55 protein-coding genes, 1 tRNA gene and 1 rRNA gene are annotated in these 57029 nt (G+C 70.4%); 18 read left to right on the top strand and 39 right to left on the bottom strand.

Annotated features, from left to right (window positions below; genetic code table 11):
* The 3 genes from ACLQ2S_RS24350 to ACLQ2S_RS24340 form a co-directional block, all read right to left on the bottom strand.
* A partial coding sequence (locus ACLQ2S_RS24350) for a transposase (RefSeq protein WP_425703079.1) occupies nt 1-326 on the bottom strand: 326 nt, incomplete at its 3' end.
* Nucleotides 327-397: 71 nt separating this feature from the next.
* Nucleotides 398-1636, bottom strand: a complete 1239-nt coding sequence (locus ACLQ2S_RS24345) for an SAVED domain-containing protein (protein WP_425703077.1) — start codon at nt 1634-1636, stop codon at nt 398-400.
* A 306-nt stretch (nt 1637-1942) separates the two neighbouring features.
* Nucleotides 1943-2206, bottom strand: coding sequence for a DUF1883 domain-containing protein (locus ACLQ2S_RS24340; protein WP_425703075.1), 264 nt, complete (start codon nt 2204-2206; stop codon nt 1943-1945).
* A gap of 168 nt (nt 2207-2374) precedes the next feature.
* On the opposite strand from ACLQ2S_RS24340, the gene ACLQ2S_RS24335 reads away from it, so the two are divergent.
* The gene (locus ACLQ2S_RS24335) at nt 2375-2785 is read left to right on the top strand and encodes a hypothetical protein (protein ID WP_425703073.1); all 411 of its coding nucleotides are present in this window, start codon (nt 2375-2377) and stop codon (nt 2783-2785) included.
* Between the two features lie 64 nt (nt 2786-2849).
* On the opposite strand, the gene ACLQ2S_RS24330 is transcribed toward ACLQ2S_RS24335, so the two are convergent.
* The 6 genes from ACLQ2S_RS24330 to ACLQ2S_RS24305 all read right to left on the bottom strand — a co-directional run bounded on the left by ACLQ2S_RS24330 (nt 2850) and on the right by ACLQ2S_RS24305 (nt 9576).
* Complete coding sequence (locus ACLQ2S_RS24330) at nt 2850-3800, bottom strand: hypothetical protein (protein ID WP_425703071.1); 951 nt, start codon at nt 3798-3800, stop codon at nt 2850-2852.
* Nucleotides 3801-3907: 107 nt separating this feature from the next.
* Nucleotides 3908-4411, bottom strand: a complete 504-nt coding sequence (locus tag ACLQ2S_RS24325) for a DUF4913 domain-containing protein (protein WP_425703069.1) — start codon at nt 4409-4411, stop codon at nt 3908-3910.
* Nucleotides 4408-5547: a hypothetical protein gene (locus tag ACLQ2S_RS24320; RefSeq protein ID WP_425703067.1), complete on the bottom strand. Its 1140-nt coding sequence runs from the start codon at nt 5545-5547 to the stop codon at nt 4408-4410. Before ACLQ2S_RS24320 ends, ACLQ2S_RS24325 begins: the two co-directional genes overlap by 4 nt.
* Nucleotides 5548-5566: 19 nt before the next feature.
* The gene (locus ACLQ2S_RS24315; RefSeq protein WP_425703065.1) at nt 5567-7006 is read right to left on the bottom strand and encodes a relaxase; all 1440 of its coding nucleotides are present in this window, start codon (nt 7004-7006) and stop codon (nt 5567-5569) included.
* A complete protein-coding gene (locus ACLQ2S_RS24310; RefSeq protein WP_425703063.1) occupies nt 7003-7428 on the bottom strand; it encodes a hypothetical protein in 426 nt (141 codons plus the stop codon). The genes ACLQ2S_RS24315 and ACLQ2S_RS24310 overlap by 4 nt, the downstream gene beginning before the upstream one ends.
* A gap of 609 nt (nt 7429-8037) precedes the next feature.
* On the bottom strand, nt 8038-9576 hold the full coding sequence (locus ACLQ2S_RS24305) for an ISL3 family transposase (protein ID WP_425703061.1): 1539 nt from the start codon (nt 9574-9576) through the stop codon (nt 8038-8040).
* A 770-nt stretch (nt 9577-10346) separates the two neighbouring features.
* Between ACLQ2S_RS24305 and ACLQ2S_RS24300 the strand changes: the two genes are divergently transcribed.
* The gene (locus ACLQ2S_RS24300; protein ID WP_425703059.1) at nt 10347-11417 is read left to right on the top strand and encodes a restriction endonuclease; all 1071 of its coding nucleotides are present in this window, start codon (nt 10347-10349) and stop codon (nt 11415-11417) included.
* A 671-nt stretch (nt 11418-12088) separates the two neighbouring features.
* On the opposite strand, the gene ACLQ2S_RS24295 is transcribed toward ACLQ2S_RS24300, so the two are convergent.
* The 5 genes from ACLQ2S_RS24295 to ACLQ2S_RS24275 form a co-directional block, all read right to left on the bottom strand.
* Entirely contained in the window at nt 12089-12322 is a 234-nt protein-coding gene (locus ACLQ2S_RS24295; protein WP_425703057.1) for a helix-turn-helix domain-containing protein, read from the bottom strand.
* A gap of 128 nt (nt 12323-12450) precedes the next feature.
* Nucleotides 12451-13596, bottom strand: a complete 1146-nt coding sequence (locus ACLQ2S_RS24290; protein WP_425703055.1) for a tyrosine-type recombinase/integrase — start codon at nt 13594-13596, stop codon at nt 12451-12453.
* 393 nt (nt 13597-13989) lie between these two features.
* The gene (locus ACLQ2S_RS24285) at nt 13990-14316 is read right to left on the bottom strand and encodes a hypothetical protein (protein WP_425703053.1); all 327 of its coding nucleotides are present in this window, start codon (nt 14314-14316) and stop codon (nt 13990-13992) included.
* Nucleotides 14317-14967: 651 nt separating this feature from the next.
* Complete coding sequence (locus ACLQ2S_RS24280) at nt 14968-15519, bottom strand: cysteine hydrolase (RefSeq protein ID WP_425703051.1); 552 nt, start codon at nt 15517-15519, stop codon at nt 14968-14970.
* Nucleotides 15520-15523: 4 nt separating this feature from the next.
* Nucleotides 15524-16690, bottom strand: a complete 1167-nt coding sequence (locus tag ACLQ2S_RS24275) for a hypothetical protein (protein WP_425703049.1) — start codon at nt 16688-16690, stop codon at nt 15524-15526.
* A 733-nt stretch (nt 16691-17423) separates the two neighbouring features.
* On the opposite strand from ACLQ2S_RS24275, the gene ACLQ2S_RS24270 reads away from it, so the two are divergent.
* The 13 genes from ACLQ2S_RS24270 to ACLQ2S_RS24210 all read left to right on the top strand — a co-directional run bounded on the left by ACLQ2S_RS24270 (nt 17424) and on the right by ACLQ2S_RS24210 (nt 27969).
* Complete coding sequence (locus ACLQ2S_RS24270) at nt 17424-17672, top strand: DUF6284 family protein (RefSeq protein WP_425703047.1); 249 nt, start codon at nt 17424-17426, stop codon at nt 17670-17672.
* Nucleotides 17672-18046: an RRQRL motif-containing zinc-binding protein gene (locus ACLQ2S_RS24265; protein WP_425703045.1), complete on the top strand. Its 375-nt coding sequence runs from the start codon at nt 17672-17674 to the stop codon at nt 18044-18046. The genes ACLQ2S_RS24270 and ACLQ2S_RS24265 overlap by 1 nt, the downstream gene beginning before the upstream one ends.
* A complete protein-coding gene (locus ACLQ2S_RS24260; RefSeq protein WP_425703043.1) occupies nt 18043-18702 on the top strand; it encodes an NUDIX domain-containing protein in 660 nt (219 codons plus the stop codon). The genes ACLQ2S_RS24265 and ACLQ2S_RS24260 overlap by 4 nt, the downstream gene beginning before the upstream one ends.
* 17 nt (nt 18703-18719) lie before the next feature.
* Complete coding sequence (locus ACLQ2S_RS24255; protein WP_425703041.1) at nt 18720-19586, top strand: ABC transporter permease; 867 nt, start codon at nt 18720-18722, stop codon at nt 19584-19586.
* Nucleotides 19587-19676: 90 nt separating this feature from the next.
* Nucleotides 19677-20144: a DUF3307 domain-containing protein gene (locus ACLQ2S_RS24250; RefSeq protein ID WP_425703039.1), complete on the top strand. Its 468-nt coding sequence runs from the start codon at nt 19677-19679 to the stop codon at nt 20142-20144.
* An 89-nt stretch (nt 20145-20233) separates the two neighbouring features.
* A complete protein-coding gene (locus ACLQ2S_RS24245) occupies nt 20234-22363 on the top strand; it encodes an FtsK/SpoIIIE domain-containing protein (protein ID WP_425703037.1) in 2130 nt (709 codons plus the stop codon).
* A gap of 189 nt (nt 22364-22552) precedes the next feature.
* Nucleotides 22553-22825 carry a hypothetical protein gene (locus tag ACLQ2S_RS24240; RefSeq protein WP_425703035.1) on the top strand — a complete coding sequence of 91 codons (273 nt, stop codon included), beginning with the start codon at nt 22553-22555 and terminating at the stop codon, nt 22823-22825.
* Nucleotides 22822-23106: a hypothetical protein gene (locus ACLQ2S_RS24235; RefSeq protein ID WP_425703033.1), complete on the top strand. Its 285-nt coding sequence runs from the start codon at nt 22822-22824 to the stop codon at nt 23104-23106. Before ACLQ2S_RS24240 ends, ACLQ2S_RS24235 begins: the two co-directional genes overlap by 4 nt.
* Nucleotides 23107-23110: 4 nt before the next feature.
* On the top strand, nt 23111-23329 hold the full coding sequence (locus tag ACLQ2S_RS24230; protein ID WP_425703031.1) for a hypothetical protein: 219 nt from the start codon (nt 23111-23113) through the stop codon (nt 23327-23329).
* Between the two features lie 110 nt (nt 23330-23439).
* Complete coding sequence (locus ACLQ2S_RS24225; RefSeq protein WP_425703029.1) at nt 23440-24489, top strand: bifunctional DNA primase/polymerase; 1050 nt, start codon at nt 23440-23442, stop codon at nt 24487-24489.
* Nucleotides 24486-26051, top strand: coding sequence for a hypothetical protein (locus ACLQ2S_RS24220; RefSeq protein WP_425703027.1), 1566 nt, complete (start codon nt 24486-24488; stop codon nt 26049-26051). The genes ACLQ2S_RS24225 and ACLQ2S_RS24220 overlap by 4 nt, the downstream gene beginning before the upstream one ends.
* 530 nt (nt 26052-26581) lie before the next feature.
* Entirely contained in the window at nt 26582-26764 is a 183-nt protein-coding gene (locus ACLQ2S_RS24215) for a helix-turn-helix transcriptional regulator (RefSeq protein ID WP_425703084.1), read from the top strand.
* Complete coding sequence (locus ACLQ2S_RS24210) at nt 26764-27969, top strand: tyrosine-type recombinase/integrase (protein ID WP_425703025.1); 1206 nt, start codon at nt 26764-26766, stop codon at nt 27967-27969. The genes ACLQ2S_RS24215 and ACLQ2S_RS24210 overlap by 1 nt, the downstream gene beginning before the upstream one ends.
* Nucleotides 27970-28051: 82 nt before the next feature.
* Here ACLQ2S_RS24210 and ACLQ2S_RS24205 read toward each other — a convergent pair.
* From ACLQ2S_RS24205 to ald, 9 genes are all read right to left on the bottom strand, one after another.
* A tRNA-Pro gene (locus ACLQ2S_RS24205) sits at nt 28052-28125 on the bottom strand.
* A gap of 281 nt (nt 28126-28406) precedes the next feature.
* Entirely contained in the window at nt 28407-29807 is a 1401-nt protein-coding gene (gene der, locus ACLQ2S_RS24200) for a ribosome biogenesis GTPase Der (RefSeq protein WP_425703023.1), read from the bottom strand.
* A 49-nt stretch (nt 29808-29856) separates the two neighbouring features.
* A complete protein-coding gene (gene cmk, locus ACLQ2S_RS24195; RefSeq protein ID WP_309223906.1) occupies nt 29857-30537 on the bottom strand; it encodes a (d)CMP kinase in 681 nt (226 codons plus the stop codon).
* Between the two features lie 147 nt (nt 30538-30684).
* Nucleotides 30685-31455, bottom strand: coding sequence for a pseudouridine synthase (locus ACLQ2S_RS24190; protein ID WP_155222057.1), 771 nt, complete (start codon nt 31453-31455; stop codon nt 30685-30687).
* Nucleotides 31442-32353, bottom strand: a complete 912-nt coding sequence (gene scpB, locus ACLQ2S_RS24185) for an SMC-Scp complex subunit ScpB (RefSeq protein WP_155222056.1) — start codon at nt 32351-32353, stop codon at nt 31442-31444. The genes ACLQ2S_RS24190 and scpB overlap by 14 nt, the downstream gene beginning before the upstream one ends.
* Before the next feature lie 16 nt (nt 32354-32369).
* A complete protein-coding gene (locus tag ACLQ2S_RS24180; RefSeq protein ID WP_309223905.1) occupies nt 32370-33404 on the bottom strand; it encodes a segregation and condensation protein A in 1035 nt (344 codons plus the stop codon).
* Nucleotides 33405-33450: 46 nt separating this feature from the next.
* Nucleotides 33451-34374 (bottom strand): ParA family protein, encoded by a 924-nt coding sequence (locus ACLQ2S_RS24175; protein ID WP_155222055.1) that lies wholly within the window; start codon nt 34372-34374, stop codon nt 33451-33453.
* Between the two features lie 261 nt (nt 34375-34635).
* Nucleotides 34636-35637 (bottom strand): site-specific tyrosine recombinase XerD, encoded by a 1002-nt coding sequence (locus ACLQ2S_RS24170; protein WP_155222054.1) that lies wholly within the window; start codon nt 35635-35637, stop codon nt 34636-34638.
* Complete coding sequence (gene ald / locus ACLQ2S_RS24165; RefSeq protein ID WP_425703019.1) at nt 35634-36749, bottom strand: alanine dehydrogenase; 1116 nt, start codon at nt 36747-36749, stop codon at nt 35634-35636. Before ald ends, ACLQ2S_RS24170 begins: the two co-directional genes overlap by 4 nt.
* Nucleotides 36750-37036: 287 nt before the next feature.
* On the opposite strand from ald, the gene ACLQ2S_RS24160 reads away from it, so the two are divergent.
* Complete coding sequence (locus ACLQ2S_RS24160; protein ID WP_196222644.1) at nt 37037-37294, top strand: TM2 domain-containing protein; 258 nt, start codon at nt 37037-37039, stop codon at nt 37292-37294.
* A gap of 62 nt (nt 37295-37356) precedes the next feature.
* Here the strand turns inward: ACLQ2S_RS24160 and ACLQ2S_RS24155 are convergent, their stop codons facing one another.
* The 13 genes from ACLQ2S_RS24155 to ACLQ2S_RS24095 all read right to left on the bottom strand — a co-directional run bounded on the left by ACLQ2S_RS24155 (nt 37357) and on the right by ACLQ2S_RS24095 (nt 52798).
* Complete coding sequence (locus ACLQ2S_RS24155) at nt 37357-37962, bottom strand: NUDIX domain-containing protein (RefSeq protein ID WP_425703017.1); 606 nt, start codon at nt 37960-37962, stop codon at nt 37357-37359.
* Entirely contained in the window at nt 37959-39695 is a 1737-nt protein-coding gene (locus tag ACLQ2S_RS24150) for a CTP synthase (RefSeq protein WP_155222051.1), read from the bottom strand. The genes ACLQ2S_RS24155 and ACLQ2S_RS24150 overlap by 4 nt, the downstream gene beginning before the upstream one ends.
* Nucleotides 39696-39832: 137 nt before the next feature.
* On the bottom strand, nt 39833-42127 hold the full coding sequence (locus tag ACLQ2S_RS24145; RefSeq protein WP_425703014.1) for a hypothetical protein: 2295 nt from the start codon (nt 42125-42127) through the stop codon (nt 39833-39835).
* Nucleotides 42127-43302: a glycosyltransferase family 4 protein gene (locus ACLQ2S_RS24140; protein ID WP_309223902.1), complete on the bottom strand. Its 1176-nt coding sequence runs from the start codon at nt 43300-43302 to the stop codon at nt 42127-42129. The genes ACLQ2S_RS24145 and ACLQ2S_RS24140 overlap by 1 nt, the downstream gene beginning before the upstream one ends.
* A gap of 52 nt (nt 43303-43354) precedes the next feature.
* On the bottom strand, nt 43355-44989 hold the full coding sequence (gene murJ, locus ACLQ2S_RS24135) for a murein biosynthesis integral membrane protein MurJ (protein WP_309223901.1): 1635 nt from the start codon (nt 44987-44989) through the stop codon (nt 43355-43357).
* 1 nt (nt 44990) lies between these two features.
* The gene (locus ACLQ2S_RS24130; RefSeq protein WP_309223908.1) at nt 44991-45857 is read right to left on the bottom strand and encodes a hypothetical protein; all 867 of its coding nucleotides are present in this window, start codon (nt 45855-45857) and stop codon (nt 44991-44993) included.
* Between the two features lie 151 nt (nt 45858-46008).
* Entirely contained in the window at nt 46009-46950 is a 942-nt protein-coding gene (locus ACLQ2S_RS24125; RefSeq protein ID WP_309223900.1) for a copper transporter, read from the bottom strand.
* Between the two features lie 27 nt (nt 46951-46977).
* The gene (steA, locus tag ACLQ2S_RS24120) at nt 46978-48156 is read right to left on the bottom strand and encodes a putative cytokinetic ring protein SteA (RefSeq protein ID WP_155222050.1); all 1179 of its coding nucleotides are present in this window, start codon (nt 48154-48156) and stop codon (nt 46978-46980) included.
* A 118-nt stretch (nt 48157-48274) separates the two neighbouring features.
* Complete coding sequence (gene recN / locus ACLQ2S_RS24115) at nt 48275-50032, bottom strand: DNA repair protein RecN (RefSeq protein WP_309223899.1); 1758 nt, start codon at nt 50030-50032, stop codon at nt 48275-48277.
* A gap of 57 nt (nt 50033-50089) precedes the next feature.
* The gene (locus ACLQ2S_RS24110; protein ID WP_425703010.1) at nt 50090-50974 is read right to left on the bottom strand and encodes an NAD kinase; all 885 of its coding nucleotides are present in this window, start codon (nt 50972-50974) and stop codon (nt 50090-50092) included.
* Nucleotides 50975-51110: 136 nt separating this feature from the next.
* Nucleotides 51111-51971 (bottom strand): TlyA family RNA methyltransferase, encoded by an 861-nt coding sequence (locus tag ACLQ2S_RS24105; protein WP_425703008.1) that lies wholly within the window; start codon nt 51969-51971, stop codon nt 51111-51113.
* Between the two features lie 16 nt (nt 51972-51987).
* Nucleotides 51988-52209, bottom strand: a complete 222-nt coding sequence (locus ACLQ2S_RS24100; RefSeq protein ID WP_425703006.1) for a hypothetical protein — start codon at nt 52207-52209, stop codon at nt 51988-51990.
* A gap of 16 nt (nt 52210-52225) precedes the next feature.
* Nucleotides 52226-52798 carry a phasin family protein gene (locus tag ACLQ2S_RS24095; protein WP_425703004.1) on the bottom strand — a complete coding sequence of 191 codons (573 nt, stop codon included), beginning with the start codon at nt 52796-52798 and terminating at the stop codon, nt 52226-52228.
* A 111-nt stretch (nt 52799-52909) separates the two neighbouring features.
* On the opposite strand from ACLQ2S_RS24095, the gene ACLQ2S_RS24090 reads away from it, so the two are divergent.
* Nucleotides 52910-53248: an SCP2 sterol-binding domain-containing protein gene (locus tag ACLQ2S_RS24090; protein WP_425703002.1), complete on the top strand. Its 339-nt coding sequence runs from the start codon at nt 52910-52912 to the stop codon at nt 53246-53248.
* A 14-nt stretch (nt 53249-53262) separates the two neighbouring features.
* Here the strand turns inward: ACLQ2S_RS24090 and ACLQ2S_RS24085 are convergent, their stop codons facing one another.
* A complete protein-coding gene (locus tag ACLQ2S_RS24085; protein WP_425703000.1) occupies nt 53263-54276 on the bottom strand; it encodes an HAD-IIA family hydrolase in 1014 nt (337 codons plus the stop codon).
* A 2-nt stretch (nt 54277-54278) separates the two neighbouring features.
* Nucleotides 54279-55223 (bottom strand): tetratricopeptide repeat protein, encoded by a 945-nt coding sequence (locus ACLQ2S_RS24080; RefSeq protein ID WP_425703081.1) that lies wholly within the window; start codon nt 55221-55223, stop codon nt 54279-54281.
* Here ACLQ2S_RS24080 and ACLQ2S_RS24075 point away from each other — a divergent pair.
* Nucleotides 55128-56699 carry a hypothetical protein gene (locus ACLQ2S_RS24075; protein WP_425703086.1) on the top strand — a complete coding sequence of 524 codons (1572 nt, stop codon included), beginning with the start codon at nt 55128-55130 and terminating at the stop codon, nt 56697-56699. The genes ACLQ2S_RS24080 and ACLQ2S_RS24075 overlap by 96 nt on opposite strands.
* 95 nt (nt 56700-56794) lie before the next feature.
* Here ACLQ2S_RS24075 and rrf read toward each other — a convergent pair.
* Nucleotides 56795-56911: ribosomal RNA gene (rrf, locus tag ACLQ2S_RS24070) — 5S ribosomal RNA — on the bottom strand.
* Nucleotides 56912-57029 lie beyond the last annotated feature (118 nt).

Below are 57029 nucleotides of genomic sequence, written 5' to 3'. Positions count from 1 at the left end.
GTGGGTTGGATGGTGCGGCCGTGGTGGTCGCGGACGAGGCCGGTGAGCTGGTAGTTCAGTTCGGTGAAGATGCCTTCCTTGCTCCAAGCGGCGAAGTAGCCGTAGACCGTCGCGTGGGGCGGGAAGTCGTGGGGCAGGTAGCGCCAGGCGATGCCGGTGCGGTTGACGTACAGGATGGCGTTGAAGATCTCGCGCAGGTCGTGGGTGGGGGCGCGTCCGCTGACGCCGGCGTCGGTGCGGGCCTGTCGCCAGGCGGTCAGGCGGGGTGCGATCAGGGCCCATCGGGCGTCGGACAGGTCGGACGGATAGGGTCGCCGTGCGGTCATGACTCAGGCGTACGGCGCGAGGACGCGGGCGTGACGGACTTCATGTCCGTCGATGTCGGGGTAAAAGTGAATCAGACACGATCGCGGGGCGGAATGCTCTGATTCCGGTCAGGGCTCAATCGACCGGGATGCGTCCTTTCCCGGTCAGGTCGGGCACCTTCCGCCATCGAGGCCCGAGACGCAAATCGGCCGCTACTCGCGCGAAGATGAAGCAAACGTCCAGTAAGAGCGCGTCCCATCTCAATCGCCGGGGTCAGCGGCGCGGCGGCGACGAGGTGCCACCTGGTTGCTCGGGAGCAGGCCTTCTCGACCTCGGCGAGCAGGTTCCGCCAGCGGTCGGCGAAGTTACACAGCGTGTTGGGGTGCGAAAACAGGCTCGGTCCGAAGCGATCTGCCTCGGGCCGGATCTCGAAGTACGGCATTCCCCGGAGCGCGTCCGGGAGGTTGGCCTTCTGAACCTCGGCGGTAAGTGAGGCGGCGAGCACCACCTCCGTCGCAACGGTGGAGCCGATGGTGGCACTGGTGGAGAAGTCGTGGATAGAAGCGGTGGCGTCCCAACGCCAGCCCTGGTCACCGTCGCGGTGTTTCTGGTAGAGCCGGGTGTCGGTCTTGTCGTCCAGGCGAGAGCCCAGGTAGACCAGCAGCGGGATCGGGGCGATCGCGAAGATGGACAGGTGCTCGACCTCACCGCTGGCAACCGACTGCTCGACGAGCCCGAGCGTGGCGTCGATCTCTTCCTGGGCCGCACGCCAGTAGGTTGAGCGGTTCGGGTCACCGGCGATCTTGCACAGGAAGTCGCCCTGCCAGCGGCTGTCGACCAGGCCAAGGTACCCGTCGGCGAGAAGCGCATCGGCAGTCTGCCGCTGCGAGGCCAGGGCCGTGACTCCGCGGACCAGGCCGCCGACGCGCAGCGCGGCGGTGCGCCGCATCCCGCCGCTCGTTGCAGCTACCCGAATCCGGTCTTCGTGCTCCTTCTTCAGTGCCTGGAGCCGCTCCGTCGTGAAGTATGGCGCGTGTTCTTCATTGTCGATCAGCCGATGGCAGGCGTGGCAGAGAAGCAGGAGATTTTCTTCGGCTTCCCGGTCTGCGATGCCACCGACGAGGCCACGCGGCGAGCCAGCGGTGGCGGTGGCACCGACGTTGTGGGCAAGTTCGCCCACTAACACGCTGTGCAGGTAGGACCGGCTGCCGAGCAGAGTCGTGGAGCACATCACACAGCAACCGGCGGCCCTTGCCCACACGGCGAGCCGGACCGTGTCCTTGATGTCTCCCCGCTTGACCGAGGTGTTCCGGATTTGCTTCGACGCCACGAGTCGGATGGTACGGACAGGGCCCGACAGAACCGGGCGCTCTGTAGAGCCGCCACGATGAGGCAGTTGACGTGTCCAGGCGCGGATTGCCGCACGAGCAGCCGATCCGGGTGGCCGCGTCACACCTAGCCAGACAACCGATGTCGCGCGCCTCTGCAACGCTGCCAGTCAGCACTTCCGGACGGTGCTCGTGTCTACCGGCAAAGCTGCCAGCTGCCGCAGCCTTGCCGGGCTCAAGCGAACGCTCCTGAGACTGTAAGCGATCTCGCCAAGGCAGCGTCACATATAGACGCGGCGCCGCTCACATCAATCGAAGATCTCTTCGTACTTGACCCTGATTCGCCCGTGGTAGCTGTCGACCACCAGGTACCAGTCGTCGTCGTACGGCACCTCGAGGACTACCGGGCTGACGTCGAAGAAGCCGCCGTGATACTCGTACTCATCGCCGTCGAGGTAGGCCTGGTACTCGTCGGCGTCCATCACGCTCACCCGCGCGGACGAGCCGCGCAAATGCACTGCGAGTTGTGTGCCGCCAGCGCAGCCGCCGAGATCGAACCATAGGTGCTCCATAGGCGACTACTAACCGATGACGTGGCATACGTAAAGGTACCCGTCCATCTTCGAACAGGACGCCTGCTCCTGGCCTCGGATCGAAACAAGGAGGTGCAGTCGACGAGGCAGCGAGCAGCGCGGCCGCTCGGGCCAGCTGCTACTGGACGGACAAGGGAGGATGCGACGGTGCGCCACGAGCATCACGTCTTGCACAACCCGCCGTCGTCCACACCGGCCGAGGTACACGCCGCCGTCGACCGCGGCGACCTCTCCGCCGCGACGGACGCCATGGTCGGCACCGCCCTGTACGGCGACGGTGACTGGAGGGAGCTGCAGGAGCTGCATCTTCAGCTGCTCCGACACGAGGACCATCAGGTCAGCGCGCTCGCCGCGACTTGCCTGGGGCATCTCGCGAGGGTCTACCGGCAACTGGACGACCGCCGAGTAGTCGCCGCCCTCCGGGAAGCCCGGTCATTGCCCCACATCAGGGGCACCGCCGACAACGCGCTGGACGACATCCGTCTGTTCCTTCATCCGCGTGGCGCGCGGTGGCGCGGGCGGGTCTGGACGGCCGTCCGTCCCTGGACGTGGATCTGACTTGCACGCCGTAGCGCACCCACCGTATGGCGTGCGAGCGATGCGCGACGGAGCGCCCCGGCGGTCAGCTCTGCTGGTAGTTCACCGCGGCGAACCCGCACGGCTGGTGCAGGTGCAGGTAGTAGGCACCCTCGCCGTACTCGTCAAGGTCTGCGCCGCCGATCAGACCGATGTAGTCCATGGGTTGGCCGCAGCCGGGGCAGTCGGCGTGCTCGGCGTCCTGGATCCAGTCCGGTTGGCCGCCCAGCGTCGAGCCGCCCTGCTCCCACGCGCTGGCCTGATAGGGGCTCTGCCGGGCCTCACCGGGGGCTGGCGTCAGCGCCGGCGGATCCTCCGCCTCCGCTGGGCCCAGGTAGCTCGGGCGGGTGTTGCCGGGCCACCAGACAGTGTCACCGGTCGGCGTCACCTGGCTGTACAGCGTCGTGTAGCAGGCACAAAAGTGGCACGTCTCGATCACCAGCCGACCGGACCAGCCCGTGTGCTTCAGCGCCGCGCCGACCGAGGGGTCCGCGGTATCGAGGTCCGCAGCGGTCCACAGCGGCGACGCGCACCACGGACAGCTGGGACGGTCCGCGCGGCGCGGAGCCTCGCGCATGATCCACCGATACGCGCTGCTACCGCACAGGTTCCGTCGATGGCCGTCCGGGCCGACCGTCCAGCCACCCTCCCGCGCGTAGCTCAGCGCACCGACGTACAGCTTGTCCGCGCCGGCAGGCGGCTGCGTCGACCAGCGACGCAGGGCGCTCTCGGCCAGCGGGTGACCAGAGTGCGCCAGGATGAGCAGTAGATGATTCAGCCGGTCCGGCGTTCGGCCGCCGTCGATGCGCTCGACGACGCGGTTGACCAGGCTGGCGTCCGCCGCCCGGTACAACGTCGCCGGCCATAACACGTCCCCGTCGAGCAGGGAACCGAGGTACGGCGTCAGCCTTGCCGGGTCGGTGTCCGCGATGGTGGACAGCTCCTCGATCGCGTCGTCGTCCCCGACGGCAACCTTGCTGATCAACTCCTCGATCACGAGGAGATGCTAGCCACGTCGACCAGAAGGCTCGCGCGACGGACCAGGCAGGGGCGTCACCCCATACGGGGGGCTACACGCACCCATCTCCCCGACGGGTGTCAGTCCTACCAGCTCCACCACTCCGCTGGCGCAGGCTCGGCCGGCATTTCGGGGGACGAGTGGTGCCGCGCCTCCCCGAGGTCGCCGGTCACGGTGCAGTTGCGGAACGGACCGTCGTCGCCGTACAGGATGGGCAGTTGGTGGTCGAGCTCTCTCAGCCAGGGGAGCATTCCGGTCATCTGCAGCCGGGCCTGCTCCCAGCCGTACCAGAGGGCGGTCAGCCGGGTGACCGCCTCGTCGTGGCGCCACCATTGCTGGCACCAGTGCCACCGGGTCATGCCGACCTCGCCCATCGGGCGAGGAAAGGTCGGCAGCAGGTACGTGGTCACCCACTCCTCGACCGTCGAGTACAGCGGCGGCTGATCCTCTCCATCAGCAGCGTGGACGCGTTCGGCATGGGCCTGCTGGAGGTCGATGACCTGTGCCGTCAGTCTCGCCACCTCGGCAGCGAGCTCGTCGAGTCGGGTAGCCGCGTCGTTGGGGGCCTGCTGGGACGTGGTGGCGGTCATCGCGATCGTCCGCGCATCGGCACTGCGGTCGCTGCCGCAGGTTGCTTGGAGGCGAGCGCCGCGTCGACCTGGGCTACGCGAAGCTTCGGGAAGGCCTGGACCCACGCGGGCGTCGCGAGCTTGTCAGCGTGGTGGACGGCGGCTGCGGTGGCGTCGGTGTGATCAGCACCGTCGTCGTGCGCCACGCTCGCCGCCTGCCCGACTGCGTGCTCGTCGGCCACGGTACGAGGATCGTCCAACGCTCCGCCCTCCCGGGCTCCCTCACCGCGTTCAGCAGCAGCTTTGCCTTGCAGATCACGGGCTAAGGCCTCCTCCACGTGACTCTGCGCGAGTCGGATCCCTTCGACCGAGCGTCCGCCAGCGTCGCCGGCCCGGATCGCCTGGTTCATCTCGGCGGCGAGGTCACGTAGGAGCTGCACGGGTTCACCCGCGGGGAGTTTGCCGGTGGCACGCCACTGGCGCTGTAGCTCGTCGAGAGCTTCGGGCAGTACGTGCGCGGCTAGTTTTATAGCCTCCTGGCGGACAGCGGCGTCGAAGTCGTCGACCCGCCCTCGGCCACCCGGTGGCAGCGCGGACGGCCCGTCCTGGCTAATCCCCGCCCGGTCCGGTGTGCCGCCGTGAGCGCGAGCGCCGTGGTGGCGGTGGCCGGCCCGGGCATCGCGCTCCCACACCTCCCGGGCGGCGGCACGCATGGCCTCAGGGATCGGCGTGCCGGCCTGTCGATGGCGTTCGTAGGCGGCCATCAGGTCCGGGCGGAACTGGCGCAGTCGTTGCTCGGCGAACTCTGCTGCCCGGCGGGCGACCGGGTCGGTGCCAGCGTGGATCGTCGCGGTCCTCCAGACGGCGGCGGCCTCGGCGAAGGTGGCCTTGTTGACCAGCCAGTGGCCGTCCAGTGCCGCTGCCATTCGCTCGCGGTCCGCGCGCACCTCGGCTGCCAGTCGGTCGGCTTCCCGTCGAGCCGCCGCGGCCGCCTGGTCACCTTGGGCTCGGCGTTCCCGTTGGGCGGCCTTGTTCTGGATACCGACGGCGGCCCAGCGGGCACCTGCCTCGCCGACGGTCGCCATCGTTGCCAGCCCTTGCAGGAACTGCTGGCGGGTCTCGGCCATCGGGTCCTCGTGTTGCTGCGGGTGCGGCACGCGCACCTCCCTTGGCTGCTCAGCGGCCGCGCGCAGTGCGTCGGCCGCCTCCCACTATCGGTTCAGACGTGGGCGTGACGGTTAGCGGCAGCGTTACCGCTGGTTGCCGGCCTCCCGCTACCGCCCGCAGCGCATGGGCGGCGACTCGGGCTGCCTCGGCCTGGTGGAGCCGCTGCTGGGCCGTCCGCAACTGCTCGAGAGCGTCCGCCAGGCGGGCCAGGTCCATCACCAGCGCGAGCGAGGCGATCGCGTCGTCGTCGCCGGAGATGCGGCCCATCAGCGCTACCAGCCGCGACATGGCGCGCATCTCCTGGGAGCGGCTGGTGGAACGACGGACCCGCCCGTACAGATCCCGGGCCGCCCGATCGAAGACCTCAGCGGCCCGGTGCAGCGGCCCGCGCCGGTCACCCTCCATCGCGTACGCCAGGCTGGTGAGCAGGTCCGCCGCGGCAACCGCGGAGGCCTGCGCCCGTCCGGGTTCAGTACCGGCGGCACGGCGGATGTCGTCGGCGGCCGCAGTTGCCACCTTGGCGGCCTGGCGCATCGCCTCGACACGCTCGTGGCGGCCAGCCTTCGGTGCCGTTGGTGGCGGTCGAGGAATGCCCCAGCGCAGCCGCAGCTTGGGCAAGGTCATGTCAGGCGCCAACCGGCCCCCGCCGAAGTACACGGGCTGTCCGCTGGCAGTACGGGCGCCTGGAAGGGCAACCGCGTATCCGGTGATCATCTTGGCGTCGGTGCTGCTGCGCCTGAGCCGGACCAGCACTCCTGCCTCACGTAGCCCGGCGAAGAACTCCTCCTCCGAGCTGGCTGCCGCCACTGCCCTACGTACCCGGCGGCGTAGCTCATCCCGGGGGGTGTGAGCGCGGCCGGTGCGGCGGGCCTTGCTGACCTCGACGGGGTGGGGCCGGCGGTGAGCGGTGCGGTCAGCCGGCGGGACCCGACGGTGCAGGTTGTAGCGGCGCGCGACGTTGTAGGTGGCCTTGACGCAGCGCGGGTAGTCGTTGCGCATCCAATTGGTTCGCCCGTCCTCGCGCACCAGCGTGGCGACGATGTGCACGTGGTCGTCGGCATGGCGCATGGCGATCCAGCGCAGGCCCGGATCGGTAGCGGTAGTGGCGATCCCCACCTCGGTGAGCATCTGCACGGCCATGTTCGCCCAAGTCGAGTCACTGATGGTGCGGTGCCGGTCCTCGGGCGCGAGCCGCATGCTGGCGTGCCAGACGAACTTGGTCGGTGGTCGGTCGCCAGCACGGACCGGTTGCTCGAGCAATGCCGTCAGGGCCCGCAAGTCCCGCTTGCCGCTGGCGGTGACCTTCGGCTCCAGGTCCGTCAATGGACCCGCGCCGTCCCACGCCGCGACCAGGCGGGGGCTGGTGTGCTCCTCCGCCTTGCCGGGGCCCCAGAGATAGCGCAGTAGCCCGCCGACCCGTGAACCACGCCGGTGTACTCGGGTGATCACCGCAGCTTCCTGTCGATCGCAGAGATCACCTCGTCGAGCCGGACCAGGGCGGTCGTGCACAGCCGGACGGCTTCGGCGGCCCAGTCGGGCAGCCGGCCGTTGGCGTTGAAGGCCGCGGCGGCCTGATTTACGTTGTTGCCGAACATCGCTACCGCCCGACGGGCGGCGAACAGCTCGTGTTGCAGGTCGCGCAGGTCATCGTTCACACCGCCGGGCGCCTGGCCGGCAGACGCGGCGGCGACGGCGGCCTTCGCCGCGTAGCCCGTTGGAGTCAGCTGTGCGGCCGCGGCCGCCGCCTCGATCGCGGCCTTCTCCTCGTCGGAGAGCCGGAGCAGCACCGCATGCGGGCGGGCCGGTCGATTGTGCGCACGGTGCCGCGCCTTCCGGGGCCAGGCGGGCTGATCGCTGTCCATCGCCGCCACAATGCACTTCGGGCGTTGCCGGTTACGTGACCATGCGGGGCTACCAGCATCGGCCGGACTAATGCCGTACGGGGCACGCCCGGTCCGTACGACTGAACGGCGCCCGATCCGCCGTCTCCGCCCACACCCCTCCAGTCAGGTAAGACCTCGACGTGGATCAGTGGTGCGGGGCCTTCCGTCGTGGCCCTGGAGTCACAAGCCGGCGCTCACCCGACCCGCCGGCGTCGTTGCGGCTCCCGGCGAGCGCCGCGGGCGTGATTCGGGACCAAGCCGACCCGCACCGCAGCCGCGCAGCGGCGAGGAGCGGAAGCGGCGCGGTAGTAGGGATTGTCCGGCTGCCTTCACGGCGGCGACGTGCACCAGGCTGAGGCTCAGGTGGCCTCGTTCATCCGTACCCAACCTGATCACGTTCTCCCGTACGCCGACGCCGGCACGGCCTCGCCTCCATTGCCGATCTGCGACCGCGCCCGGTCGCAGATCGATAAGCAATGGCCATATCTTGCTCCGCGCCTCGTCTGTTCGCTCAGACGCGATTACGCGACGGTTGTCGGCTCCGCCTGAAAACTGGATCTGGATCTGGCCCATTTTCCGTGATCTGGATTGACCCTGTCAGGCCAGCAGGATCCGCTTGCGGAGCAGGTCGAGGTTTGCGCGGCCGTACATCTGTCGTTTGAGCATTTTGATTCGGTTGACGTGGCCTTCGACGACGCCGGAGCTGTGGGGCAGGGTCAGGCCGTTGAGGACGGCGTCGTGGTCGCGGCGTAGGCCGGCGATGAAGGAGTGCAGGTCGGGCTGGTCGTCGGCGGCCACGGAGGTGATCCAGGCGTTGAGGCGGTGCCCATGGCGGTTGGTGAGGATCTCCGCGAAGGCTTTGACGTGGTCGGCGAGGGTGTTCAGGTGGCGGCATGCGGCGCGGATCTCGGCGAGGCCGGTGCGGTCGGCGGGGTGCAGTGTGTCGGGGTGGCGTAGCAGCCAGGCGGTGATCCGGCGGACTTTCGGTAGCCGCGGTCGGGCTGGTGGTGGTGTGGCGGCGGTTCGTAGGGGTTGCAGGTAGGTGCGCAGGGTGGTGGCGCTGCCGCGGTAGCCGCGGCCGCGGATCTCGGTGAACAGTTCGGTGGCGTTGGTGACCCCGTCGGCGAGGCGTTGGTGTAGGTAGTCGAGGTGGTCGTCGAGGATGCTGGGCCGGCCGGCTCGGGGTTTGGCCAGGAGTTCGTCGACGGTGGTGGCGCGGGCGAAGCGGCGGACGGTGCCTCGGGCTAGGCCGAGTCGTCGGGTGATCTCCCGGATGGTGTGTCCCTTGGCGAGCAGGGCTTGGACCTGCTGGTAGCGGCGTCGGGTTCGCGGCACGAGCAGTCCCTGCTCCGCCCGGTCGGCGAGGGCGTCGACCGAGAGTTGGTGCAGGTCCGCCGCGGCCGTCGACGCCGGCTGCGCTCTCGGTGTGTTCAGGCAGCGGTAGTGGCGGGCGACGGTTTTCTCGACGTGTTCGGCGAGGTTGTGCCACAGGTGCCACCGGTCGGCGACCTGAACGGCCTGCGGGGCGCCGATGCGGGCGCCTTCGGCGTAGGCGTTGGCGCGGTCCCGGCAGATGACCTGCACGGTCGGGTGTCGTCCGAGCCAGCCGGCGAGGGTGGCTGCTTCGCGGTCGGGTAGGACGTCAACCGGCCGGCGGCTATCGACGTCGACCAGCACCGTCGCATACCGGTGGCCTCGGCGGAGAGCGAAGTCATCCACGCCCACGGCGGTGAGCGTCCCGACCGGTGGATCCGGCAGGGCTCGAACCAACCTCAGGACAGTGTTTCGGCTGGTCACCAGGCCGAGTCGGTCGGCCATCCGGGCGCCAGCTCGGCCAGCAAGGGCCAACCCGATCTTCTCCAGCGTCTGACGAAGCAGTGGGCTGCGCCGGGTGTATCGGCCGGTCAACCCGGTGACTTGCTCGGCGAACGTGCGGACCGGGCAGCGCGCCGCGTCGCAGAAGAACCGACGGACCCGCAGCCGGATCTCCACCGGCTGTCCCGCGACCGCCGCGTCGCTGAGCCGACGCTCGTAGCGGCTGTGAACCCGCCGGGCCCGGCGACCACAACCAGCACAAGCCGCCCGACGAGCACGCGCACGAGCCCAAATCCGCAGGCCAGAGGCCTGCCGTTCCACTCGCTCGACCACGACAGGCGCCAGATGAGGCAGAAGCGAAACAAGATCAGCCGATCGCACGAGTCACCCTACACAGTGGACCCCGCCCCGATCCGGGTCACTCTCGATCACGGAAAGTGGGCCAGATCCAAGGTTGAGCCGGTGTTGACAACGGTCAGTATCCCGTCCGGATGAACCTGGCAACGTCCGGCTTTGGAAGGCACCAGCGTGGCACCTGTCCAGACATCAATCCAGGGTCGCGCCATCTTTCATGACCCAGTGTCTTCCGCTCGCTGTCCACCCCCGGGGCACTCCTCGGGCGGGGCGTAGGCACGAATGGTGCCGTTGTGCCGCGCAGCTCTTCCGTCAGCGGTGAGGGCTACGAGGCGTTTACAGACGGGGCACCGGCCCAGCTGGTGCTGCGAGCGCTGAGTCACCTTGCCTCCCCAGGTAGGTCGTGGCACGTCTTCAGTTTCATCCGCCGAGCCATGCCGCCCAACGTTATCGATCGCGGGTCGGAAGCGGGCTGACCACGTGAGGTGCGAGATCCGCCCGGGCGACGGCGGGCGATACATCCAGGCGAACCTGGCGCCATCGTGGGTTGTGACCCAGGCCATTGCCAGGTTCGGCCGGACGAGACACAGCCGGTGCGACAGCTCGACTTGGAAGAACGACGGCGTCCGGTGGCGCACGGGCCCGTGCAGCCCGACGGCTGAAACGAGTGCCGCCAAGCCGTTCGGCGCAGAAGAGGTGTGTCGACGCGCGTCCCCTGAGGTAGGAGGATGCACGGCATGGCGAAGGCGTGGGTGATTCGGTCCGGCAGGCATGGTGAGCGCGACCAGTGGGCTCTGGCTAATGGTTTCTCGGGCGGTGGTTGGCGCGAGGTTCCTGACCTGACCGCCTGCGCTGGCCGTGAGGACGTTGCGAAGGTCGTTGAGGCGACGTGGCCGGGTGCCTCCGTAGGCAAGCGGCACAACTTCACCGGGCAGCTATGGGCGATGCGGTCCCGCATCCGTCCTGGCGACTTACTAGTCATGCCACTGAAGACAACGAAACAGATCGCTTTCGGACGGGTCACCGGGGGCTACCAGTACCGTGCCGAGGAAGCAGAGGCCGATCGCCGCCATGTTCTTACTGTCGACTGGCAGCGGACCGACTTGCCGCGCGCTGCGGTCAAGCAGGACTTGCTGTTCACGCTCGGCAGTGCGATGTCCATTTTTGCCCCAAGCAAGAACAACGCGATCGCACGGCTAGAGCACCTGCTCACGCAGGGCAGCGATCCAGGGAACGCCGCCCTGAACGGCACCACAGCCAAGATTGCCTCGATCAGCCCAGCCAGCGACACCGCCGCACAGACCGACGTCGACGACCCGGAATTGGCCGCCGACATCGAGCAGGTCGCCCTCGATCAAATCACCGCACGCGTTGCTGAGGAATTTGCTGGTCATGACCTGGCAACCCTCGTGACCGCGATCCTCACCGCAGAGGGCTTCCAGTGCACGATGGCACCCCCTGGCCCAGACGGCGGTATCGACATCACGGCCGGACGTGGCCCGCTTGGTCTCGACAGCCCTCGGCTTCTCGTCCAGGTCAAGTCAGGGTCGCAGATTGGGGCGCCGATAGTCACTCAACTGCACGGAGTTATGACGACCAACGGCGCCGAGCAGGGCCTGCTCGTTGCCTGGGGCGGCCTGACAAGACCAGCACGCGACGCACTGAAGAACCAGCGTTTGCGGGTACGAGTGTGGGAGGCAGGTGACGTTGTCGACGCCGTCTTGCGCACATATGACCGGTTGCCGGAGGAGATGCGCACCCAAGTACCACTACGTAGGGTATGGATGCTCTCCGACGCTGGCCTTTGAGCTAGGCCGCTCGATCGAAGCGGACGTACGACTGACGAGAGGGAGAGCGTTTCGGAGTCGTATGCGAAGATCAAGTGCAACGCTTCAGGCAGCGCAGGGCACGGGCCTCCGTCCCTGGTAGCACGCTGGCTATGGCGCGCAGGCAGTAGGTAAAATTTTCGGTCAGCCGCTCACCGAGAGCAGGTGGCATGAAGTCACGACGCGTGAACCTCACATCAGGCGGGCTGACGTCCGACCTGCGCCCTATCCGCGATCCTCTGGGCGATCGGTCCTCCCGCAGACCTCTGCCCACCCGAGAGAAGGCCATCCGGAACCGCTTGAACGCTGACCTGACGAACCTCGTCGCGGCGATGCGCGCCGGTAGAGAGCCAATCGCATGGGAGCTGTTACGGGAGGCGAGAGCTCTGGTTGCTCGGCTTCCACGGAACTCGTGTGAAAGTGAACGCCGCAAGATCAACGCGGCCGCCCTTGTTCTCCGCTCCCCCGTCTGGCGCCAGGAAGCTGCTGCTATAAGGCACGGCAAGAGGTAAATGGCCAACTACGTGGCGTCGTCATCGCTGACGTTTGCGGAGGTCCGGAGTGCACCGCCAGCGGTAGTCGGATGGCAGCGACCGACTGCGGCCGACGGAGACCAGTGTGCTCGAGCTCAGAGGCCCGGTCACGTAGACCGGCTACTCGACGGCAAGGAGATTAATGATCGCCTGCACGGGGACAAGGTACCGCCGGCCGACGCGCAGGAGACGCACCGGGAACTCGTTGGTCCTGGCGAGGGCGTATGCCTTGGTGCGGCCGATGCCGAGGATCGCTGCAGCGGTCTCCACATCGGTCGTGACCCCGAGGTCACGGACCGCCTCAATCGTCCAAATCTGGCCCGCCTTGCGCCCGCCAGTCGTGGTAGTCGACATCGTCCGCACACCTCCCGCAATCGTGAGTACGCCGGTACCGGCGTAATCTTCACGTTGCAGGCGACCCCTTGCCTGCTGCGTTGCCGAACGTGATCAAACGTCAGCAGAGCGGGTGTTACCAGCCGGGGCTACGCCGCAGGTGACCAGGTCGCTGCGTCTCCAAGCACCGCTTCCATCAGCTCCGCGGCCCGACGCTCGCTCTCCGGCAGCACGTGGGTGTAGACCTCCCGCGTCGTCCGGCTGTCAGCGTGACCAAGCCGCCGCTGCATCACGTGCTCGGGAACACCGGCGTCAGCGCCGGTGGTAGCGGAGGTATGCCGCGCGTCATGCAGCGCGATCACCGGGACGCCGGCGTCGGCGCACGCCTTCGCCCACTGATCGGTGAAGTACTTCGGGTAGTACGGCTCCCCATCCTCGCGGCAGAACAGGTAACCGCCGTCGTGGTACAGCACCCCGGCGTCGGCCTTCTCCACCGCCTGGCGCTCTCGGTGGGCGAGCAACTCCGCTACCAGGGCCGGCCCGAGCGCTACCGCCCGCTTGCTCTTGCCCTTTGGCGCCTTCTCCACCACCCCGTTGCTGGTTGTGGTGCGTTGCCAGTGCAGCAGCAGCACGCCGCGGTCGAGCTCGACGCGCGGCCACTTGAGACCGGCCAGCTCCCCTCTCCTGGTGCCGACGACGATCGCCAGCACCCACGCGGCACGGAGCCGGTGATCGGCGTGGTACTTGAGGAACTTCGCCGACTGCGCCGGCGTCCAGACGCCCTTGCGCCCCATCGTCTCCCGCTCAACCTGCCGCGGCTGCCGTACACCGTCGACGTTGACCCCCAGGTCGCCCAGTGCCTTCATCATGATCCGGTGCACGATGCGGACGGTGGTCGGCGACAGCGGCCCGCCGTTCTTGCCGCCACTCTTCAGCAGCTTCTTGTAGAGGTCGTGGATGAGCCGCTTGTCGAGGGCGTAGAGCTGCCGTCCGCCGATGTGCGGGACCACGTAGCAGCGGATGACATCCCGGTAGTTGCTGAGGGTCGTCTCCTGGACGTCCAACTCGCGCTCGTTGAGCCAGCTCTCCAGCTCCGCGGCGATGCTGCCGTCGGCGCCGAGGTCCGCCCCGCCGTAGGCAGCGCGCGCCTGCTCCTCCGCCTTCAGGGCAGCGGCCTGGTTGGGGAACCCCTGCCGCTTGTGCTGGCGACGACGCCCGTTGGCGTCGGGCGGGAGGTCGATGATGAAGAACCAGCGGGTCTGACCGTTGGCAAGGCGGTAGTTGTAGACAGCCATCGGGCTGCACCTCCGCAGTAACGGGATCGGGGGGCACAGCCCACGCTAAGCGATCTCCGTTACTGCCAGCGTTACCGCAAGATCACAGACGATCTTCTATATCCGCTGGTGAATACCAGTCGGGACGGCCGGATTCGAACCGACGACCCCTTGACCCCCAGGACGCTTCGCCACACGTCCACGCACGTCATACACGCTATTCCCAAGATCAGGCCGTGCGGTCAACGCCGTGCCGCGCACCATCGCGCACGACGTGTGGTCCCCACCTGGTCCCCAGGCGCTGACACGCTTGGCAACCGCAGTACGCGGATCAGGAAGTGTAGAGGTGTACGGATGACCGTATGACCGGCCGGCGTTGAACCATCTGGTCCGGTCCCTGAGCGCCGTCGTGTTCTACTTCATCGGAAATAGCCATGCCAGAATAGCCACCACTAGCGCAATAAAAGCTATCGCGACCGCGTTAAATTGATGATCTCCATACCTAAAGCGATGCCAATTGCGGCGAGCGGATTGCGCGGATGATTTGCGAGCGTCCCTGAGTCTCATCCTCGCATTCACGCGAACTAGCGGGCGAAGGCGAACAGCACTCGCGGAAATAGCTTCAAACGCGACGAGCGACACCACGAATGGAATGATGCCGATAGCGATAGCAACAGCGAAGGACAAGACAACTTCTCCATCGTCCTTCATCTCGGGAATAAGGTTATACACGAGAGGCATTGCCCAAGAGTAATAGGCCACCGTAGGCAGAAATGCGAAAATCGCTAGAATCATTCGGAGAGCGGATTGAGATGCACGGGGGGCCATAAGCTTCCCCACCAGAACTCGGAAGCTCTCGGGAAGTTCTTCGCCTGGACCTTCGAATGCAAGCGTAGCCCCTGTTGAAAATCGCCTAACGCCCCCCACAACAAAAAGTCACCTCGCCCTCCTTCGTCCTGATGCGCGCCCGCAAGTCGGTCACTCTTCCTCGCGGCCCAGCCAACACTAAACCCTTTAACGAGTCGGCCCGATAGAAAATGCGGACGTCGGCATTGATCCTCTGCCTTGATTTCATTCGGGGAAAGGTTCGGATGTCTTGGTCGCTGCACGTCCATTCTGCCCATTCTCCAGGGCCGACCAGATTCGCAAACCACAACAAATCCCGCAACTTGAACCGAGCGGCCGATAGGGAGACTTTCGCCGACACGGTTTTGACCGCAAAAGATTTATCCACAACACCCCCTAGAATCGCGGGCTCACTGTCATTACATTGGACTTGCTTGCTCGATAACTGAGGTAAGGGCACGAGACAGAATCAGGAAGAACAGCCAGCACCAAACCGAGGAGCAGCCTTGACGGCCATATCGCCCCGCTAGGCTGGCTGCGCGGTGACTACGGTGACAGGTTGGTGAGCACGGCAGGGATGTCAGCTAGCCGGATCACCTGACCAGGGCCGATGAAACGTCGCGCGACCAGCAGTCCTGCGTCGTGCGCTTCCGTGCCCGCGTGGCTCGCCGATGCATCCGCGATCAACCATGGGGTGAAGTCGTGTTCGAACGCGTCGACGGCCCCCTTCAAGACGCAGCTTTCGGTAGCGATCCCGCAGATGTAGAACTCTTCCCATCCGCGCTGTTTGAATAGCGCGATTCCCTCTGGGGTGAACGGGCTGTAGATTCTCTTGTCCAGCGTCACGCCCTGATCTACGTACGGGCGCAACTCAGGCACGAAGTCAATGTCTGGGGAAGACTGGAGCCGTTGCCAGCCAAAGAAGCGCTCGAAAGGGCTGCCAGGATAGTTCAGATATCGAGTAAAAAGCGTATCGCCGCCGGCTGCCTGCCAGCGGTGCACCAGGTCGACAACGACAGGAACGATGTGCGCCGACTGCTCGCGCACGAAGCCGTTTTGCATGTCGGTCACGACAAGTACCGGGCGACCCGATGTCATTGGCTTAACCTCGATCCGTATCACGGAGGGTTTCGATGGCTTGGTCTAGTGCCGGCATTAGATCACACGTCCGTAGAATTGCGCGACGCATCGCTTGGTGCTGTCCGGTCTCCCGCAGTCGGGAAACAGTGAGTCGGGAGCGTACTCCACGAAGGTAGCGCCATCCATATTCCGACGGCACCCGTGGGTCTTGCCCTTGCTCTACCTGACGGGCGATTGCGTCGCAGTATGCCCACATGGATTGAATCGCAAGCTCACAAGAAGTCATCTCGGCTTCCGTCAAGGAACGCTCAGCCGAGATCGGGTGGTACACGACGCCGGACCATGAGGCGTAGCCCGCCGAAATACCACGTACGCCGAATGACTCGATGCCTACGTGGTCATACGCCTCAGAGAGCAACGACTGTTCAATCAGCTCAGCATGTGCCAGATGTTCGTCATCCATGGCACGGTTTCGGTGCAGCAGCACCTTTGGCGTCGACATAATGCGTAGCGCAGTCTCCAACAACTCAGCCGGCCACGCTGGCTCAACAACCCAATGAGCACCTAGGACGTACACCGCAGATTCATCCTCGACCGGCGCGACGGGCGCGAGGTAGTCGATGGCCCACTTGATGTTGTCGCCATACGACACCGCCCGCCATGCGGCGAGCGCCGCAATCGTGGACAACTGCACCGGCTCGACAAGGTGGAAGACCACCGACCCGCACGGCCAGACGTACAGGGTGCAGTCGCCTTCCGGGTGCTCGACGGGTGCCGAGTAGCAGGTGTGCCACTCCCCCACGGCTGGCGCGCAGCCTGCAATCCCCCGTAGAGGGGCGGCCCCCTCAGCGCCGACGAACGCCGTCACGAACTTGTGGGATCGTGCCGTGAAATGTGGCCGGTCCTCAGTGCCGCCGGTCAGTTCGCCGAACAGGTCGTGGGGCGTTGCGTCGTACGCCAGGCAGTAGAGCTGCCGGTAGATGGGGTCGGTGACCGCTACGCGCCCGGTCTCGTGCCGGTACATCGCCTTTTCGATGGCCTCGACGGTGGGCGTCTCGCGGATGCCGCGCTGTTGGCCGACGCGGTGCAGCTCCCGCGCAGCGCGCTTGCGCGACTCCCAACCGACCGCCTTCCGGCGGTTGACCAGCACAAGGTTCGGCTTGTACTGCCGTGGGACCTCAGTGGACATAGGTCGTGTCCTTCGTGTCCGTGCGTAGGACCTGCCCGGATCGCTGCTCGGCGGGCAGTCTCATTGGCAGGCGAGCAAGGTGCCGCCGCAGACGGGAGCCGAGGACAGGAGGCACCAGATGATCCGACCTAGCCGGTGGAGCCTCTACGCGGCCTCTCGGCCTGCCACTTCCGGATGGTCTCGGGCTGCCACGCCGGAGACCGGCCGAACATTCGGTCAGGCGCGGGAGCCTGCCCGCGTGAGACGTAGGAAGCCCAGGTTGCGCGACTGATCGGGGCACCTACCGAAGCCAAGTAGGTGCGTACGTGGTCCGTCGTCCACCAGTCGGCGGGCAGGTCTGCATCAGTCATCAGTACAAGCCTACGCGGTACAGGTGCTTGCACGAATACAACGTGGCGTTGTAGCGTCACGAATACAACGCCAAGTTGTACCGGCCGGATGGCTCGGGGAACCACGGCACGCCGTTGCCGCACGCCCATGAGACGCCGGATCAGGCCGTTCATTGAGAACTCCACAGCGACAGGAATGAGCACGCGAGACGCCGCCGAGCGGCATCCCTGCCTTGAACCACCTGGTGGTCGACCCCGGTAGGTCCCGGGCGAGCAGGGCGAGCAGCGCGGATATCGCGTGCCGCACCACCTCGGATCCGAGCCGCCGACGACTGCCGACCGGTGGCCGTCATCGGCCCGGCTCCGAGGTTTCCCCGCTGTTGCGACCTGTACCGGAGGTTCCCGTGAGCAAGCACCTCGTTGCCGTCACCGCCGAGCCGACCGCCGCCGACCTGGCCGCGATCGATACCGAGTGGCCGCTGATCGCCGCCGAGCTGGACAAGCTGGACGCCGAGATCACCCTCATCTACGCCGAGGACCACGGCGGACCCTCGCCGCTGGACTGGCGCAGGCTGCGCCGGGCTGAGGCCCGCGTGACCCGCGCCGCCGCCGACCTCGCCGACCGCAGCACCGACCCGCAGCGCGCGGCCTGATGTCCCGCATCCGCGCCGCCTACTACGACCCCGAGGGGACGCGGTACGGCATTCCGACGTTCTGGTGGCGCGGCGCACCGCCGGGCTACGCCACCCGCCGCCAACTGCGCGCCGCCGGCCTGCGCCCCGGTGGCCAACCGATCGCCGCGCAGATCCTCTGGCGCGGTGTCGGTGGCACCCGCACCGCCTACCTGTACCGCCTCGATTTGGCCCGGCCGAAGCGCACCGCCACCCCCGCGCAACTGCGCGCGATCCACGCGGCGTTGACCGCCCGTCGCACCTGCCCGACCTGCGGCACGGTGCGCCCGTACTGCATCCCGCGCTCGCTCGGCGAGTGCGTCGACTGCGCCTATCCCCAGGAGGCCGCCGCATGACCCGCACCTACACCCACCCATCCGTTCTGGACGGCATCGCCGCCGGAGCGCCGTGGGCCGACCCGCTCATGGACCCGACCCGCATCGACTGGACCGCCCGCCGGGCCGCCGCCGCGATCCCGTTCCCGCTCGTGGACGGGCGACCGGTCAACCCGTACGCGCCGACCGGTATCCGCTACGGCCGCAACGAACTCGGCCATTGGGGCGAGCAGCAGTGCGCTGACGCGATCGTCACCGCCACCGTCCACGGTCGCCGCTGGCTCCTGCTGATCGAACGCAGCGACGGACACGGATGGGCGCTGCCCGGCGGCTACGTCGACCCCGGCGAAGACCCCACCGCCGCCGCCTACCGCGAACTGGCCGAGGAAACCGGCCTGACCGTGCACCGCACCGACGCGCACGTCACCCTGCCGCCCCGGTACGTCCCCGACCCCCGCGCCAGCGATGAGGCATGGATGGTCACCACCCCCGTGCACATCGACGCCGGCCGCGCCTTCCGCACGCTGCCCGCCGTGACCGGCCGCGACGACGCCCGCCGTGCCGCCTGGATCCCCGCCGCCGACTACGCCTGCCTGATCCGCCACCTCGCCGACACCCACGACGGGCAGGTGTTCGCCGCGCACCGCGACCTACTCGCCGACTTCCTCAACCACTGACCGGGAGGACACCCGCGATGACTGCCCCCACGATCAACGGCACGAAGTACCCGCAACCCGTCGACGCGCTGATGCCGGTCGCTCGTGCCCTGGAACTGCCGGACGGGCAGGAGTTCCCGTCCCGCAACCGGCTGATGCGCGAGTTCCGCATCGGCGCACCGAAGGCAGACGAACTGCTCGCCCGACTGCGGGCCGAGCACGCCGACCGGACCCGCACCGACACCCTTCGGACCGCAATGGCCGTCCGGGGTGCCCTGCTGGCACCAAACACCGACACCGACACGCCGGCCGCGCCCCGGCTGGACTACGCCGAGCCGATCGGCCCGGACCCGGCACCGACGCCGGTCGTGCCCGAGCACGCGCCGCCGCCCGCCGAGCCGGTGAAGATCCCGCCCGTCACGCCGCCCGCCGAGCTGGGCACGGTCGGTCACCCGGACACGCCCACCCCGGCAGCGCCGGTCCGGTCGGCGGTGGTGTGGCCGGTGATCCTGCTGGCGCTGCCGGCGTTCGTGGCGATCTGGTCCGGGTGGGTCGGACTCGGCGGACTCACCGGGTTCGGGGTGGTGCACCCGCTACCCGGTATCGCCGACGGGTTTGCCATCAACACAGCGATCACCCTGCCCATCGGCGTCGAAACCTACGGCGCGTACGCCCTCTACGTCTGGCTGTCCGGCCGCGTACCCGAGCGGGCACGCCGGTTCGCAAAGTGGTCGGCTATCGCGTCGCTGCTCGTCGGCGCGCTCGGTCAGGTCGCCTATCACCTGCTGGTCGCGGCCGGTGTCGAGTCGGCCCCGTGGTGGATCACCACCGCCGTGGCGTGTCTGCCAGTGGCGGTGCTCGGCATGGGTGCCTCGCTGGCGCACCTCGTTCGCTCGCACGACTAGTTCCGCCCGGCAGCGCAGCACGGTTCCTAGGCCAAGAGCTGCGCTGCCGGCCTCAACCCTCAACCCTCACGGACCTTGGGAGAGACACCCATGCTCGCAGACCCCACCGGTTCCCGCGCGGCCGTGTTCGCGGCCGTGTTCGTCGCCCTCTACGCCGCCCACCAGGTCGCCGATCACTGGGTCCAGACCCAGCACCAGGCCGACTGCAAGGGCCAGCCCGGCTGGACCGGCCGCCTCGCCTGCGCCGCGCACGTAGCCACCTACACCGGCACGGCGGTGCTGGCGTTGGTGTTCCTAATCGCCGGCACCGGCCTCCGCCTAGACCCGGCCGGCGTCACGGTCGGGCTCGGCATCTCCGCCGTGACGCACTACATCGCTGACCGGCGCACCCCGCTGCGATGGATCGCTGAGCAGACCGGCAGCGCCGCGTTCTACCGGCTCGGCACACCCCGGCCCGGCCGTGACGACAACCCGAGTTTGGGCACCGGCGCGTACGCCCTCGATCAGTCGTGGCACGTCGGGTGGCTGTTCATCGCCGCCCTGTTCTGCGCCATCTAGCACCGCCCGGCGGCACGGCCCCTGGCTACCAACCTGCGCCGTGCCGCCGGCCCCTTACCGATCTCCCGACCGTTGGAGGAACCCCCATCATGACCAGCGATCCCATCACCAACCCTGCCGGGTCGCCGCCGGATGAGAAGGCGGCCCGGATTGTGGATCTGGCGCAGCGGCGGGCGGACCGTGCCGCCGCCGCGCAGGGCTTGTCCGCCGCCGACGCGGCCGACGCCGAAACCGTCGCCCCGGAACCGGTCCTGACCGGCGAGGTAGTCGACCCGCCCGACCGCCGTCCCGACCTGGCTGAGCTGCTGGACCGCCGTGGCGGGCCGATGCTGCCGCTGTGGCTGACCGACCCCGGTCAGCGGCGAGACATGATGCGGCGCGCGGTCAACGCCGCCGGCTACCACGTCGGCACGCATGTGGTGCTGTCGCCGGTCTACGTGGGCAAGGTCGCCTGGTACGCGCCCAAGGGCGCGGCTCGCCTGATCGGCCGCGTGTTGGGCTGGACCAGCGCTGAGGCGGGAAACTGGCATCTGCGGCAGGACGCCGCGAACCGTAACGACCCGAAGACGTGGCTTGACCTGGACCGGCACCGGATGCGGCAGGCGTCCTGGCGGTGGTGGGTCACCGGGGCAGGCACCCTGGCCACCGGGACCGGCGGCCTGGTGCTGGCGTCGGACATCACCCCGTGGTGGGTGAAGTTTCCGGTTCTGGCCGCCGGGCTGGTCGGGCTGGCCCGTTACGGACGGCCCATGGACAAGCCGATCCTGGCCCGCACGGTCGTGCGGCCGGTCTACCGGAAGCTGACGGCAGAGCTGACCCGCAAGGGCATCATGGCCACCGGCCTGGTCAAACGACCGGAAGACATCGTGTTCCCCGCCGGAGTGGGCGAGATCCGCCGCGACGGACCCGGCTACCTGGCCATCGTGGATCTGCCTGATGGGGTGATCGCGGTGGACGTGGTGGAGGAACGCGACAAGCTGGCCGGTGGGCTGCGCCTGCCGATGGATCAGGTGTGGCCGGAGGTCATGCCCCGTGAGCACCCGTCCCGGCTGGCGTTGTGGGTGGCCGACCGGCCCGTCTCGGCGATGAAGCAACCGCCCTGGCCGCTGCTGCGCGGTGGGCAGACGGACTACTTCAAGCCGTTCGTGTACGGGTTCGACCCGCGTATGCGGCCGGTCGATTACCGCATGGACGAGCGCAACAGCCTGTTCGCCGGCTTCCCCGGCTCCGGTAAGTCCCTGTCCGCCCGGGTGATCCTCGCGGGTATGGCGCTGGATCCGCTGGTGCAGTTCGCCGTGTTCGACCTGGCCGGACGCGGTGACTTCGACGCCTTCGAACCCCTGTGCCCGCCGGAACTGTTCGGGTCCGGGGCGGACGAGGGGACAAAGCAAAACGCTTACCGGATGCTGATGTGGCTGCTCAAGGAGTGCGACGTGCGCGGCCCACGCATCAAGCACTACGCCACCCAGGGACTCAACACGGAGAACAAGCTCAACCGGGCGATTGCCGCCAAGGACGCCCGGCTGCGGCCGATCGTCGCCGCGATCGATGAGGTCCAGGAACTCATCACCGATCCGGAGATCGGCAAGTCCGCCGCCGCCGCGATGACCAGCATCATCAAACGCGGCCGGGCACTGGGTATCCACATGGTGCTGATGACTCAGCGCATCGACAAGGAGTCCCTGCCCAAGGGCGTCACGTCCAACATCGCCAACCGCACCTGCCTCGCCGTGCCGTCGCACGTTGAGACGGATCTGGCGTTGGGCACCGGCGCGTACCGGCAGGGTGCCCGGCCCACGCAGTTCGAGATCGGCGTGGACGCCGGGTGGGGTGTGCGGGTCGGTTACGGGCCGATGACCGCCGTGCGCGCCGCCTACCTCGACCGGGCCGCCGTAGAGAAGGTCTGCGCGCGGGGCGTGGCGCTGCGCGGCGGCATAACCGGCCCGGCCGACGTACCGACAGTGCGGGACGTGCTGGACGACCTTCGGGCGGTGTGGGTGCCGTCCGAGCGTGGCCAGCATTGGGACACCCTCGCCGGCCGGCTGGCCGACCGGTTCCCTGAGGCGTACTCCGCGGTGACCCCGGAAGCACTGTCCGCGCTGGTGCGGGCCAAGGGCGTGGAGTCACGCAACGTGAAATCCGGTGGGGCGACCCGCAAAGGCGCGTACCTCGCCGACATCACCACCGCCGCCCAGCGACGCGACGGCGACGGCGGCTGAACGCCGGTAGCGGGGCGGGTAGCGAACCGATGAGGGGTAGCGGCACCGCTACCCCGGCCGCTACCCGCCCCACCAGCACCGATCTTCACCGGTAGCGGTAGCGGCGTACCCCGCCTACCGCCGGTAACCCCCCGTTTGGAGCCTCCAGTGACCCCCATCGTGGCCGCTACCAGCACAAACATGCCCGGAATGTCCGTAGTCTGGTTCGCCGGAATTGCCCTAACCGTGGCTGTCGGTTACGCCGCCGCCTGCTACGTCCGGCCGTTCACTGCCTGTCACCGCTGCAAGGGCACCGGCACCGCCCCGCTCCGCCTGTGGGAGCGGCTACGCCGCCGCATCACCCACCCCCGCGCGCTACGCGGACGGCCCGACTGCCGCCGCTGCTCGGGCACCGGACTGCGGCTGCGCATCGGTCGCCGCGCCGTCAACCACATCCGCCGCATCCGGCGGGCTGGCCGGTGACACGCCGGCCACCCGGTCACACCGACTGGTGCGGCCGGGACCACCGCTGCAACCTCGGCGAACACCGCTCTGAGGAAATCGTGGTCGACATCTCCGGCCACGCCCGCGCCGTCCTGGTACGGGTGCGGAGCGCCGCCGGCCGCGACCACGCCGAAATCCGTGTCCGGGTCGCCCTCGCCCCCGCCGAGCTGGCCGCCCGCCGTCAGTTGGTCGGCCTACTCGGCGACCTGCGGCACGCCGTCACCCGCGCCGCGATCGCCGCCCGGCCCCGGCCCAGGTGAGCCGATGGCCGCGCGGTGGCTTGCCGCGAGTGCGGCGCTCGGCCGACCGGTGACCGATGCCGAGCCCTACCCGCACATCTGCGGGCAACGAGTCGACGGCACGGACACCCGCAGCGGACGTCCGGCCTACCTGCAACGCCGCGACTGCGCCGCCTGCGCACAAGAGCATCACCAGCGCCGCACGGCCCGGTCCTCGCGCCCGGCGCGGCCGATGGCCGCCTGATAACCGATACCGGCGCGCTTCGCGCGCTCACTACCCGGTGGCCAGGGTTCGTCCTGCCCGGCCATCGATGCGCCGCCGCCGACATCACCTGAACGGAAGGAGAGTTCGTCGTGCCCTCTGTCGATCTGTTGACCGCTGCGCTTGCCTATGCGGCGCGTGGCTGGCGCATCTTCCCGCTACGCCCTGACCGCCCGGATGCCACCGACCCCGATGAGGCGAAGCGGCCGGCGTTTCCGAACCGGTGCACCGCCGAACGCTGCGACCAGACGGACCTGCGCTGCCAGGCTGCGGGACGGCATGTGGGGTGGGAGGAACGCGCCACCACTGACCCGGCCCGTATCCGCCGCGCGTGGTCGACCCGCCCCTATGGGGTGGGTATCGCGTGCGGCCCGTCCGGGCTGGTCGTGGTCGACCTCGACGTGCCGAAGCATCCGGGTGACGTGCCGCCGCCGGAGTGGGCCGGGGTGTGCGACGGACGCGACGTGTTCGCCGTCCTCGCCGGCCGGCACGGCACCCCAACCAACTGGGTTGCCGGGTTCGGTCCAGACGACACCGCGCCGCCTGGGGTTGACCACACCTACACGGTCCTCACGCCCAGCGGCGGCACGCACCTTTATTACCGGCACCCGGCCGGGGGGCCGCTGCTACGAAACACGACCAGCGATCGGGGACGCGGGTTGGGGTGGAAGGTCGACACCCGCGCGCACGGCGGTTACGTCGTGGCCGCCGGCAGCACCGTCACCGGCCGCCCGTACCTGGTGGCGTTGGACTGCGAACCCGCGCCGCTGCCGGCGTGGATCGCCACCGCGACCGCCCCGGCGGAGCGTCCGGCGTACCGGCCGACTGCGGTGGCGCTGCCACCGGACCGGCGCGGCCGGTACATCGCTGCGGCGATCCGCCGCCAGATCGACCACCTCGGCCGAGCCGCCGAGGGCACCCGCAACCACGCCCTGTTCCTCTCCGCCGTGGCGCTCGGTCAACTGGTCGCCGGAGGTGCCTTGACCGACGCCGACGTGTACGCGGTGCTGGAACCGGCCGCCCGGTCCCTGCCCGGCCGCCGGCCCCTGACCGACCGGGAGATTGCCCGCACCATCGCCTCTGGGCTGCGCGTCGGCGCACGACAGCCGCGCCGGCTGACCGACCTCGGGAGGGCCGCATGAGCGAGCGTCGCCGCCTCCAGGTCGGCTCCGGCCCGGAAACCATCCGCACGCTCAAGGCCGCGCTGGTCGACGGGCTCTTGCCCGACACGTACGTCTCGGCCGGCCGGCTGGTGCACATGGAAGCCGTGTCCGGTGGCCTGGCAACCGCCGCCGATGAAGACTCGCCACTGCCGGTGTCGGCCAGCATGGTCAACCCCGCCGGGCTGGCCGGGCTACTCGCCGAACACGCCTACGTATACCGGCTCAAGACCCGCAAGAGCGACAGCGGCGACCCGGAGATGTTCGAAGACGAGGTAACCCCACCTCGGGACATCCTGTCCTCGGTGCTAGCCGGAAAGACGTGGCCGGGCGTGCCGCCGCTGCGCGGGATCATCGGCGCTCCGGTGCTGCGCCGCGACGGCACCCTGTTGCAGCAACCCGGCTACGACCCGGCCACCGGCCTCTACCTCGCCTCCAAGGTCGCCCTGCCACCCGTGCCCGACAAGCCCACCCCGCAGCAGGTAGCCAACGCGCGCACGTTCCTACTCGACCGGTTCTTGCGGGACTTCCCATGGGCATCCGCTGCGGACCGGGCCAACTATGTGGCGCTGCTGGCCACGCCGATCCTGCGGCACTTCACCCGCTCCCTGACCCCGTTCGCGCTGATCGACGCCACCATGCCGTCATCGGGCAAGACGATCCTGACCGCCGGGCCGGGAATGCTCTACGGGCAGCGCGTCATGACCTGGGCGTACTCCGATGAGGAACTACGCAAGTCCATCACCGCCGTGCTCGCCGAACAGGTCGGCGTGGTCATCTGGGACAACCTCGCCGAGGGAACCGTCATCGACTCCGCCGTGCTCGCCCAACTCGTCACCTCCGGCGTCTGGTCGGACCGGCAGTTGGGCGCGTCCCGCAACGTCGCCACGGTCAACGACCGGCTGTGGATGGCCACCGGCAACAACCTGCAAGTCGGCGGAGACATGGCCTCCCGCACCGTCCGCGTCCGTCTCGACCCCGACATGCCCCGACCCGAGCTGCGCGACCAACGCGGGTTCGGCATCCCGCACCTCGACCAGTGGATCACCGATCCCGCGAACCAACTCACCGTGCTGTGGCATCTGCTCGTGCTGGTGCTCGACTGGACCCGACAGGGTGCGCCCCGGGTTACCGGGTTGTCGATGCGGCAGTTCACCCCGTGGGCGCAAGCCCTCGGCGGATTCCTGGCGCATCACGGCATCGACGGGTTCCTCACCAACGCCGCCGACATCCGCGAGATCGATGAAGACGAAACGCGCTGGCGCGCGTTCCTCACCTGCTGGCACGACCGCCACGGCAACCGCCCCATGACCGCCGCCGAACTCCGCCAAGACGGCGAACCGATGCATCTGGGCAGCGACGTGAACGACCCGTGGGACGGGCAGTTCATCACCACCCACAACGGCAGGCTTCCCAACCCGCTGCAACTCGGCCGGCTCCTCACCGGTCAAGCCGGGCGGTGGCGTGGTCACCACGTCATCCGCGCCGGCCGTAACGATCGGGGCGACCGGTCCGTGTTCTGGGTCGAGCAGCACCAGGGGTGAAACCCGCTGAACCATCTCCGCATCTCCGCAACGCCGCACCAACCCACCACCACCAGCCAAAACAGCCTGCGGAGAACGGAACATCAGAACCGGTCGATCTCCGCATCTCCGCAACCTGCTGCGGAGATGACCACCGTTTGCGGAGATGACCCCTCACCACCGGCACCAATCTCCGCAAGCATTCGCCCAGCTCACAGCCATGTTTGCGGAGATGCGGAGATGCGGAGATGGTTCAGCCCTTCCGCACCGAGCACCGACCAACCGCCACCGACCCACGCAGCCCGGCCCGCTGAGAGCCACACAGACGCAACCACCCAACGCCCAACACCAGGGAACCCGAGATCTTGCGTCTACGGCGCTCTCAGCGGGCCGTTCTACGCCGTTCTGCAGCGATACCTCCATGTCTATCCACAAAGTCCAACCACCCCGGAAAGGCGCTCACCGTGCGACTCGTGCCGCAGAATCAGCCCGCAGACGCGACCGACCGCCAGGAAGGAGACAACGTCATCCGCCTCTCTCCCAAGCCGTTCATGTCTACCGAGCAGCTAGCCGAGCTGCTCGACGTCGACCCTTCGACCATCCGGCGGTGGCGCACCCTCCAACCGTTGCAGGGTCCGCCGTTCATTCAGATCTCCGACCGGGTGGTGAAGTACGCGACCACCGACGTTGAGCGGTGGTTGTCGGCCCGTCGCGTCTACCCGCAGGCGGCCTGATGGCGTCGCCGCAGCAACCACCGATCGGCGTGCGCCTGGCCACCGATGTCGAGCACCGGCCCGGACGCGATCGGCCGTACCGGGCGCGGGTGCGGTGGACCGACCCGACCAGCAAGCGCCGACTGTCCAAGTCAACGACGGTCGCCACGCCGGAAGAGGCACAAGCCTGGCTGGACGGCATGGTCAGCGCCGCACAGGGTGGCGTCGACCCGGTCGCCGCTACCAAGCGACTCACGGAGTACGGCGAGAACGTGATGACGCTGGCCCTACGCGGCTTGGAGCGCAAGACGCTTGATCCGTACCTGGCGGGATGGCGGAAGCGCGTGGTGCCGACGCTTGGTCACATTCCCGTTCGGATGATTACAAATGGCGCGGTGGATCGAGCGGTTCACTCCTGGATCGCCGACGAATACAGCCGATCAACGGTGAAGAACAGCCTTGCCGTGCTGGTCCGCGTGATGGAACAGGCCGTACGTGACGGCATCATCCAACGGAATCCCGCACAGGTGACCGGGTGGCAGCGCGAATACCAGCGAGCAGAAGACGAGTTGGACGATCCTCGCTCACTCGCACTGCCCGATTGGGAAAGGCTGACCAGTCTCGCCGATGCACTGGTCAACCGGTCCGCGAATCACTTCACCGGATGGGCCGACGTCGTGATATTCGCCGCCTGTACCGCCGCGCGGATCGGCGAGGTGTCCGGCGTGCGGGCCGAGGACATCGACCGGGAAACGTGGATGTGGACGGTACGCCGCCAAACCACGCCCGGCCCCGGTGGCCTCATCGACAAGGGCACGAAGGGAAAGCGCGCCCGCACGGTGCCGCTGATCGAAGAGGTACGGCCGATCGTGGCTCACCGCCTGGATGCCGCAAGCAAGCCCGATTCCCGGCTGTTCACCGGTCCACGCGGGGGCCGGATCAGTACCGCCGTGCTGCGCGACGCGACGCATTGGGATGAGGTGGTCACCACGCTCGGATACGAGCACCTACGCCGGCACGACCTGCGGCACACTGGCCTTACCTGGATGGCTGACGCTGGCGTGCCGGTGCACGTCCTACGGAAGATCGCCGGACACGGGTCGCTGACCACCACCCAGCGCTACCTACACCCCGACCGGCAGTCGATTACGGACGCCGGAACGGCCCTCAGCGCCCACTTGAAGGCCCGCCGGTCCCCAGGTGGTCCCCAGCTACGCGCCGTCTAGATCAGCAACCTCTACTGCCCCGATACGAATTAGAGGCCGTTGACCAGGGTTTTCACCCCGGTTGACGGCCTCTTTCGTGCTGTCGGGACGGCCGGATTCGAACCGACGACCCCTTGACCCCCAGTCAAGTGCGCTACCAAGCTGCGCCACGTCCCGATGCCACCACAGAATCTTCCCGCGACGGCCGGTACAGCTTAGCGCAGGAGCCTCTCCCGCTCGCACCGGCCCCTCCCGGCATGTGTGGTCTGGCTCGATGGATCGGCCCAGCAAGGTGAGCAGCAGAGCATTCCTCAAGCTCCCCCCACCACCCGGGCACGACCGTCGAGGTAGGCCCCCGTGACAAGCGGCGATCATGGACCGAAGTGGGTGACACCACCACCCACCACCCCTAAAGCATCCTAGGAGGGTGGGTGGTGCGTTGGGTGCGGGTTGGGGGGTCAGCCGTGGGCTTTGCCGCGTCCGCCGGGGCCGAGCTTCTTCCGTGGGCGTACCGAAATCTCGATCGGGCTGCCCTCGAAGCCGAACTCCTCGCGCAGCTTGCGCTCGACGAAGCGCTGGTAGCCGGCGTCTAGCGGACCGGTGGTGAAGAGCACGAAGCGCGGTGGGGCCACCCCCGCCTGGGTGGCGAACAGGATCCGAGGCGCCCGTCCGCCCCGCACCGGGTGCGGGGTGGCCTGGACCAGCGCGGTCAGCCACGCGTTGAGCTGTGCGGTGGGGATCCGCGTCTCCCAGCTGTCCAGCGCCCGATGCAGGGCGGCGGCGAGCTTGTCGACGGCCCGGCCGGTCTTCGCCGACAGGTTCAAACGGATCGCCCACGGGATGCGGCGCAGCTCCCGCTCGATCTCCTTGTCCAGGTAGTACCGACGGTCGGCGTCGACCAGGTCCCACTTGTTGAAGGCGATGACCAGTGCCCGGCCGGACTCGGTGACCATGGACAGGATCCGCTGGTCCTGCTCGCTGATGGGTTCGCTGGCGTCGAGCAGCACCACCGCCACCTCGGCCGCCTCGATCGCCGAGGCGGTACGCAGGCTGGCGTAGTACTCGGTGCCGCTGGCCCGGCCGACCCGCTTACGCAGCCCGGCGGTGTCCACCAGGTGCCAGGTGTCGCCACCGATGGTGACCAGACTGTCCACCGGGTCGACGGTGGTACCGGCGACCGAGTCGACCACCGCCCGTTCCTCGCCGGAGAAGCGGTTCAGCAGGCTGGACTTGCCGACGTTGGGCCGTCCGACCAGGGCCACCCGTCGCGGGCCCCGGGGGCGGTACTCCGCCACCTTCGGCGCCTCCGGCAGCGCGGCCAGGATGGCGTCGAGCAGGTCACCGGAGCCCCGCCCGTGCAGTGCCGAGACCGGGTGTGGTTCACCGAGTCCGAGTGACCACAGCGAGGTGGCCTCCAGCTCGACGCTGGTGTTGTCGGCCTTGTTGGCCACCAGGATCACCGGCTTGGCGCTGCGGCGCAGCATCTTCACCGCGGCCTCGTCGACGTCGGTGGAGCCCACCGTCGCGTCGACCACGAAGACCACCACGTCCGCGGTCGCCACCGCGGTCTCGGCCTGGGCCGCGATCGCCGCGGCGCGGTCCTTCGCGTCCGGTTCCCAGCCACCGGTGTCCACCACGGTGAACGCCCGCCCGGACCACTGCGCGTCGTAGGGCACCCGGTCGCGGGTCACGCCCGGCACGTCCTCCACGACCGCCTGCCGACGACCGATGATGCGGTTCACCAGCGTGGACTTGCCCACGTTGGGGCGTCCGACCACCGCCACCACCGGCTGCGGACCGGTCGGCTCCTCGGTGTCGGCGTCCGGCTCCCGCAGTTCTACCCAGCCGTTGTCGCTCATGCCATGCCTCGCTTCACTGGTCGGCGGGCGGCACCGCGCGCACGAACGTTCACGCCACTGACCGTTCGGCCAGTAGTGCCCGCAGCCGCGCCACGACCTCGTCGATGCCGAGTTCGGTGGTGTCGAGCACCACCGCGTCCGGTGCCTGGGCCAGCGGGTCGGTCTTGCGGGTGGAGTCCAGTTGGTCACGCCGGGCCAGGTCGGCGGCGGTGGCGGCCACGTCGGAGGCGTTCTCGGCGCTGCGTCGCGCGGCACGCGCCGCCGCAGACGCGGTCAGGTACACCTTCAGGTCCGCGTCGGGGGCCACCACGGAGCCGATGTCACGTCCCTCGACCACGATCCGCTCCGCCTTGGCGATCATGTCGCGCTGGCGGGAGACCAGCAGTGCGCGCACCGCCGGCACGGCAGCCACGGCCGAAACGGCTGCGGTCACCTCGGGGCCACGGATGTCGGTCTCGACGTTCACCCCGTCGACCGTCACGGCGTATCCGGCGGGGTCGGTGCCGATGCGCAGGTCCACCTCACCGGCGACCTTCGCCACCGCCTGCGCGTCGGTCAGGTCGACGCCCGAGCGCAGCACCGCCCAGGTGATCGCCCGGTACATGGCGCCGGTGTCGAGGTAACGTCCGCCGAGGCTCGTGGCGAGCCGCCGGGAGACGGTGGACTTACCCGAACCGGACGGCCCGTCCACAGCGACCACGCAGCGCCCGGCCGGCACGTTTTCCTCCACCGTCGTCCTCCTCAGCCCGTACCTCACGATCCATCAGGAAAGACCGCGAGCGGTTGACCACACGTGTTCAATGATGCCCGGCGTCGTGGAGTGCTGCCGCTCGGGCCGTCAGGCAGCCTACCCTCAGCCGTACCCGCGGCTGCCGCCTCAGTCACCCACGGCCTTGAACAGGGCGGCGACCTCCGCGTTGGTCAGCCTCCGGGTCCGCCCGGCGCGCAGGTCGCCGAGCCGGATCGGCCCGATGGAGGTACGCACCAGCCGGCTCACCGGGTGCCCGACCTCCGCGAGCAGTCGCCGTACGATGTGTTTGCGGCCTTCGTGCAGGGTCAGCTCGACTTGGGCGGTACGCCCCAGACTGTCCACCACCCGGAAGGCGTCGACGGTCACCGGGCCGTCCTCCAACTCCACGCCGGCCGCCAACCGCTTGCCGAGGTTGCGTGGGATCGGGCCGGACACCTCGCACAGATAGGTCTTCGGCACCCCGAAGGAGGGATGCGTCAGCCGGTGCGCGAGGTTGCCGTCGTTGGTGAGCAGCAGCAGTCCCTCGCTGTCCGCGTCGAGCCGCCCGACGTGGTAGACCCGCTGCTCGACCCGGTTGCCGAGGAAGTCGGTCAGCGCGGTACGCCCCTTCTCGTCCGCCATGGTGGAAACCACCCCGCGCGGCTTGTTCATCGCCAGGTACACCAGCCGGGTGTCGGCCACCAGCCGCTCGCCGTCAACATGGATGACGGCCGTGGTCGGGTCGACCTTGTCACCGAGCTGGGCCACCCGTCCGTTGACCGTCACCCGGCGACGGAAGATCAGATCTTCACACGCCCGCCGGGAGCCGACACCGGCGGCGGCGAGCACCTTCTGGAGGCGTTCCGGGCCGGTGTAGACGGGGGCGTCGGGGCGGGGGGTGCGGTTATCGCGCGGCATCGGCAAGCTCTTCTACGTCGTCGGGGAGGAACGGGGCGAGAGGCGGCAGGTCGTCGAGGCTGTTCAGGCCCAGCTTCTCCAGGAACATGGTGCTCGTCCGGTAGAGGTAGGCGCCGCTGTCGGACTCGGTGCCGCACTCCTCGATCAGGCCGCGGGAGACCAGGGTACGGATCACCCCGTCACAGTTGACACCACGGATGGCGGAGATGCGCGACCGGGTCACCGGCTGCTTGTACGCCACCACCGCCAGGGTCTCCAGCGCGGCCTGGGTCAGCCGGACCGACTGCCCATCGAGAACGAACCGTTCGACATAGGTGGCGTATTCCGGGCGGGTGTACAGCCGCCATCCGCCCGCCGCCCGACGCAGCTCGAACCCGTGACCGGCCGAGGTGTATCCGGCGGCGATGTCGTCCAGCATCGGGCCGATCCGCTCGGCGGGCTGCTCCAGCACCTGGGCGAGGACCAGTTCGCTCACCGGTTCGTCGACCACCAGCAGGATCGCCTCCAGCGCGCCGCGCAGCTCCGCGTCGTCGAGTTCCGGCGGCGGCTCCGGCACCGCACGCTTGCGTGCCCCCGGCCGCCCCCGCCCCGCTCCCGGCTCCACCTTCTCGATGGAGGGAACCGGCTCCGTCTCAATGGGGGGAACCGGTTCCTTGTCCATGAGAGGAACCGGTTCCTTCTCGATGGAGGGGATCGGGCCCTGGAGGGGCACCTGCGCTCCAGGATCCGCGTTGTCGGTCGCGACGCCGGGAGAGGTGGGGGTGGGTGGCTCGGGAGGGGTGGGGTTCTCGGCTTGGGTGGGGTCCTCGGGCGGAGCGGTGGGGGCGGCGCGCTGCCAGGGTGGGATCCAGGCGGCGGCCTGCTCGGCCAGGGAGTCCGCTCGCTCGTCGTTGCTCATCCAGCTCGCTCCTCGATCACTCCGTCGCACCGGCCGCGCCGGTGTCGGGACCGCCGGTGGGTGCCGCGTCGGCGACGCTGTCCGTCCCCGGGGTACCGGCTGTCGGCTCAACCGGGGTGCCGGCTGTCGGCTCAGCCGGGGTGCCGGCGTACTCGTCGATGGCCAGGGCCGGGCCGCCGTCGGCGGGGCCGGTCCAGCGTACGGTCAACTCCTCCAACGCCTGTTCCTGGACGAAGGCCACCACGCCCTGCCGATACAGCTCCAGCAGGGCGAGGAACCGGGCGACCACCTCCAGGGTGGCCGCACAGTCGGCGCAGAGCAGCGAGAAGGTGGCGGTACCGGCCCGACGTAGCCGTTCGGCGATGATGCCGGCGTGTTCCCGGACACTGACCCGGACCATGTGCACGTGGGCGACGGACACCTCGGGTATCGGCTTCGGGGTCATCGCCCGCACCGCCAGCTTGAGCAGCCGCTGCGGACCTATGCCGAGCACCAGGTCGGGTAGCGCCTCCGCGTAGCGGGGTTCGAGGGTGACGGCACGCGGGTAGCGTCGACCGCCGACCTCCTCCAGCGCGGCGATGTGCGCCGCCGCCTCCTTGTACGCCTTGTACTGCAACAGCCGGGCGAAGAGCAGGTCCCGCGCCTCCAGCAGGGCCAGGTCCTCCGGATCCTCGACCTCGGCGGCCGGCAGCAGTCGCGCGGCCTTCAGGTCGAGCAGGGTCGCGGCGATCAGCAGGAACTCGCTCGCCTCGTCCAGGTCCCAGTCGTCGCCCATGGCCCGGATGTACGCGATGAACTCGTCGGTCACCTGGTGCAGGGCGACCTCGGTGACGTCGAGCTTGTGCTTGCCGATCAGTTGCAGCAGCAGGTCGAACGGGCCGGTGAAGTTGGCCAGCCGGACGGTGAAACCGTTGGCGTCCGTCTCCGGGTCCGTGCCGGTCGTCGGCTCGACGCCGGTCGACGCCGCGGTGTCCTGCGCACCCGGCACGGGTGCGTCAGCCGCCACAGGCGGGTCCGCCGTAGCGGTCGGGTCGAGGGACGGGGCGCTCACGCCGACGACGGTAGTCCACGGTCGGGACACCTCGGTTCAGCGCCTCCTACCGCTCGGCCTGCGCGGCGATCACCTCGCGGGCCAGCTGACGGTAGTTGCGGGCACCCGAGGAGGCCGGGTCGAGCGTGGTGATCGGCGAGCCGGCGACGGTGGACTCGGGGAACTTGACGGTCTTGGTGATCACCGTCTGGTAGACCTTGTCGCCGAACGCCTCCACCACGCGTTGGAGCACCTGACGGCAGTGTGTGGTGCGGCTGTCGTACATGGTGGCGAGGATGCCTTCGAGTTCCAGGTCGAAGTTCAGCCGCTCGCGCACCTTGTCGATGGTGTCCAGCAGCAGTGCCACGCCGCGCAGACTGAAGAACTCGCACTCCAGCGGGATCAGCACGCCGTGGGCGACGGTCAACGCGTTGATCGCCAGCAGGCCGAGCGACGGCTGGCAGTCGATCAGGATGAAGTCGTACTCCTTGCGGACGCTCTTGAGCACCCGGGCCAGCGCCATCTCGCGGGCGACCTCGTTGACCAGCTGGATCTCCGCGGCGGAGAGGTCGATGTTGGCGGGCAGCAGGTGCAGCCCGGCCACGTCGGTCTTGATGAGCACGTCCTCGGCGGTGACGTCGTCCTGCATCAGCAGGTTGTAGACCGACAGATCGAGGTTGTGCGGGTTGACTCCCAGCCCGACGGAGAGGGCACCCTGCGGGTCGAAGTCGACCAGCAGCACCTTGCGACCGTACTCGGCGAGGGCCGCACCGAGGTTGATGGTCGTGGTGGTCTTGCCGACCCCGCCCTTCTGGTTGGCCATCGCGATGATCCGGGCCGGTCCGTGCCGGTCGGTCGGCATCGGCTCCGGGATCGGCTTACGCATGGTGTAGGCGGCCGGATCGGCTGGGCCCAGATCCGAGCCGAGGGCGTTCTGCTGCTCGCGGAGCTCCGACGTCCAGGTCTCGGCACGGTCACCGTTGCCAGCCATGTCCTTCGTTGCCCCCTTCCGACGACCATTCCGGCGTCGGAGCCGCTCGACGTCCTTGCGGCGCCGCTGCGCACCCCGGCGATTCCTCCGCGAGGCCGCGCCGATGCCGACTGTACGCCACCGACCAGCAGGCCGTTCGGACCCGCTCGGCGTGTCGGCCGCCGGCAACGGTCACCGGCAGGTCAGGCACCGGCACCGGCCGTGCCCGGCCCACCAACCGGTCCCCCGACGGGCCCGGTCACGGCCGGTCACCGTCGAGGTTCAGTCGCGGGCGCGCGGATGCGCGGTGGCATAGACCTCGCGCAGCCGCTCGACGGTGACCAGGGTATAGACCTGGGTGGTGGTCACCGAGGCGTGGCCGAGCAGTTCCTGCACCACCCGGACGTCGGCGCCGCCGTCGAGCAGGTGGGTGGCGTACGAGTGACGCAGCGTGTGTGGCGACACGGCCTGTGGACCGTCGACGGTCAGCCCGGCCCGCTCGGCCGCCCGGCGCAGGATGGTCCAGGCGCCCTGCCGGGTCAGCGGGCCGCCCCGGGCGTTGAGGAAGACCGTCGGGCTGCCCCGCCCGGCGGCGACCAACCCCGGCCGGGCGCGCACCAGGTACGCGCCGAGTGCCCGCAGCGCGTACCCGCCGATCGGCACCAGCCGGGTCCGGCCGCCCTTGCCGCGCAGCACCGTCACCCCGTCGTCGAGGTCCACGTCGTCGACCACGGTGCCGACCGCCTCGGAGATCCGTGCCCCGGTGCCGTACAGGAACTCCAGCAGCGCCCGGTCACGCAGCGCCAGCGGGGCGGCGTCCCCCGCCGCGTCGACCGGTCCGGCGGCCTCCAGGAGGGCGACGACCTGGTCGACCGGCAACGCCCGGGGCAGCCGACGAGGTGTGGCGGGGGGTCGCACGTCGCGGCTCGGGTCGGCGGCGGCCAGGCCCTCGCGCAGGGCGAACCGGTGCAGTCCGCGTACCGCGCTGGCGGCGCGGGCGGCCGAGGAGGCGGCGAGGGGCGGGTGCCCGTCGGCACCGGCGCGCAGCCGGGCCAGGTGGCGTTCGATCTCGCCGGCGGAGACCGCCGACAGGTCGGTCACCCCGGCGGCGGTCAGCGATCCGAGGTAACGGTCGAGATCCCGACGGTACGAGGCGAGCGTGTTCGCGGCGAGTCCACGTTCGACGGTGAGGTGGTCGAGGTAACCGCGCACGGCACGGCGCAGGGCCGGCGAGGGCTGGTCGTCCCCGCCGGCCTCGTCCGGGCTCGACCACTGGTCCGTCAGGCCAGCACCTCGGCCAACGGCAGGGTGGACAGGCCGTGCGCCTCGGCGACCGGGCCGTAGACGACCTGACCATCGTGGGTGTTCAGGCCCAGCGCCAACGCCGGGTCGCGGCGGGATGCCTCACGCCACCCGTGGTTGGCCAGTTCGAGGGCGTACGGGAGGGTGACGTTGGTCAGCGCGTAGGTGCTGGTGTTGGGCACCGCGCCGGGCATGTTCGCCACGCAGTAGAAGATCGAGTCGTGCACCCGGTAGACCGGATCGTCGTGGGTGGTGGGCCGCGAGTCCTCGAAGCAGCCGCCCTGGTCGATGGCGATGTCGACCAGCACGCTGCCCGGCTTCATCCGGGAGACCAGCTCGTTGGTGATCAGCTTCGGCGCCTTCGCCCCGGGCACCAGCACCGCCCCGATGACCAGGTCCGCGTCCAGCACCGCCCGCTCGATCTCGTACGCGTTGGAGACGACGGTCTGTAGGTGGCCCCGGTAGATGGCGTCGGCCTGCCGCAACCGGCCGACGTTCTTGTCCAGCAGCAGCACCTCGGACTGGAGGCCCAGCGCGATCGCGGCGGCGTTCATGCCGGAGACACCGGCACCGATGACCACGGTCTTGGCCGCGTAGACACCGGAGACACCGCCGGGCAGCACCCCCCGGCCACCGCCGGTACGCATCAGGTGGAAGGCCCCGACCTGCGGAGCGAGCCGTCCGGCCACCTCGGACATCGGGGCGAGCAGCGGCAGCGACCGGTCCGGCAGCTCCACCGTCTCGTACGCGATGCCGGTGACCTTCCGGTCGAGCAACGCCTCGGTGCACTCCCGGGAGGCCGCCAGGTGCAGGTAGGTGAAGAGCACCTGCCCCTCGCGCATCCGGTGGTACTCCTCGGCGACCGGCTCCTTGACCTTGAGCACCAGGTCCCCGGCGTCCCAGACCTCGTCGGCGCTCTCCAGGATCTTGGCTCCGGCGGCGGCGAACTCCTCGTCGGTGATGCTCGACCCGAGCCCGGCGCCGGCCTCGACGAAGATCTGGTGCCCGGCTCGGGTGAACTCGTTGACGCCCGCGGGCGTGATCGCCACCCGGTACTCGTGGTTCTTGACCTCGCGTGGGATGCCGACCTTCACGTTGCAGACCCTCTCTCCGCCGGACCGCTGCCCCGACAAACGCGGAGTGTGGTGGCCCCTTTGCCGCCACAGACAACCGTCCCGTGGGCGGCAGTTTAAGCGGGCCGACCCGACGCCGGTGCCAGCACTGTGACACCTGGTGGTCGCGGACGTTGACGGTGTGTCAGGTGTGAACGCGCCCCTCGGTGGAGTGTCACCTCAGCCGTCAGGACAGGGTTCGATGTCATCGTCCCACTTTGGCAGGCCGGTGCCGCAGACCAGCGGGTGGATCACTATTGTGTCGCCTCATGACCTATCCCCCTCAGCCCGGGTATCACCCCCAGGGCGTTTCTGACAAGAGCAAGGTCGTCGCGGGTGTCCTGCAGATCCTGCTGGGCGGTTTCGGCGTCGGCCGGTTCTACATGGGTGACACCAAGACCGGTGTCATCCAGCTCATCGTCACCTTGGTGACCTGCGGAATCGGCAGCCTCTGGGGCCTCATCGACGGGATCCTGATCCTGGTCAACGGTGGTGTCGACGCACACGGGCGACCGTTGCGCGACTGATCCGCGACATCACGCAGGGGCCGGGCGATCTTCGCCCGGCCCCTGCGTGTCAGGTACTGCCGTCAGCCCGGCAGCGGGACGTCCGCCCGGCGTAGCGCCGACCAGCCGGTGTCGCGGGCCCGAGCGGCGGCGAGCAGCCCGGCCACACAGGACGCGTTGGTGATCTCACCGGCCAGCACCATCCCGACCGCCTCGTCCAGGTCGATCCGGACGATCTGCAGGTCGGCCTCCTCGTCGTGCCGGTCGTGGCGTTGCCCCGCCGGTACGTCGGCGAGGTCACGGGCCAGGAAGACCCGGACCAGTTCGTCGGTGAACCCGGGCGAGCTGTGCAGGTCGACCAAGACGTCGAAGCGACCGGCGACCAGGTCGACCTCCTCGGCCAACTCCCGCGCCGCCGTGACCGCCGGGTCCTCTCCGGCCACATCGGTCAGACCGGCCGGCAGTTCCCACAGCCGTCGCCCGACCGGTTGGCGGTACTGCCGGATCAACACCACCCGACCGGCGTCGTCGAGCGCCACCACCGCCACCGCGCCGACGTGCCGGACCAGGTCCCGGGTGGCGGTGCCACCGCCCGGCATGGTGACCTCCTCCGAGACCACCTCGAAGATCCGTCCGCGGTAGCGCGACTGCCGGGAGCGCACCTCGTAGTGGTGCTCGACCTCGCTCACGAGGCCGACGTCGCCGTCGCGGCGGCGCCGTTGCGGTTGGCCCGCTCGGCGGCGTCGTCCAGGTCCACCGGGAGCTGGTCCGACTGTGAGTACGTCACCGCGGCGTGGACGAAGGCGGCGAACAGCGGATGCGGCCGGGTCGGGCGGCTCTTGAGTTCCGGATGCGCCTGGGTGGCCACGAAGAACGGGTGCAGGTCGCGGTCCAGCTCGACGAACTCGACCAGCCGACCGTCCGGCGAGGTGCCCGAGATGTGCAGCCCCGCCTTGACGAGCTGGTCGCGATAGGCGTTGTTCACCTCGTACCGGTGCCGGTGCCGCTCACTGACCTCGGTGCTGCCGTACGCCTCGGCCACGATCGACCCCTCGGTGAGGACCGCCGGGTACGCCCCCAGCCGCATCGTGCCGCCCAGGTCGCCCTTGCCGGCGACGATGTCCTGCTGGTCGGCCATGGTGGCGATCACCGGGTGCACCGCCTCGGCGTCGAACTCCAGGGAGTTGGCGCCGTCCAGTCCGGCCAGGTGGCGGGCCACCTCGATGGTCATGCACTGCAGGCCCAGGCAGAGCCCGAGCAGCGGAATGCCGTTCTCCCGGGCGTACCGGGCGGTGCCGATCTTGCCTTCGATGCCCCGGACGCCGAACCCGCCGGGGATGACGATGCCGTCCACCCCGGCCAGCGCCGCCGCCGCGCCGGTCGGCGTGACGCAGTCGTCGCTGGGCACCCACCGCAGATTGACCCGGGCCCGGTGCCAGAAACCGGCCGCCCGGATCGCCTCGCTGACCGACAGGTACGCGTCGGGCAGGTCGACGTACTTGCCGACCAGGGCGACGGTGATGGTGTGCCGGGGCTGGTGCACCCGCTCCAGCAGGTCGTCCCAGCCGTCCCAGTCCACGTCCCGGAAGGAGAGGCCGAGTCGGCGCACCACGTACGCGTCGAGCCCTTCCCGGTGCAGCACCTTGGGGATGTCGTAGATGCTGGGCGCGTCCGGTGCGGCGATCACCGCCTCGGCGTCAACGTCGCAGTAGAGGGACAGCTTGTGCTTGAGCTTGTCCGGGATGTCACGGTCGGAACGGCAGACGATGGCGTCGGGCTGGATGCCGATGCTGCGCAGTTGGGCCACCGAGTGCTGGGTGGGCTTGGTCTTCAGCTCGCCGGAGGGGGCGAGGTAGGGCACCAGCGAGACGTGCAGGTAGAAGCAGTTGTCCCGGCCCAGGTCGTGCCGCACCTGGCGGATCGCCTCCAGGAACGGCAGTGACTCGATGTCGCCGACCGTGCCGCCGACCTCGGTGATCACGACGTCCGGGGTACGACCGTCGTCGTCCGGGTCGGCCATGGCCAGGATCCGGGACTTGATCTCGTTGGTGATGTGCGGGATCACCTGGACGGTGTCGCCCAGGTACTCGCCGCGCCGCTCCTTGGCGATCACGTCGGAGTAGATCTGGCCGGTGGTGACGTTGGCCTTGCCGGACAGCGCCCGGTCCAGGAAACGCTCGTAGTGGCCCACGTCGAGGTCCGTCTCGGCGCCGTCCTCGGTCACGAAGACCTCACCGTGCTGGAACGGGTTCATCGTGCCCGGGTCGACGTTGAGGTACGGGTCGAGCTTCTGCATCACCACACGAAGTCCCCGCGCGGTGAGCAGGTTGCCGAGGCTGGAGGCGGTCAGCCCCTTACCCAGCGAGGAGGCGACGCCCCCGGTGACGAATATGTGCCTGGTCGTCCGTGCTGAAGGGGCCAAGGCCTGCTCCCGTGTCGTCCGTCGCGGTCGTGCAGACCGCCGAGCCGATCAGCGAAGTGATCACGCGATCCACGGGATTCCACGGTAACACCTCCCCGGCGGCCCGCCGGTGCCGCACCCGGGGTACCGACGCCGGGTCACCCGGTCGCGACCTCGGGCGACGACCGCGCACCCGACCCACCGCCCCCGGTCGACCCACCACCGGCCGGTCCACCGCCGGTCGGTCCGCCCTCAGTCGACCCACCACCGGTCGGTCCACCGCCGGTCGGTCCACCGTCGCCCGATGCCCCGCCGTCGCCCGTCGGTCCGCCGTCGGCGGGGCGGTCCGTTCCCGGTCGGGTCCGGTCCGCGGCATGGTCGAGCACCCGCAGCGCGGACAGCGCCGCCATCGGCACCACCACGGCGGCGGCGGCCCCGGCCACGTCCAGTGCCGCGGCACCCAGCAGGCCACCGATCACCGCCGCCACCGCGGTGCCCGCCATCGCCGCCCGGATCGCCGGGTAGATGCCGAACAGCCGCATCAGCCCGCCCCAGGGTTGCAGCAACGCGAACCAGACCAGCAGCGCACCGGCCAACGCCAGCACCGTCAGCGGGCTGTTGACCAGCGTCTCGAAGCTGGCGGCGCTGGACCGCTGCACGGTCAGCCCGCCGGTACCGTCGCCGAGCGCGGCCAGGAACCGGCCGAGGCTGTCCCGCTCCGCCGGATCCCGGCCCAGGTCCACCACGGCGAACCCGACCGTCACGGCCAGTCCGGCCATCGTCGCCCAGGCGAGCCGGGTCAGGGTCAGCCAGCCACCCGCGCTGATCGCCGCCGCCACGCTGACACCGGCGGTCAGGGCGATCGCGCCGATCGAGTCGGCACCCAGGTACGGGCTGCCGACGATCACCACGGCGGCCCCGCCCACGATCACCATGACGGTCGGTCGCCAGCGGCGGTTCACCCGTTGGGCGAGCCAACCGGCGCTGAGCAGGGCGGCGGCGGCGAACACGCCGAGCCCGACGGTGCCGAGGCCGGTGTAGCGGCCACCTTCCAGGGCGGAGTAGCCCACCACCCCGTTGAGCTGCAACCGGGCGCCGGTGACGACGTCCAGGCCGACGGCCGACGTGGCCAACCCGGCCACCGCGCCGAGCGGGCCGAGGGTGGTGCGGTAGCCGGGGGCGAGGCGTACCAGCAGCGTCGTGGCGGCCAGCAGCACGGCGGTCAGCCCGGCGAACGAGGCCGCCGGATGTGCGAAGCGCCACCACGGCGCGACCTCGACGACCAACGCCACCGGTATCGCGAGCGCGGCGGCGATCAGCAGCACCTCCACCGTCGCCACCACCGCACGCGGCACCGGTTTCGGCCCGTACGGACCGGCGTGCCGCCGGGCCCGCCGCAGCAGCGGCAGCACCGCCACGGCGAGCGCCACCTGGACGACGGCGAGCAGGGTGAAGAACCCGCCGGCCACCTCCCGCTGGGCGGCGGCCTCCCGGTCCGCGTCGGCGGGTTCGGCGATCGCGGCGGACAGGTCGGTCGGCCGTCCTCCGACGGACTCGGCGGAGCGGCCCAGGAACGCCCGGTCCGGCATCGGACGGCCCAGGGCGGCCAGTGCGGTCGGGGCCAGGTCGATCAGTTGCAGGTAGCCGCGCCGGCCGGTGCTGGGCGAGGTCAGCAAGCCCTCCTCCCAGCCTGGCCCGTGTGCGACGGCCACGTGCAGCCGGGACGGCCGCTCGGTGTCGGAGACTCCGGCGACGATCACCAGCGAGTGCGGCGGGCGCGCGTCGAGGACCCGGGCCAGTTGGGCGTCCGCGGCTTCGGCCGCCGCTGCCCGCCCCGCCGGATCGCTGCCTTCCACGGTGCCGAGGTCGACGATGCTGAGCACACAGGAGCCGAGCAGCCCGGCCGGATCCGCAGGCAGGGTCGACGCGTACCGGTCGACCCGGCCGAACGGCCGGGCGGCGGCCACCGCCGCGCCCGGCCCGACCGCCACCGAGCACCGCACCGACTCCGACAGCGCACCGGGCACCGTCCCCCACGGCAGCCGGTCCTGGTTGTACACGACGACGCTCTCCTGGTCGGGCAGGTTCGCGCCGATGCCGTCCGGCTGCTCCACCGTCACGTCGACGGGCGGGCACTGCCCGTCCGCGCCACGGCTGCCGGGCCAGGCGGCGAAGCTGCCCGCGCCGAGGGTCAACCAGCCGTCGACCGGGCAGGTGGGTCGGTGCGCGGACCGCACCGACAGCGACCCGATCGAGCCTTCGCGGGCCAACCGCCACAGCGTCGGCGTCCGCTCCGCGTCCACGTCGTCCCACCGCAGCCCGGCCACGCCGACCAGCACCACGTAGTCGGCGCTCTGCCGGGCCGGCGGACTCTGCGGGCGGGCGGCCAGCACGGTGATGCCGAGCGCCACCACCACCAGGGTGAGCACGATCGGAGCGATACGACGCAGCATCACCGACGTCCCGTCGACGGTGCGTCGGCGTCCGGCGTGGCCGGACCGGCCGGGCCGGAGACCAGCTCGGCGTAGAGGGCGAGCAGCTGGTCGAGGGTCTGCGCCTCGGTCGGCCAGGTTCCCGCCCGGGCCGCGCCGCGCCGCGCCAGCTCGGCGCGGCCGGCCTCGTCGTCGAGCAGGCCACGTACCGCCGCGTCGACCGCGTCGACGTCACCCGGTGGCACCAGCACCGCCGCGTCGCCGACCAGTTCCGGCAGCCCACCCACCGCGGTCGCCACCAGCGGTACGCCCGCCCGCAGCGCCTCCTGCGCGAACAGCTGGCGGGCTTCCCAGTCGCTGGTGACCACGGCGAGGTCGGCGCCGGCGAGCAGATCGGCCACGTCGGTGCGGTGTCCCAGCAGGGTGACCGGCGCCCGGGCAGCGCTGATCCGGGCCGCCAGTGGCAGGTAGGCCGGACCACTACCGGCGATCACGACGACCGGCGGCGGAGTGCGGGCCCGCCACCGGGCGGCGGCGTCCACCAGCACGTCGTAGCGCTTCTGCGGGTGCAGCCGGCCCACCGACAGGATCAACGGCTGGTCGGCGGCGACCCCGAACTCGGCGCGCACGGCCGCCCGACGGCGACGCGGCGCGGGTAGTTCGGGAGCGGCGACCGGGCCGAGCCGGGCATCCGCCGCGCCCAGCGCGACGGCCCGCGCCACCAGGTCGGCGGAGGCGCCGAGAGTCACCCGGGCACCCCGCGCCACGACCCGCTCCACCAGCCGGGACAGCGTGCCGCGTATCCCGGTGGCGAGCACCGCGTTGTGCCAGGTGACCACGAGCGGGGCAGACGGCCGGGCCAGCGCCGCCACCAGACCGGCGCGCAGCCCGTGTGCGTGCACCACGCTGACCTGCTCGGCGGCGAGCAGGCGTCGCAGCACGCCGACGGCACGGGCGTCGGCCGGGGTGGGACTCGCCGGGATCTCCACCGGGGCGAACCGGGCACCGGCGTCCTCGAAGTCGAACTGTTCCTGGGTAGCCGCCGGTCCGCAGACCAGCACCGGCTGACCGGCGGCGGCCAGCCCACGCGCCACCGACCGGACATGTTGGCCCACCCCGCCGGTGCTGGAGGCCAGGAGCAGCAGGACCGTACCCGGTCGACCCCCGACGGCCGTCGGCCCGTTCGTCGCGCTCACCGGATCGACTCTCCGTTCGCGACGGCGGGGCTCGCGGGCTCACTCCTCGCGCTCACCGGGACGCCTCCTTCTTCCGGTCATCTGGCCGGGACCGGCGCAGGCGGCGACCCAGCCCGGCCAGCAGTGGCCGCAGGTCCTGCCGGTCGACCAGCCACAGCACGGCGAGGAACACGACAGCGACCAGGACTCCGGACAGCATGCCCTGCATCAGTGCCGTCCACCGACCCGGGGGGTCGCCCTGCGCGTCGAGCAGCCGCAGCGTCAGCACCGCCGCGACGGCGGCGGTGCCACCGGCCAGCAGACCGGCGCCCCCGGCCCGGCCGGCACCGGCCAGCGCCTCCCGCCCGGCGGAGCGGGCGACGGCGACCAGCAGCAGCACACCGAGCAGCAGCATCCCCGCCGAGTTTGCCAGCGCCACCGCCAGCACCCGATCGGCCACCGGGAGCAGCGCGGACAGCGGGAACAGCACCAGCGGCACGGCGAGCCAGCCGACCGTGATGGTGGCGGTGGCCGCCCGCGTCGCGCCCCGGGCGTACAGGGCCCGGGACAGCACCGCGAACAGCCCGTACCCGAGCAGACCGGGTGCGTAACCGGCGATCGCGGCGGCGGTCGCGGCGCTGTCGAGCGGGAAGAACCGGCCGATCGGACCGGCCGCACCGATCAGGACCGCGGCACCGAGGCAACTGCACAGCAGCACCCCGCGCACCGTGGACGACAACACGTCGCGGAAGGTCGGCTCGTCCGCGTCCGCCGTCGCGGCCAGGGTGGGATACGCGGCGGTGGCCAGCGGCACCGCCAGCACCGCCCAGGGCAGCAGGTAGAACGTCTGGGCCAGGGTGAACACCTGGTACGCCTCGGTGCGACCGCTGGCCAGCCGGTAGAGGATCGCCGCCAGCGCCACCTGCTGTGCGGTGACCGTCACCACCCCGGCCACCGCCAGCCCACGCACCCGGGCCCGCGCGTCGGCCGGGAACGCGTACCCGAGGCGCAGCGACAGCCGCAGTCGACGCAGTGGGATCAGCAGCGACAGGGAGAGCACCACCACGCCGAGGGTGGTACCGACCGACAGGATCAGCTCACCGCCGCGTCCGGCCTGCGCCACGCTCGCTCCGGTACCGGCGACCCCGGCGAAGACCAGGTAGACGACGACCACGGTGAGACTCGACAGCAGCGGGGCGATGACCGGCCAGGCGAACCGGCGGTGCGCCTGGAGCACCCCGGTGAGGACGATGCCGATGCCGTACAGCGGCAGTTGCGGTGCGAAGACCCGCAGCATCCGGGCGGCGGAGGCCAACTCCTCCGGCGACCGGCTGTCACCGAGCACCGCGATGATCGGATCGGCGGCCAACGCCACCAGCAACGCCAACGGCACGAGCAGCGTCACGGTCCAGGTGAGCAGGGCACCGGTGGTCGCCCCGACCGTCCGCCGGTCACCCGCCGCGACCGCACCGGCGAGCAGCGGTACGACCAGACTGGCCAGCGCCCCACCCGCGACGATCTCGAAGATGATGTTCGGGATGGTGTTCGCCAGCAGGTACATCGCGCCCAGGTCGCTGTCCTGCACCACCCAGGTGAACACGGCGGTACGCCCGAACCCGGCCAGCCTGCTGAGCACGGTGAGGACGGCGATGAGGGCTGCCGCTCCGGCCACCCGGCCGGCGCCGGCGAGGGGGGCCGGTCTGGTCACGTCAGTCGGCGCGTCGGCCCAGCGCGTCGAGTTCACGCAGCCCCGGCGTGCTCGCGATGACCTTCGTGAAGCTCACCTTCTCGCTGGCGGCGGTGAGCCCGGCGAGTACGGCGAGCAGCGCGGCCCGACCGACCGGGCCGGTACGGGCGGCCATCGCCACCCCGAGCACCGCGCCGAGGGCGTTGGCACCGCTGTCGCCGAGCATCACGTCCTCGGCGAGGTCGGCGGGGAGCAGACCACTCGCGGCACCGACAGCGCCCGAGGCGATCCCACCGTGCCGGCCGGTGCTCAACGGCGCGCCGAGCAGCAGACCCGACTTCAGCGCCCGGCCGGGACGCAGGTCGAGCAGGTTGACCAGGTTCGCCGTGCCGGCCACCACGCCCGCACCGAGCAGCACGTCGACGCCCCGCCCCACCCGCGTCTGCCGGTGTCGGCGGCGGTGCCCGGCCACGCCCGGGTCGGCGGCGAGCAGGACCGCCGCGCCCAGACCGGCCGCACCCACTCCCACGATCTTGACGAGGCCGGCGGTGACCCGGCCCTGCCGCAGTGCGGCCAGGTGCCCGGCGAAGCCCTTGGCGGCCCGCTGCTCCGGCCGGGCGCCGACGACGTCGTCGTAGAGCCCCACGGCACCGGCACCGAGCCCGGCCACCAGGCTGGCCGCCCCGGCCGCCCCGCTCGCCGCCCCGCAGGCGGCGGCGCCCGAGGCGCCCAGCGCGAGCGCCGGGCCGGCGGCCAGGGTCACGGTGCGTCCACGGAAGTTGGTGCGTTCCAGTTCCGGCGCGGCCGGTGAGGTACGGATCTGGCGCAACGCGTACCGGGTGGTGACCGCCCCGATCCCGGCCGCCAGGAGTCGACCGAGGGCCGTCACGTCGCCGTCCCGCTCACTCACGCCATCCCCTCCCGCCAACCGGCGGAGATCGTCGGAATCGGGCACCGAATGCCTCGTCGGATCACTGACCCGGCTCGACCGCGCGGCGCGGGGCCGCTTCCACCACCACGGTGGGCCGCCGGGCACGGGTTCACTGGGGCAGTTTAGGCACCAGCGAGGCGGCGCTGTCGTTGACGCCGTACTGACCGGCCTTGCGCTCGGTGAGCTGCTGCACCAGAGCCAGGGTGGTGACCAGTTGACCCTGCACCGTGTTGGCGTTGTCGATGGTCGAGATGGTCTGGGTCAGCACCGCGTCGCCCCGCACGAAGGCCACCAGGTTGCCACCGGCCGAGCCGTTGCCGGCCACCACGACTCCCCCGGTCCGGTCGAACTGCTCGGCGATCTTGACCACGGACTCGTCCTTCTTGGCGGAGTCCTTGTCCACGTACGGCTGCCCGCTGACCACCACGACGGCCTCCGCCGCCTTGGTGACCCGGTCGGAGGTGGTCAGGTAGTTGGCGTTGCCGTACGCGGCCAGCACCGCCCGCCGGTCCGCCTCGGTGACCGGCTCGGCACCGGCGGGCTGGTCCAGCAGCACGGTGGCCAGCAGAGCGCTGGAGGTCTCGACGCCGTGACCGTTGCCGGGCAGCCCCCCGGTCGGCGCGTTGGTGGGCCGGGCCGCGGTGACCGCCAGTTCCAGCAGGTCGTTGTTGTTCTCCGGGTTGATGAACTTGTCCTGCAGGTCGACGCGTCCGGTGATGTCGGCGCCGGCCAGTTCGAGCATCTTGAGCACGCCCTCGGTGTGGTCACGGCCGGTGGGCAGGCTGAGCACCAACACCCGCTTGCCACTGAGCGTGCCCGGCAGGATCACCTGGGCGATCTCGGCGGCGAAATCCTCCTCCAGCTCCAGTTCCCGTTGCATGCTCTGGACCGCCTGGCGCATCTGCTGGTTGTCCTTGCGCAGCTCGTTGACGGTCTCCCGGAGCGAGTCCGCGACCGGACCGTTGAGTGCGGCTGTGCCGACCACCAGGCCGATCGCCAGGGCGAGGAAGACCGCGGTCAGGGACACCACGTGGTACCGGAAGTTGATCACGCTTGAAGCCTCTTGATCGGTCGGGAGCTAGAAGAGCTGGCCGAGCTGGAACACGAAATTGTCCCACCACTCGGAGACCACACCCAGGTACGCCTTACCGACGGTGGAGACGGCCACCGCCGAGGCCATGGCGGCGAGCGCCGAGAGCACCAGCAGCAGCAGCGACGACCCCGAGATGCTCTGCCGGTACAACCGGCTGACGCCCTTGGCGTCCACCAGTTTCCCGCCGACCTTGAGCCGGGTGAGGAACGTCGAGGCCATGCCGCCGCGCCCCTTGTCGAGGAACTCGACGAGGGTGGCGTGGGTGCCCACCGCGACGATCAGCGAGGCGCCCTTCTCGTCGGCCAGCAGCATGGCGAGGTCTTCGCTGGTGGCGGCTGCCGGGAAGGTCACCGCCGGCACCCCCAGGCCGTTGACCCGGGGAAGCCCGGGCGCCCGCCCGTCCGGGTACGCATGGACGATCACCTCGGCACCGCAGCGCAGCACGTCGTCGGTGACCGAATCCATGTCGCCGATGATCATATCGGGGGTGTAGCCCGCCTCGACCAGCGCGTCGGCGCCCCCGTCGACACCGATCAGCACCGGCTTGAACTCGCGGATGTACGGGCGCAGCACATCCAGGTCGGCCTTGTAGTCGTAGCCCCGGACCACGATCAGGCAGTGCCGGCCCTGCACCTCGGTGGCGATGTCGGGCACGCCGACGCCGTCGAGCAGCAGGTCACGCTCCTGCTTGAGGTAGTCCATCGTGTTGGCGGCGAAAGCCTCCAACTGCACCGACAGGCCCTCCCTGGCGTCGGTCATCGCCTTGGCCACGCTCTCGGCGTCCTGGAGGCTGCCGTGTGCCACCGGATCGTCGTCGAGGTAGACGGTGTTGCCCTCGATGCGCACCGTGTCGCCCTCACGGATCCGCTCGAAGACACCTTCGCCGAGGTCGTCCAGCAGCGGAATGCCCGCCGCGATCAGCACCTCCGGCCCGAGGTTCGGGTAACGGCCCGACACCGACGGCTTGGCGTTGAGCACCGCGCCGACACCGACCGCGACCAGCGAGTCGGCGGCGACCCGGTCCAGGTCGACGTGGTCGATGATCGCGATGTCGCCGGGGCGGAGGCGGCCGACCAGCCGCTTGGTGCGGCGGTCGAGGCGGGCGGTGCCGAGGATTTGTCCCGGTTCCGCGTTCCGGGCCCGGCGCAACGTGGGTAGACGCATCGTGACCATCCTGGCATGTGAGGCAGGCGAATCTGTCGCGACATGCCTGAGCAGGGCCGCCTACCCAGGGAAGCACACATGGGCGAAGGCCGGTGTGCCTCCGCTCACATCGTGGCCCTCAGGACCGCCGTTCCCTGGCCGCCACGGCCAGGAGTTCCTCCGCGTGAGCGATACCCAGGTCCGAGTCCGGCAAACCTGCGAGCATCCGGGCGAGTTCCCGGGCCCGTTCGGTGTCCTCCACCACCCGGACCCCACTGGTGGTGACCGCGCCGCCGGTGTCCTTGGCCACCACCAGGTGCCGGTCGGCGAAGGCGGCGACCTGGGGCAGGTGGGTCACCACCAGGACCTGGTGACTGCGGGCCAACCGGGCCAGCCGCCGGCCGATCTCCACCGCCGCCTGTCCGCCCACACCCGCGTCGACCTCGTCGAAGACCAGCGTCGGCGGGCCCGAGGTGCCGGCGAAGACCACCTCGATGGCGAGCATCACCCGGGACAGCTCACCGCCGGAGGCACCCCGTTGCAGCGGCAGCGACGGCGCGCCGGGGTGCGCCAACAGCCGCAACTCGACCTCGTCGCCGCCGTCCGGCCCGACACCCACGTCGACCCCGTTGACCGACAACGTCGGTTCGGTCCGACCGGCGGGTCGGGGCAGCACCGCCACCTCGATCCGGGCGTGCGGCATCGCCAGCCCGGCCAGCTCGACGGTGACCTGCTCGGCGAAGCGTGCCGCCGCCTCCTGCCGGGACACCGACAGTCGGCCGACCAACTCGGCCACCTCGCCGGCCAGCCGGGACGCCTCCCGGTCCAGCTCGTCGAGCAACTCGTCGGAGGTGTCCAGCTCGGACAGTCGGGTCCGAGCCCGCTCCGCCCAGGCGATCACCCCGTCGACGTCGTCGGCGTATTTGCGGGTCAGCGCCCGCAGCGCGGCCCGCCGCTCGTACAGCGCCTGCAACCGGGCCGGATCGGCGTCCAGTCCGGCGAGGTAGGTGGACAGTTCCACCGAGACGTCGGCGACCAGCGTGGCCGCCTCCTCCAGCCGGGCGGCCAACTCACCGAGCACCGGGTCGGTGGCGGCCTGCGCCTCCAGCGTGCGCCGGGCGGTGCCCAGCAGTGTCGAGGCGTCGGGGGTGTCGTCGGTGGCCTCCAACCCGCCGGCCACGCACTGATGGGCCAGTTGGGCCGCGGTACGCAGACCCTCCGCGTGCTCCAGCCGCTGCGTCTCCGCCTTCAACTCGTCGTCCTCACCCGGTTGCGGATCCACCCGGGTGATCTCGTCGAGACCCAACCGCAGCAGGTCGGTCTCCTGGTGGCGTTCCCGCGCGTTGCGTCGCCGGTCGGCCAGGTCGTCGACCACCCGACGCCAGCGGGTGAACGCGTCCCGCGTCGCGTCGAGCAGCTTCTCGTGCTCCGGGCCGGCGAACCGGTCCAACGCGGCCCGCTGTTCCGCCGGCCGCAGCAGGCGCAGCTGGTCGGACTGGCCGTGTACGGCCACCACCTGCTCACCGACCTCACCGAGCATCGACACCGGCATGCCACGGCCACCGAGGTGCGCTCGGGACCGACCCTCCACCGTGACCGTACGGCTCAGCAGCACGCAGCCGTCCTCGTCGGGCTCGCCTCCGGCGTCGGTGATCCGGGCGTGCACCGTCTCGGCCACCCGCCCGTCGAGGCGCAGCCGACCCTCGACCACGGCACGGCCCGGTTCGGCTCGCACCCGACCCGCGTCGGCCCGGCCACCGAAGAGCAGGCCGAGCCCGGTCACCACCATCGTCTTACCGGCACCGGTCTCACCGGTGATGACGTTCATGCCGCGGGTCAGCGGCAGCGTCGTGTCCTCGATGACGCCCAGCCCGGTGATGCGTAGCTCCTCCAGCACAGCAACCGACAGTAGACGCGTGGCCCGACACTTGACCAGCCGACGACACCGCCGACGTCAGCGGCGGTTGCCCCGCCAGCCGTGCACCGGAAGGTCGAACTTGGCCACCAGACGCCCGGTGAACGACCGGTCCCGCAGCCGGACGATCCGCACCGGCAGGGCGCCCCGGCGCACGGTGACCCGGGCACCCGGCGGCAGGTCGTAGACCCGCCGCCCGTCGCAGCAGAGCACCGCGAGCGTGGTGAACGGGTCGACGGTTATCGAGATGGTCGAGGTGGGCGCCGTCACCAACGGCCGACTGAACAACGCGTGCGCGCTGATCGGCACCAGCAGCAACGCCTCCACCTCGGGCCAGACCACCGGCCCTCCGCCGGAGAAGGCGTACGCGGTCGAACCGGTGGGGGTGGCGCAGACCACGCCGTCACAGCCGTACCGGGACAGCGGTCGCCCGTCTACGTCGACGAGCAGCTCCAGCATCTGGGCCCGCTCACCCTTCTCGACGCTGATCTCGTTGAGCGCCCACGACTCGATGGTCGGCCCGCCGTCGAACTCGGCGGTCACGTCGAGGGTGAGTCGCTCGTTGACGCTGTAGTTGCGGCTCACCACGTCGCGTACCGCCGCGTCGAGGTCGCCGATCTCCGCCTCGGCGAGGAAGCCGACCTTCCCGAGGTTGATACCGAGTAGCGGCACCTTCGCCGGGCGGGCCAGTTCGGCGGCGCGCAGGAACGTGCCGTCCCCGCCGAGCGCGAAGACGATCTCGGCGCCCTCGGCCGCCTCCAGCCCGGTCACCGGCACCACGCCCGGTAGGTCCAGGTCCTCGGCCTCCTCGGCCACCACCCGCACCTCGAACCCGGCGGCGATCAGGTCCGCCGCGACGGTACGCGCGTGTTCGGTGCTGCGTCGGCGGCCGGTGTGTGTCACCAGCAGAGCGGTACGGGTCACCGCGACGACCGTCCCGCATCACCGTGCGGGTGGTAAACCGGCCGAGAACCGCTCCCGCCGCTGTGCCACACGGTTCGCGCACCGGCGGCGCGAGCCGCCACGCTGCCGTGCCAGACGGTTCGCGCGCTCCGCTCGCTCACGTGGCCACCTCCTCCGTCCCCTCGCCCGGCCCGTCGCCGGACGTCACCGGGCCGGTCGGCCCGGCCGCCACCACGGCCCGCACCCGGTGCGGGTCGGCCGGTGGCGCGTCCCGGCGTAACCATACGAAGAACTCGACGTTGCCGCTCGGCCCGGGCAGCGGGCTGGCCGCGAGATCCGCCAGCCCCAGCCCCAGCGTCCCGGCCGTCGCGGCGACGTCCAGCACCGCCTGGGCACGCAGTTCCGGGTCACGCACCACTCCACCGGCACCGACCCGCTCCCGGCCCACCTCGAACTGCGGCTTGACCATCAGCGCCAGGTCACCCTCGGCGCGGGTGCAGGCCGCCAGAGCCGGCAGGACCAGTCGCAGCGAGATGAACGACAGGTCGGCGACGGTCAGGTCCACCGGACCGTCGATCGCCTCCGGGGTCAGCGTCCGGACGTTGGTGCGTTCGAGAACCCGTACCCGGGGATCGTTGCGCAGTGACCAGGCCAGCTGGCCGTAGCCGACATCCACCGCGACCACCTCGGCGGCGTCGGCGCGCAGCAACACGTCGGTGAAGCCACCGGTGGAGGCACCGGCGTCGAGGCAGCGCCGACCGCGCACCGTCAGGCCGCCGGGGATGAACGCGGCGAGCGCGCCGGCCAGCTTGTGCCCGCCCCGGGAGACGTACTCCAAGGCGGGGTCGGCACCACTGACCAGCAGCGGATCGGCGGGATCGACCATCGCGGCGGCCTTGCGGGCCGGCACCCCCCGCAGGTGCACGCGGCCGGCCTCCACCAGCGCGACCGCCTGTTCGCGGGAACGGGCCAACCCGCGACGGACGAGTTCGGCGTCCAACCGGTTACGCCGTGCCATGGACGGACGCGCCTCCTCAGGACTGGTCGATGGTGGCCAGCGTCTCCCGCAGCGTCTGGTACGCGGCCTCGTACTGGGCGATCTGGTCGGCGGGACTGAGGTCCGCAGCGTTGGCGATCGCCTGTACCGCGGCGTCCACCGCCGGGTGGCCGTCGTCGTGCCCGCCCTGGTCGGCCCCGCGCGGCGGCGGAGGACCGGGACGCGGGCCCGGCGGCGGTCCGGGTCGCGGCGCGGTCATGCTGCCCGTCGCCCGATCACGCGTCGCCGTCCACGGGCGGAGGTGCGGCCTTCGCCGGGCGCGGCGTCGGTCCACCGTCAGCGGTACGCGCGACAGCGCCGGACGCCTTCTTGGCCACCGCCTTCTTCGCGACCGCCTTCTTCGCCACGGCCTTCTTGGCCACCGCCTTCTTCGCGACCGCCTTGGTGGGTGGGGTCGCGGCGGCGGTCGGTGGGGTGCCGACGGAGCCGGTGTCGGAGGCTTCGGCGGTCGTCACGGGGCCGGTCGCCGTGCCGCTGACCGGCGGTGCGGCGGCCGCCCGAAGCTGGCGTTCCAACTCACGCACCCGACGGTCCAGTTCGGCGACCTCCTCGGCGGTGGCCAGGCCCACCGCACCGAGCGCCCGCTCCACCTCGAACCGCACCAACTTCGTCAGAGCCTCGCGGTTGGCCGCACCGGTGGACCGCAACTCCTCGGCGAGCGTCTGGAGTTGGGCCGCGGTCGCTCCGGTCGACCCCATCGCCCGGCGTACCGCCTCCTGCGCCTTCTTCCGGGGCGCCTCCGTCAGGCCCATGGCCAGTTCGAGGTAGGCGCGCCACGCGTCCTGCATGCCTGAGTCCTTTCGCCCGAGGGCTGTGCAGGTGTCACGCTACCGGGCCGCCGAATGCGCCCTGTGCGGTACGGTGCCGGGAGACGACGTGGTGTGGCGAGGAGGCGATCGGTGGCCACCGTGGACGAGTGCCGGCAGGCGTTGCAGGATCTGGCCGCCCGACTCGAACGCAACGCGGAGACCGTCCGTGACCGCGTGGACCTGGACCGCACCCTGGCCTGCCGGATCACCGACCTGGAGACCGCCTTCCACGGCCGACTCACCGGTGGACGGCTGGTGGAACTCGCCGACGGTGACGACCCGAAGGCGAAGATCGCCCTGAGCACCACCAGTGACGACCTGTTGGCCCTGGTACGCGGCGATCTCGACGTCACCCGCGCGGTCGCCAACCGCCGCGTGTCGATCAAGGCGAACCCGTTCGACCTGATGAAACTGCGCAAGCTGCTCTGAGCGGAGAAACCGCCTCAGGCGGCCAGGCCGAGCTTCTTCAGCGCCTGCGCCGCCTCCGGGGACGCCGGCCGGACCGGGCCGGCCGGATGGCTGTGCCAGGCCACCGCGCAGAGCGCGGCGAGCGCGTCCAACGCACGCCCCGAGCCGGACAGCCGCCACTCGTCGGTGCCGGTCGTCACCTGCCAGCCGCCGTGGTCGGCGTCGGCTGCCGGGACCCGCACCACGGAGTCGGGGTCGAAGAGGCCGGTCAGGTCCCACGAGACGTAGGTGGGCCGTCGCTCGGCGGGCGCGGCCAGCAGCTCGGCGGCGTCACTGACACCGGTGAGGACCAGCAGACTGTCCAGCCCGGCCCGGTTGGCGCCCTCGATGTCGGTGTCCAACCGGTCGCCGACGACCACGGTACGACCACCGTCCGCCCGCCGCGCGGCGGTGGCGAACAGTTCCGGTGCGGGCTTACCGACGATCTCGTCCGGGTCTCGGCCGAGCGCGGTGGCCAGCGCGGCCACCAACGCGCCGTTGCCCGGCAGGGGTCCACGCCCACTGGGCAGGGTCCGGTCGGTGTTCGTGGCCACCCAGGTCGCACCCGCCCGGACCGCTACCGCCGCCTCGGCCAGATCGGCCCAGCCCACCTGCGGGCCGTACCCCTGGATCACCGCGACCGGAGCCTCGTCGGCCGTGGCGACCGGGGTGAGCCCGACGTCGCTGATCTCGGTTCGGAGCGCCTCGGCGCCCACCACGAGCACCGGGGCACCGGTGGGGAGGCGCTCACCCAGCAGCTGAGCGGCGGCGGCGGCGCTGGTGAGCACCTCGTCCGGTCGCGCCGGGACGCCCATCCCGGTGAGCAGGTCGGCCACGTCGGCCGCGCGACGCGAAGCGTTGTTCGTCGCGTACGCGACCGCACGGCCCTCACCGTGCAGCCGGGCCACCGTGTCGACCGCGCCGGGGATCGGCTGGTCGATCAGGTAGATCACTCCGTCCAGGTCGAACACGACCAGGGCGTATCCGTCCACCAGCCGGTCCCCGCTCATCGCTACCGTGCCTCCGGGTTCTCGATCCCGTTCGCCGCGCGGCGATCCGCGTCGAGGTCGGCGACCGGGTCCTGCTCGCCGTCTGCGGGCTCCGGGCTCTGCGCCACAGCCGTCGCGCCCGAGTCGGCGGGCTGATCGTCGTTCGGCCGGTCGTCCGTCCGCTCCTCGACCGCCGCCGGCTCGTCGCCGCCCGGCTCCACCTCTTCTGCCGCGTCGTCACCGGCCGCGTCGTCGCCAGTCACGTCGTCACTGGCCGGCTCGTCGCCGGGCGCGTCGTCACCGTCGTCGCTGGTCGACGAACCGCCGGCCAGCGCCTCGGCCGCCTCGTCTGCGTCGTCGCCCTCGATGACCACACCGTCGAGGTCGAGCAGCCGCTCCGCCGCGTCGGTCTCCGCCTCGGTGTCCACCTCCGCCGCACGGGAGAACCACTCCCGCGCCTCGGTCCGCCGCCCCACGGCCAGCAGGGCGTCGGCGTACGCGTACCGCAGCCGTGCCGTCCACGGATGAATCGTCTCGCTGGTCAGGTCGGGGACCTGGAGCATCGCCACGGCGGCGTCCCGCTGGCCGAGGTCGCCGCGCGCGCCGGCGGCCACGATCAGCAGTTCGATCGCCACGGCCGGGTCGAGCTTCTCCTGGTCCGCGCCCCGGAACAGGTCGATGGCCCGCTCGGGACGGCCGAGTGCCCGCTCGCTGTCCGCGATCACCGCGAGGTGGTTCTGCGAACCGCTCATCCGGTGGTACGTCCGCAGCTCCGCGATGGCCGACTGCCACTCCCCCGCGTGGTACGCGGCCAGACCGACGGCTTCCCGAACCGAGGAGATCCGCGACGCGAGCCGACGAGCCGCCAGCGCGTGAGCGAGCGCCCCGGCCGGGTCCTCGTCGATCAGCTGCCCGGTCGCCACGAGGTGCCGGGCGACGGTGTCCGCGACCGGCTTCGCCAGCGACAGCAGTTCGGCGCGGACGTCCTTGTCCAGGTCGGTCGCGACGATCTCGTCGGGGAGCGCCGGCGCCTCGGTACGCCCTTCCTCCGCCGGAGCACGTCCGTCCCGGTCGTCACCCCGCCCGAAGCGGCGCTCACCGCCCCGGTCGTCGCGGAACCCACCGCCCCGGCGACCGTCGAAGCCGCCCGCGCCCCGAGCGCGGTCACCATCGCGGTAGCCGCCCTCACGACGCTCGCCACCCCGGTAGCCGCCCTCACGGCGCTCACCGTCGCGGAAGCCTTGTCGGCGCTCGCCGCCGAAGCCGTCACCGTCACGGCGGTCCCGGAAGCCGCCGTCCCGGCGGTCTCCACCACGGAAACCGCCCTCACGACGCTCACCGCCGTCGTCACGCCGATCGTTGCCCCGGAAGCCCTCACGACGGTCGCCACCACGGAAACCACCTTCACGGCGCTCACCGTCACGGAAGCCACCCTCACGACGGCCTCCGTCGCGGAAGCCACCCTCACGACGCTCACCACTGAAACCCTCGCGACGCTCACCGCCACGGAACCCACCGTCCCGACGGTCAGCACCAGGGAAGCCACCCTCGCGGCGCTCACCATCGCGGAAGCCGCCCTCGCGGCGATCGTTCCCCCGGAAGCCACCCTCGCGGCGGTCACCGTCCCGACGGTCGCCGCCCCGGAAGCCACCTTCACGGCGGTCGCCACCCCGGAAACCGCCCTCGCGGCGGTCACCGTCGCGGGAACCACCCTCACGGCGGTCGCCACCCCGGAAGCCACCTTCACGACGCTCACCGCTGAAGCCCTCACGACGGTCGTCCCGACGGAACCCACCGTCACGACGGTCACCACCACGGAAGCCACCCGAGCGCTCGCCACCGCCCCGCTCGTCCGCGTCCCGGCGGTAGCCGCCCTCACGGCGGTCGCCACCCCGGAACCCACCGTCGCGGCGGTCGCCGCCGGTGTCACGTCGATCGTTGCCTCGGAAGCCTCCGTCGCGGCGGTCGCCGCCCCGGTAGCCGTCACGGCGCTCACGGTCGGCGAAGCCGCCGGAGGCTCGGTCACCGCCTCGGAAACCGCCCTCACGACGCTCATCGCCCCGGAAGCCACCCGAACGCTCGCCGCCGTCGCGTCGGAACCCGCTGTCACGCCGGTCGCTTCCGCGGCGCTCCGCGCCGCGGAAGCCGCCACTGGTGCGCTGCCGGTCACCGGAGTTGTCGCGCCCGCCGTACCCGCGGTCGCCGCGCTCGCCCCGGGGTCCGCCGCCCGAGCGGAAGCCGCCCTCACGACGGTCACCGTCGCGGCGGAAGCTCCCGGACCGACCACGGTCGCCGCCGAATCCGGCGTCGCGTCCGCCGTCGCGAGAGCCCCGCTCCTCTCCCCGGCTCTGGCGCGACGGGCGGTCGTCGTGGCGGGATCCGCCGTCGCGATCCGCGGGCCGGCCTTCATAGCCCCGGGGGCGGTCTCCGCCCTGAGGTGCTGAACTCACAGGTACATCCTTCCTAAGTACGTCGTATTCAACGACGCAACGCAGTCGAGGGCCGACCCGATTCCGGGCGGCCCTCGACTGTGACGTTTGTCCGGCGGTGTCCTACTCTCCCACACCCTCCCGGGTGCAGTACCATCGGCGCTGGAGGGCTTAGCTTCCGGGTTCGGAATGAGACCGGGCGTTTCCCCTCCGCCATGACCGCCGTAACCTTATCAACATGTCAAACAACACCAACAACCAACAACGCGTGTCGGGTGTGTTGTTTGTTTGCTGTGAGTTACACAGTGGACGCGAGCAGAATCTTTGTGAGCAAGTCCTCGGCCT

Origin of the sequence: Micromonospora sp. DT48 (assembly GCF_049844495.1) — a bacterium.
Taxonomy (GTDB): domain Bacteria; phylum Actinomycetota; class Actinomycetes; order Mycobacteriales; family Micromonosporaceae; genus Micromonospora.
This window is presented reverse-complemented; position numbering and strand designations above follow the sequence as displayed.

Coding starts and splice junctions, on each gene's coding strand:
- steA (WP_155222050.1), bottom strand. CDS start 48,156: ATGCGTCTACCCACGTTGCGCCGGGCCCGGAACGCGGAACCGGGACAA.
- ACLQ2S_RS24095 (WP_425703004.1), bottom strand. CDS start 52,798: ATGCAGGACGCGTGGCGCGCCTACCTCGAACTGGCCATGGGCCTGACG.
- ACLQ2S_RS24300 (WP_425703059.1), top strand. CDS start 10,347: ATGGCGAAGGCGTGGGTGATTCGGTCCGGCAGGCATGGTGAGCGCGAC.
- ACLQ2S_RS24250 (WP_425703039.1), top strand. CDS start 19,677: ATGCTCGCAGACCCCACCGGTTCCCGCGCGGCCGTGTTCGCGGCCGTG.
- ACLQ2S_RS24290 (WP_425703055.1), bottom strand. CDS start 13,596: ATGGCTGTCTACAACTACCGCCTTGCCAACGGTCAGACCCGCTGGTTC.
- ACLQ2S_RS24275 (WP_425703049.1), bottom strand. CDS start 16,690: ATGTCCACTGAGGTCCCACGGCAGTACAAGCCGAACCTTGTGCTGGTC.
- ACLQ2S_RS24245 (WP_425703037.1), top strand. CDS start 20,234: ATGACCAGCGATCCCATCACCAACCCTGCCGGGTCGCCGCCGGATGAG.
- ACLQ2S_RS24280 (WP_425703051.1), bottom strand. CDS start 15,519: ATGACATCGGGTCGCCCGGTACTTGTCGTGACCGACATGCAAAACGGC.
- ACLQ2S_RS24190 (WP_155222057.1), bottom strand. CDS start 31,455: ATGCCGCGCGATAACCGCACCCCCCGCCCCGACGCCCCCGTCTACACC.
- ACLQ2S_RS24215 (WP_425703084.1), top strand. CDS start 26,582: ATGTCTACCGAGCAGCTAGCCGAGCTGCTCGACGTCGACCCTTCGACC.
- ACLQ2S_RS24265 (WP_425703045.1), top strand. CDS start 17,672: ATGTCCCGCATCCGCGCCGCCTACTACGACCCCGAGGGGACGCGGTAC.
- ACLQ2S_RS24285 (WP_425703053.1), bottom strand. CDS start 14,316: ATGCCTCTCGTGTATAACCTTATTCCCGAGATGAAGGACGATGGAGAA.
- ACLQ2S_RS24100 (WP_425703006.1), bottom strand. CDS start 52,209: ATGACCGCGCCGCGACCCGGACCGCCGCCGGGCCCGCGTCCCGGTCCT.
- ACLQ2S_RS24295 (WP_425703057.1), bottom strand. CDS start 12,322: ATGTCGACTACCACGACTGGCGGGCGCAAGGCGGGCCAGATTTGGACG.
- ACLQ2S_RS24210 (WP_425703025.1), top strand. CDS start 26,764: ATGGCGTCGCCGCAGCAACCACCGATCGGCGTGCGCCTGGCCACCGAT.
- ACLQ2S_RS24255 (WP_425703041.1), top strand. CDS start 18,720: ATGACTGCCCCCACGATCAACGGCACGAAGTACCCGCAACCCGTCGAC.
- ACLQ2S_RS24175 (WP_155222055.1), bottom strand. CDS start 34,374: ATGGCTGGCAACGGTGACCGTGCCGAGACCTGGACGTCGGAGCTCCGC.
- ACLQ2S_RS24085 (WP_425703000.1), bottom strand. CDS start 54,276: ATGAGCGGGGACCGGCTGGTGGACGGATACGCCCTGGTCGTGTTCGAC.
- ACLQ2S_RS24240 (WP_425703035.1), top strand. CDS start 22,553: ATGTCCGTAGTCTGGTTCGCCGGAATTGCCCTAACCGTGGCTGTCGGT.
- ACLQ2S_RS24325 (WP_425703069.1), bottom strand. CDS start 4,411: ATGACCGCCACCACGTCCCAGCAGGCCCCCAACGACGCGGCTACCCGA.
- ACLQ2S_RS24160 (WP_196222644.1), top strand. CDS start 37,037: ATGACCTATCCCCCTCAGCCCGGGTATCACCCCCAGGGCGTTTCTGAC.
- ACLQ2S_RS24220 (WP_425703027.1), top strand. CDS start 24,486: ATGAGCGAGCGTCGCCGCCTCCAGGTCGGCTCCGGCCCGGAAACCATC.
- ACLQ2S_RS24230 (WP_425703031.1), top strand. CDS start 23,111: ATGGCCGCGCGGTGGCTTGCCGCGAGTGCGGCGCTCGGCCGACCGGTG.
- der (WP_425703023.1), bottom strand. CDS start 29,807: ATGAGCGACAACGGCTGGGTAGAACTGCGGGAGCCGGACGCCGACACC.
- ACLQ2S_RS24260 (WP_425703043.1), top strand. CDS start 18,043: ATGACCCGCACCTACACCCACCCATCCGTTCTGGACGGCATCGCCGCC.
- ACLQ2S_RS24340 (WP_425703075.1), bottom strand. CDS start 2,206: ATGGAGCACCTATGGTTCGATCTCGGCGGCTGCGCTGGCGGCACACAA.
- ACLQ2S_RS24105 (WP_425703008.1), bottom strand. CDS start 51,971: ATGGCACGGCGTAACCGGTTGGACGCCGAACTCGTCCGTCGCGGGTTG.
- scpB (WP_155222056.1), bottom strand. CDS start 32,353: ATGAGCAACGACGAGCGAGCGGACTCCCTGGCCGAGCAGGCCGCCGCC.
- ACLQ2S_RS24145 (WP_425703014.1), bottom strand. CDS start 42,127: ATGCTGCGTCGTATCGCTCCGATCGTGCTCACCCTGGTGGTGGTGGCG.